Origin of the sequence: Streptomyces sp. 5-10, assembly GCF_014712245.1 — a bacterium.
Taxonomy (GTDB): Bacteria; Actinomycetota; Actinomycetes; order Streptomycetales; family Streptomycetaceae; genus Streptomyces; species Streptomyces violaceusniger.
In genome coordinates, this window is sequence record NZ_JACVYG010000012.1 from 55,529 (window position 1) to 111,947 (window position 56,419).

Below are 56,419 nucleotides of genomic sequence, written 5' to 3' on the forward strand. Positions count from 1 at the left end.
GCCTACGAGAACGTGACCGTGCCCGGCGATCCCGACCAGGCCCTGTGCATCTACACGGTCGAGCCCGGCTCCCCCTCCGAGGCGGCCCTGCGGCTGCTGGCGAGCTGGACCGCGACTCCGTCGGCCGATCCTTCGGCGCCCTCGTCCGGTCCGTCCGCGCCCTCGTCCGAAGCGCGTCCTTCGAGGGGACCGTCCTCCGACCGCTCCCCCTGACCTCACCCCCTTCCCCCGCACACCCTCCCCTCTTCCCCCTCCGTACTTCCCCCTTCCCTTCACCCATCCCCTTTTTCCTAGTTCGTCACAGGGAGACACAGTTATGACCACCAGCGTCACCGCCTACGCGGCCCCCGCCCCGAAGGCCCCGCTGGAAAGGACCACCATCGAGCGCCGCGCCCTGCGCGAGCACGACGTGCTGATCGAGATCGCCTACGCCGGTATCTGCCACTCCGACATCCACCAGGCCCGCGAGGAGTGGGGCACCGCCCTCTTCCCGATGGTGCCCGGCCATGAGATCGCCGGTGTGGTCGCCGAGGTCGGCCCCGCCGTCACCAAGTACGCCGTGGGCGACCGGGTCGGCGTGGGCTGCTTCGTCGACTCCTGCCGCGAGTGCGAGAACTGCCTCGCCGGTGAGGAGCACTTCTGCCTCAAGGGCGAGGTGCAGACGTACAACGGCAAGGAGTACGACGGCGCCCCCACCTACGGCGGCTACAGCACCCACATCGTGGTGGACGAGAACTACGTGCTGCGCATCCCCGAGGGGATCTCGCTGGACGTGGCCGCCCCGCTGCTGTGCGCCGGGATCACCCTCTACTCCCCGCTGGCCCACTGGAACGCCGGTCCCGGCAAGAAGGTCGCCATCGTGGGCCTCGGCGGGCTCGGCCACATGGGCGTGAAGATCGCCCACGCCATGGGCGCCGAGGTGACCGTGCTGAGCCAGACGCTCCGCAAGAAGGACGACGGGCTGCGGCTGGGCGCCGACCACTTCTACGCCACCAGCGACGAGGCGACCTTCACCGAGCTGGCCGGAACCTTCGACCTGATCGTCAACACGACCTCGGCGAACCTCCCGCTGGACGGCTATCTGTCGCTGCTGAAGCTGGACGGCACGCTGGTGCACGTGGGCGCGCCGGAGAACCCCAGCGCGTTCAGCCAGTTCTCGCTGATCATGGGCCGCAAGTCGATGGCCGGGTCGAAGATCGGCAGCATCCGGGAGACGCAGGAGATGCTGGACTTCTGCGCCGAGCACGGGCTCGGCGCCGAGATCGAGCTGATCAACGGCGACCAGATCAACGAGGCCTACGACCGCGTGGTGAGCAGCGATGTGCGGTACCGCTTCGTGATCGACATCGCCTCGCTCAAGGCGTGATCAGCCGCCAAGGCCTGATCCGGTGCTGAGGCTGATCAGCCGCTGAGACCGAGGCCGTCCGGACCCCCCCCGGGTCCGGGCGGCCTCAGAACGGTCCGGGCGGCCTCGGAAACAGTCCGGGCGGCCTCAGAACAGCTTGCCGGGGTTGAGCAGGCCCAGCGGATCGAAGACCTGCTTGATACCGCGCTGCATCTCCACCCCCACCGGGCCCAGTTCCCGCGCCAGCCACTCCCGCTTGAGGACGCCGACGCCGTGCTCCCCGGTGATGGTGCCGCCGAGCTCCAGGCCCAGCGCCATGATGGCGTCGAAGGACTCCCGGGCGCGGCGGGACTCGTCGGGGTCGGCGGGGTCGAAGCACACCGTGGGATGGGTGTTGCCGTCCCCGGCGTGGGCGACGACGCCGATGGTCAGGCCGTACTTCGTGGCGATGGCGGCGGTGCCGTCGATCATCTCGGCGAGCCGGGAGCGGGGCACACAGACGTCGTCGATCATGGTGACGCCCTTGACCGCCTCCAGCGCCGGAAGCGTCATCCGGCGGGCCTGGAGCAGCATGTCGGACTCGGCGGCGTCCTCGGCCGGGACCACCTCCGTGGCACCGGCCGCCGTGCACAGCTCGGCCACGGCGGCGAGGTCGGGGGCCGGGTCCGGGGTGTCGAAGGCCGCCATCAGCAGGGCCTCGGTGGACTCCGGGAGGCCCATGTTCCCCATCGCGTTGACCGCGCGGACGCTCGTACGGTCCATCAGCTCCAGCAGCGAGGGGGCGTGGCCGCGCTCCATGATCCGGCAGATGGCGTCGCAGGCGGCCGCGGTGGAGGGGAACTCGGCGGCGAGCACGAGCTGTTCGAGCGGGGCGGGCTTGAGGGCGAGGACCGCGCGCACGACGATCCCGAGGCTCCCCTCGGAGCCGACGAAGAGCCGGGTCAGGTCGTAGCCCGCGACGCCCTTGGCGGTGCGGCGGCCGGTCTTCAGCAGCCGGCCGTCGGCGAGGACCACATCGAGCCCGAGGACGTATTCGGCGGTGACGCCGTACTTCACGCAGCACAGCCCGCCGGACGCGGTGCCGATGTTGCCGCCGATCGTGCACTGCTCCCAGCTGGAGGGGTCCGGCGGATAGGAGAGGCCCTGCTCCATGACCGCGCGGGACAGGGTCGCGTTGATCACGCCCGGTTCGACGACCGCGATGCGGTCCACCGGGTTGATCTCCAGGATCCGATCCATCTTGACCAGGGACAGCACGACGCAGCCGTCGGACGCGTTGGCCGCGCCCGACAGGCCGGTGCGCGCGCCCTGGGGCACGATCGGGACGCGCAGCGCGGTGGCGGTGCGGCACACGTGCTGTACCTGCTCGACCGTGCGCGGGAGGACGACCACGGCGGGCGCGCCCGCCTCGCAGAAGCTCGCCATGTCGTTGGCGTAGGCCCCGGTCACATCGGGGTCGGTGAGCACCGCCTCCGCGGGGAGGCCCTCCCGCAGCAGCTCGATGAGGTCCGTCATATCTCCAGACTCGCACCCGGGGAGCGCCCGGGGAAGATCGCTGCAGCGGACGGATGACCGCGAGGAGGGCCCCTCGGAGGGGTGCCGTGTTCCGCTACTGCGCCTTGTAGTAGACGCTGACCTTACGGTCCCCGGCGGCGCCCGAGGCGAAGCCCATGCACAGCCGGCGCGGGCTGGACAGCTGGACGGCCATCCCCTCGGGCTCGCGGTAGCTCAGCGAGTAGGCGGCCTCGGTACGGGCGCGCTGGACGAGCTCGCCGGTGCGCAGATCGACGCAGGAGACGTAGGTGTTGCCGTGGCCGGAGGGCGGGTTGGCGCCGTCCTCGCCGGTGTAGGCGGTGCCGGTCAGCTGGTACACGTAGTCGCCGAGGACCGTGAAGCCCTGGAAGACCTCGTCGTCCTCGACGCCGGTCTGGGGTATGTCGTCGTACACGGCCGTGTAGTCGCCCGCGCTGACCCCGGACAGGCTCATCAGCCGGTAGCGGACCTCGCCACCGAGGCGGTAGCGCAGCAGCAGCCGGCGGTTGAGCATGTCGACGGCGGGCTGGTTGCTGGTGGAGCCCGCCACCGGGCGGTGCTTGACCAGCGAGGACGAACCGGACGACAGCACCGTGCCATCGGCGAACTTGAAGCGGCTGATGGCGCGGCCGTAGCCGGAGTCGGGGTTGGCGTCCGACTCGGTCCACAGATAGGCCGTGGAGCCGACCGGCTCGCAGCCCATGGCGACGCCGTGCCCGAACCCCTTGAGGTACATCGAGCCCAGCTCGGCACCGTCCAGGGACAGCTTGGTGACGCACAGGTCGCCGTGGGCGGCGCGGTCGGCGCCGGAGACGGGGGCGGACTCCCCGCTGAGCCGGATCCCGCCCTCCATCAGCTGGATCGTGTAGACGTGCCCACCCACGTCGTCGAACGCGAAGGACTGCAGCACGGTGGAGTTGTGCGGGGTCTTCTCGCGGATCAGCTGGGTGGAGGGCACCGACAGGTCGAACCGGCCGCCCGCCACGGTGGCGGCCCCCGCGCGGGCGGCGAAGGCGCCGAGCGCGCCGGCCGCGGCGACTCCCCCACCGAGGGCGAACCTACGCCTGGTCAAACGGCCCGCAGCGTACTTTTCCGTGTGCATTGATACTCAACAACTCCCATGTGATCACGCCGTGTTGGAGTGAACAGATCGCCGTGAGTGTAGACGCTGGGAAAGCGCTCCCATTCAGGTGTTCGCTTTTTCTGGCACCAGCGGCGCAAGGGCACGGGAGTGTGGGCGCATGTGCAGGGAATTGGGCGGGTGTGGGCGCGGCCGTGCGGGGGCGGGCGTCGGCCGTGCGGGGGTCGGCCGTGCGGGGCGGGTCCGCAGGTCCCGGGCCGCCCCGCGTGGCGGTCAGAGGTTGCCGCGCTCGGCCTGGTGGCGATCAGAGGTTGCCGCGCTTGGCCTGCTCGCGTTCGATCGCCTCGAACAGCGCCTTGAAGTTGCCCTTGCCGAAGCCCATCGAGCCGTGCCGCTCGATCAGCTCGAAGAAGACGGTCGGCCGGTCCTGGACCGGCTTGGTGAAGATCTGGAGCAGATAGCCGTCCTCGTCGCGGTCGGCGAGGATCTTCAGGTCACGGAGGGTCTCCAGCGGGACGCGGGTGTCGCCGACCCACTCCCCCAGGGTGTCGTAATACGAGTCCGGGGTGTCCAGGAAGCTCACCCCGGCCGCGCGCATCGCCCGCACGGTGCCGACGATGTCGTTGGTGGCGAGGGCGATGTGCTGGACGCCGGGACCGCCGTAGAACTCCAGATACTCGTCGATCTGGGACTTCTTCTTGCCGACCGCGGGCTCATTGAGCGGGAACTTCACCTTGCGGGTGCCGTCCGCCACGACCTTCGACATCAGCGCGGAGTACTCGGTGGCGATGTCGTCGCCCACGAACTCCTTCATGTTGGTGAAGCCCATGACGTCGTTGTAGAAGCGGACCCACTCGTCCATCCGGCCGAGCTCCACATTGCCCACGCAGTGGTCGATGGCCTGGAAGTTCCGGCGCGCCGGCGGGGCGACGATCGGCTCGGCCTCGGCGTAGCCGGGCAGGTACGGGCCGAAGTAGCCGGTGCGCTCGACGAGGGTGTGGCGGGTGTCGCCGTAGGTGCGGATCGAGGCCATGACCACCGTGCCGTGCTCGTCCTTGAGCTCGTGCGGCTCCTCGATCCCGGTGGCGCCGTGTTCGAGGGCGTACGCGTACGCGGCGCGCGCGTCCGGCACCTCGACCGCGAGGTCGATCACACCGTCGCCGTGCTCGGCGACATGCTCGGACAGGAAGCGGCCCCAGGCGCTCACCGGCTTGATGACGGAGGTGAACACGAAGCGGGCGCTGCCCGAGACGAGGACGTAACTGGCCGTCTCCCGGCTGCCGTTCTCCGGACCGGAGTAGGCGACGAGCTTCATGCCGAAGGCGGTGGCGTAGTAGTGCGCGGCCTGCTTGGCGTTCCCGACGGCGAAGACGACCGCGTCCATCCCCTTCACGGGGAACGGGTCGGCGTGCCGTGCGTCCCCCTGCTGCAGCATCTCTGTCGTCTCAGTCATACTTCGAAGCGTCCCTCGGGGGCTCAAGGTGCGCAACACTTCGCGAAATCGCTGGTCAGTGTGTATAGCCACGGGTGGATGAGGCAGCGCATCCTGTACAGAGTGACTACCGTCACAGAGAACGCCTCGAGAGAAGGCCCGGGACCTGGAGGGGGACCGCATGGGAATCGACGGGCTCGACGCCCGCTTGATCGAGCTGCTCGCCGAGGAGCCGCGGATCGGGGTGCTGGAGGCGTCGCGCCGCCTCGGCGTCGCCCGCGGCACGGCGCAGGCGCGGCTGGACCGGCTGCGGGCGCAGGGGGTGATCCGGGGCTTCGGCCCCGATGTGGACCCGGCGGCGCTCGGCTATCCGGTCACCGCCTTCGCGACGCTGGAGATCAAGCAGGGGCAGGGGCCGGACGTACGGGCCCATCTGGCGACCGTTCCCGAGGTGCTGGAGCTGCACACCACGACGGGCCACGGGGACATGCTGTGCCGGCTGGTGGCCCGCTCCAACGCCGATCTCCAGCGGGTGATCGACCTGGTGGTGGGGTTCGAGGGGATCGTCCGGGCCTCGACGACGATCGTGATGGAGAACCCGGTGCCGCTGCGGGTCATTCCGTTGGTGCGGCAGGCGGCGCGGGACTGAAGCGGATCCAAAGACTCAGTTGCAAAGAAAGTGTTGCAAGCACATCTTTGCATGCTTAGGCTCCGCATATGGCAGAGAACGAACAGCCTGCGCCCGACGATGTCCGGGTGCTCGACCCCCGCTCCCTGCGCGGGCTCGCGCATCCGCTGCGGATACGTCTGCTGGGGGCACTGCGCGAGTACGGACCGGCCACCGCGTCCCAACTGGCCGACAGATTGGGCGAGTCCAGCGGCGCTACGAGCTACCATCTGCGTCAGCTGGCCGCCCATGGCTTCGTCGAGGACGACCCGGAGCGGGGCAAGGGGCGGGAGCGGTGGTGGAAGGCGGTGCACAGAGGTACGCGCTGGAACGCCGACAAGTTCCTGGCCCACCCCGACCCGGCCGTACGAGGAGCGATGAACACCGCGCTCCACGAGGTGGCCACCCAGCACACCCAGGAGATGTCCACCTTTCTGGGCTCCCTGCACGGTTGGTCGGGGGAATGGCGGGCGGCCTCGGACCTCAGTGACTTCTACATGCGCCTCACCCCTGAACTCGCCCGCGAAATGCGCGACAAGGTGCACGAACTGATCGAGAGCTACCGCGAGAAGGAGGTGGACCGCGACACCGAGGGCTCCGCCCCGTACCGCGTCCATCTGCACGCCTTCCCGCGCGACGAGGACTGACCGATCCCTGGGGGGAACCACACATGTACGGCGACGACATCCATCTGTGGCTGCACCACATACGCGCCGAGCGGCTGCGTGACGAGGCCCGGGAGGCGTCCCGCCCCCGCCCCCGCCCCGCCCGCGCCCGGGCGCTGCGTGCCCGGGTCGGCTGGACGCTGGTGGAGGTCGGGCTGCGGCTGGCCACGCCGCGGCTGCCGCAATCCGGTCTGACCGCCCGGTTCGACCACTGACATGGGCTTACACAAAACAGCGGGCCGAGGCGGCGGCCGAAGACCACTCCTTCTCGTCCTCGCCGCCAACACCGTCTCCATAGCGGGCAATTCCCTCACCCTGATCGCCGTCCCGTGGTTCGTCCTGCAGACCACGGGCAGCGCCGCCAAGGCCGGGTTGGTGTCCTTCTGCGCGACCCTGCCGGTGGTCGTCTCCGCCGTCATCGGCGGGCCGGTCATCGACCGGATCGGCCGCCGCCGGGTCTCCATCGCCTCCGACTCGCTGTGCGGGGTGGCCGTCGCCACGATTCCGGTGCTGCACTTCGCCGGGCTGCTGCGGTTCTGGCAGCTGTGCGCGCTGATGGCGTTCTGCGGACTGCTCCACGCGCCGGGCGAGACCGCCCGCCAGGTGCTCGTCCCCGCGCTGGCCGAACGGGCGGGCACCACCCTCAGCCGCGCGGCCAGCTTCTACGACGGGGCCTCGCGCGGGGCCCGGATGCTGGGCGCCGCGCTCGGCGGGCTGCTGATCGCGCTGCTCGGCCCGCCGTCGGTACTGCTGCTGGACGCGGCCACGTTCGCGGCGTCCGCGCTGCTGATCATGGCGGGGCTGCGCGGACTGCCCGCCGCCGCGCCGCGCACGCCCGTGGTGCCGGTGTCCGCCCGCGCCTACCGCGCGGAGCTGGGCGAGGGGTACCGCTTCCTGCTGCGCCACCGGCTGCTGCTGGCCATCGTGCTGATGGTCATGGTCACCAACGGTCTCGACCAGGGTCTGTCCTCCGTACTGCTGCCGGTCCACGCCGAGCGCCACCTGGGCGGGTCCGTGCAACTGGGGCTGCTCACGGCGCTGTTCGGCGGCGGGGCGCTGGTGGGGGCGCTGCTGTACGGGGCGGTGGGCGACCGCTTTCCGCGCCGGACCGTCTTCGCGGTGAGCTTCCTGGTGTGCGGGCTGCCGCGGTTCCTGATCGCCGCGTTCGTGCCCGGGGTGTCCCCGCTCGCCGTGACGATGGGGATCAGCGGGGTCGCGGCGGGGATGCTCAACCCGATCCTGACCACGGTGACGTACGAGGCCGTCCCCGACGAGCTGCGCAGCCGGGTCTCGGGGGCGCTCACCGCGGGGGTGTGGGTGGTGATGCCGCTCGGCGGGCTCGCGGCCGGGTGCCTGGTGGAGGGGGTGGGGCTGACCGCCGCCTTCCTGGTGACGGGCGGTGTCTACTTCCTGGCCACGCTCAGCCCGCTGGTCTTCCCGGCCTGGCGCGGTATGGACGAGGGGACGGCGGCGGACAAGGGGGCCGCAGCGGACGAGAGCGTGGCGGCGCCGCTCAGCAGTGCGGGACCGCGCCGCCCGACCGCAGCGCCCGCAGAGCCGTCACCGCACCCTTGAGGGTGGTGACGGGGATCAGCCGCAGCCCCTTGGGCAGTTCGGCCGTGGCGTCGGCGCATTCGGCCTTGGGCACGAGGAAGACCGTGGCGCCGTCCCGCTTGGCGGCCTGCGTCTTGAGCGGGACCCCGCCCACGGCCCCGACCTTGCCCTTGGCGTCGATGGTGCCGGTGCCCGCGATCGTCCGGCCGCCGGTGAGATCGCCGCCGCGGCCGTCGCCGTCCAGCTTGTCGACGATGCCGAGGGAGAAGAGCAGCCCGGCGCTCGGACCGCCGACGTCGGCCAGGCGCAGGGTGACCTTGACGTCGCGCGGGGAGCGGTGGAGATAGCCGAGCGCGGCGCTGGTGGCCGAGGACTGGGACGCCCGCATCTCGTCGGCGTTGTGCCGCTCGATCTCCTTGGTGGTGCCGCCGACGTAGACCGAGTCATGCGGCATGACGGCGCGGTCGGTGGCGAACCAGCCGCTGACCACGTCCTTCAGCCGCACGGTGGCGTCCGGGCCGGTCGCCAGGATCGTCGTCATCCGCAGCTGCCCGGCGGTCTTGCGGGTCCCGGTCCCCGAGACGCTGATCACCTGCTTGCCGTGGTCGGAGCCCAGGACGTTCACGGTCGAACCGGGCTGGGCCACGGTGAACGGCAGCGGCGCGAACGCGGCCACCGCGAGCAGGGCGAGCACGGGCGCGGAGCAGAGCGCGAGGATGCGGGCGCGGGGGGAGACGGCAGGCATGGTGCGAATCTAGTTGACCACCGGGACGGATGAGGCGCCACCCCGCCCCCGGGCGCCACGCGCCCGCGGCGCGCCCTCACCTCAGGGCGTCCGAGACCTCTCGGGCCGCGTCGACCACCCGGGGGCCGACGCGCTCCGGGACCGAGTCGCAGAGCATCACGACCCCGACGCTGCCCTCTATCCCCGTCACCCCGATGAGCGGGGCGGCCGCGCCGCTCGCGCCCGCTTCCAGTTCGCCGTGGGTGAGGGCGTACCCGGGGTCGTCGGGGCGGCCGGCGCGGGCGGCGAGGATCGCGCGCCCGGCGGCGCCCCGGTCGAGCGGATGCCGGAATCCGGCCCGGTAGGCCACGTGGTAGTCGGTCCAGGTCGGCTCGACGACCGCGACGGCGAGTGCCTCGGTGCCGTCGACCAGGGTGAGGTGGGCGGTCGCGCCGACGTCCTCGGCGAGGGAGCGCAGCGCGGGCAGCGCCGCCTCCCGTACGAGCGGATGCACCTGGCGGCCGAGCTGGAGCACCCCGAGCCCGACGCGCGCCCGCCCGCCGATGTCCCGGCGGACCAGGGAGTGCTGCTCGAGGGTGGCCAGCAGCCGGTAGACCACGGTGCGGTTGACGCCGAGCTTGTTGGACAGCTCGGTCACGGTCAGCCCGTGGTCGGTGTCGGCGAGCAGTTTGAGGACGCGCAGTCCCCGGTCGAGCGTCTGAGAGGTCTCCGCGGTCACGACGCCCCCTCCTCGGTGATGAGTGGCGGCTCTTCGTGCGGTGCCCCGCCGGTCCCGACGACGGCGCGCGAAGAGGCCGCCGGTCGCGGTGGTCACGCACCGGCTGCGCTCCGCGGCGGCGCTGCCACGGGGCGTGTGCGTGCCCGAACGCTAGCGAGCCGGTCCGCTTTGCGGAAGGGTTTGTCCAGAATCCGAGCGGAGCTGCCGAAGCGTGCGCCAGGAGAGCGCCCCAAACCGTCCCGGTTTGCTCGGTTTCATGAGGGGGGCCTGCGACCGGTTCATGAAATTTTTCGAAAGGGGGTTGCAGGGGACGGGACGCCTGCGGCGGGCTGCCCCCCTCCCCGCCCCTTCCCCCAACTGGGGCCCCGCCCCAGCCCCCGAGCCCAGTTGGGCGAGGCCCGATGCCGCAGGAAGGAGCAGGGCGGCGGGCCCCCGCCGCCCTGGCGCGCCAGCGCGCCAAGGGGTGTCCGGGCTTCGCCCCCAAACCCCCGGGACCCAGGGGCGGAGCCCCTGCCACGCGGCGGAGCCGCACATCGACGCCGCGAGGAGGGGCGGGGAGGGCGCCGCCCCCCCTGACACGCCAGGAGGTGTCCGGGCTTCGCCCTTGTTCAGTTGACTGCGCCAACTCAGGTTGATCAAGGATGAGTGATCATCCGTGATGGAAGGGTCGGTGTATGCCGGACTTGCGAAGGCGGCTCATGGAAGGCCGAACGCACCTACGGCGTGCCGGGTCCGTTACAGAGGCGGCAGGGAAGTTCCCTCCGTTCGTGGTCCTCGACAGCGCCGATGAGGAGGTCGAGCCGGTCAGTCGGCACCTGCGCGACCTGGCGTTGAGCGACATGAGCCCGCTGACCTGACGCAGCTATGGTTACGATCTGCTGCGCTGGTTCAGGGTGTTGTGGATGGTAGACATCGACTGGGAGCGGGCGACCGGTTCGGAGGTCGATGTCCTAGTTGGGTGGATGAAGACGGCGCCTGGCTGACGCCGGCGCGTCGCCAGGTTGCAGGGCAGCCCGGCAGCCCGGCTGCCGCGCTGTCATCCCTCGGTCGCGAGTCGATGGGCGAGGGATTGTATCGCCGCAGCCTGCTCGGCAGGGAATCCCAAGCGTTGCATGGTCGTGTTGTGCTCGGCCAGGCAGACGATCTGGTAAGCGATGCGCTCTGCCGACGCGGCCGACGTTGCGGGGCGGTCGCGCCGGATGGCCTGGGCGAGCCCGTCGGTCATCTGGGCGTAGGCGTCATGCAGCCGGTTACGGAGGGCGGGGTCGCGCGCGGCCTCGTTGAAAAGCTCGTCGAAGGCGCGATCGAGGTCATCCTCTGATCCCCATTCCCGGCTGAAGAGGTAGCCGATGATCTGCTGCACGCTCGGCTGTTCACCGATCGCGGTCTTGATCAGGCCGGTATAGGTGTCGATGAGGGTCGCGGCGGCCTCGTGCACGAGTTGTGTCCGGTTGCCCATGTAGTGGCGGATGACCGAGCGCTGCACCCCCGAGGCGGCCGCGACGTCGTCCAGGCTCACCGACGCCAACCCCCGTTCGCCGATCAAGGCGAGGAACGCACTCACGATCTGCTGCCGTCGGGTTGCGGCCATGTCGGGACGTCCGCGGCGGCTGTGCACATCAGGCTTGGCTTCCACGAGACATGAGTATATATTAATCATCATGATGATGAACAAATACGAGAGTGGGCAGCTCGGCCGGCGGTCGCTGCTGGCGGCCGCTGTGGCCGCGGCAGGACTGGGACTGGTCGGATGCTCGGCGGGCGAGTCGAAGGCCAGCCCTGGCCAGCGCCTGGCCCTGGACGACGGCACCTCCCAGGTGCCCGCCGCAGCTGCGGGCACGGTCACGAAGGTGGTCGTCATCGGCGCGGGGATCGCCGGTCTGGTCGCCGCCCAGGCTCTTCACCAGGCCGGCGTCGCGGTCACCGTCCTGGAGGCCCGCGACCGGGTCGGCGGGCGGCTGCACACCGTTGACCTGGATGGCGTCCCGGTCGACCTCGGCGCGGCGTGGGTGCACAACGGCGACGGCTCACCGCTGCTGCCGGTCTTCTCCGACCTCGCGACGCCGCTGCTGCCCGCGGCCATCACCCAACTGGTGAGCACGGCGGACGTGCTGAACCGCGCCACCGGCCGGTTCCCCGACCCGGCGCTGAGCGACGAGATGGCCGACCTGATGCACCGGCTCGCCGACGGCCTTCCGCGCCTGGCCCGCCAGCAGGGCAACCGCATCTCCCTGCAGGAGGGAATCGACGGTCTCGCCGACGGCAGCTCCAGGCAGGCGGCGGTCACGGTGGAGGCCCTGCTCAGCCTGTACGACGGCGTCGACACCAACCATCTCGGCTTAGCAAACTTCGTGGGATTCGTGAGCGAAGGCGCCGAGGAACACGACAAGTTCCCCAAGGGCGGGTACAGGCCCCTGGTCCAATCCCTGACCGCCGGACTCGACCTCCGGACAAACACGCCGGTGCAGCAGATCCACCAGCACGCCGACGGCGTGACCGTCGTCCATGACCGCGGCGAACTACAGGCCAGCCACGTCCTGCTCACCGTGCCGCTCGGGGTTCTCAAGAGCGGCACCATCGCCTTCGAGCCCGCCCTGCCTGCCGCCAAGGCCACGGCGATCAGCCGGATGGGCTTCGGATCCTTCGAGAAGGTCGCGCTCAGCTACCCCCGCCCGCTATGGCCGGACGGGAAACCCCACCACATCATCGTCGCTGACCCCGGGCGCGCCTGGCCGCTGATCCTCGACATGTCCGCCTGGTACCAGCGCCCGGTCATGGTTGCCCTGAGCCCGGGTTCACCGGCCGCCAAGGTCGCCGCCCTCCCCGAAAAGGATCGGATCGCTCAGGTCCGGTCGATCATCGACCAAGCCGTCGGCGGTAAGGCCCCCGAACCGACTGCAGCGGTCGCCACCTCCTGGGCCGTCGACCCCTACCTGCGCGGTTGCTACTCCAGCATCGCCCGCGACAGCACCAGCGAAGAGTTCACGGCCGACCTCACCGCGTTGCAGGCACCTCACAGACGCGTCCTGTTCGCCGGCGAGGCCACCCACACCGACTTCGCCATTGTCGACGGAGCCTGGCTCAGCGGTCTGCGAGAAGCCAAACGACTCCTGCAACAGCCCCGCCTGACGCTGAGGCTCTGAGGAACACCCGCACCGCGTCCAACTCCACCAGCCCACTGGCGCGTCCGGCCCAGTCAGCGCCGCCCACAACCGCCACCCCAGCACGGCCGATCTGACCGGCCGTGCCGGCCCCCGCCGCAGGGCCAGGACCTCGTCGAGCAGGGCCAGGCGGGCCGGGTCGTCGGCGGCGTCGCGGGCCTGGGCCACCAGTGCCTCGAACCGGTGCACGTCGATCAGCATCGGATCGGCCCGCCGAGAACGGTTGGGGCATTCCCCGTCGCCCCTTGCTCGGGGCAGTGAAGGACCCCGGGGTCCAGGGCGGGGAGGGGAAAGATCCGCGCCTCAGCGCTTGCGCGTCACCGCATCCGCGTAGCCCACTCCCGGACCTTCTTGATCCGCTCGCGGATCTGCCCCGCCGTCGCCTCCGCGCTCGGCGGGCCCCCGCACACCCGGCGCAACTCGGTGTGGATCACGCCGTGCGGCTTTCCGCTCTGGTGGACGTACGCCCCGACCAGCGAGTTGAGCTCCTTGCGCAGCTCCAGCAGCTCCTTGTGGGTGACCACCGGCCGCCGCTCCGCCGGAAGCTCCAGCAGGTCCGCCTCCGCGTCCGGCTTCTTGCGGCTGTGCGCGATCTGCTTGGCCTGCCGCTTCTGGAGCAGCATCTGCACCTGGTCGGGTTCGAGGAGCCCCGGGATGCCCAGGTAGTCCTGCTCCTCGTCGCTGCCCGGATGCGCCTGCATGCCGAACTCGGCGCCGTCGTAGAGCACCCGGTCGAAGACCGCGTCCGACTCCAGTGCCTCGAAGGGCAGTTGGTCCTGTTCGCCGGTGTCCTCGTCCTGCTGCTTCTCGGCCTCCTCGAGGAGCTTCTCCTCCTCCGCGTACGGGTTCTCCTCCTCGCCCTCCTTCTTCGGCTTGTCCAGGACGTGGTCGCGCTCGACCTCCATCTCGTTGGCGAAGCCGAGCAGCATCGGGATGGTGGGGAGGAAGACGGACGCGGTCTCGCCGCGCCGCCGCGACCGTACGAAGCGGCCGACGGCCTGGGCGAAGAAGAGCGGGGTGGAGATGGTGGTCGCGTACACCCCGACCGCCAGCCGGGGCACGTCCACCCCCTCCGACACCATGCGGACCGCGACCATCCAGCGGTCGTCGGAGTGGCTGAAGTCCTCGATCCGCTGGGACGCCGCCGCCTCGTCGGAGAGCACCAGCGTCGCCTTGGTGCCGGTGATCTCGCGGATCAGCTTGGCGTAGGCGCGGGCCGAGTCCTGGTCGGAGGCGATGACGAGCGCCCCCGCGTCCGGGATGGCCTTGCGCACCTCGGACAGCCGCTGGTCGGCGGCGCGCAGCACGTTCGGCATCCAGTCGCCGCGCGGGTCGAGCGCGGTGCGCCACGCCTGGGAGACGGCGTCCTTGGTCATCGGCTCGCCGAGCCGCGCCGCGATCTCGTCGCCCGCCTTGGTGCGCCAGCGCATGTTGCCGCTGTAGGAGAGGAAGATGACGGGGCGCACGACGCCGTCCGCCAGCGCGTTGCCGTAGCCGTAGGTGTAGTCGGCGGAGGAGCGCCGGATGCCGTCGTTGCCCTCCTCGTAGGTGACGAAGGGGATGGGGTTGGTGTCGGACCGGAACGGGGTGCCGGTGAGCGCGAGCCGCCGGGTGGCCGGCTCGAACGCCTCCAGACATGCCTCGCCCCAGGAGCGGGAGTCGCCGGCGTGGTGGATCTCGTCGAGGATCACCAGCGTCTTGCGCTGCTCGATCCGGTTGCGGTGCAGCATGGGCCGGACGCCGACGCCCGCGTAGGTCACGGCGACCCCGTGGTACTCCCGGCCCAGCGGGCCCGCGCTGTACTCCGGGTCCAGCTTGATGCCGACCCGCGCGGCGGCCTCCGCCCACTGCTTCTTCAGGTGCTCGGTCGGCGCGACGACCGTCACCTGCTGGACGACGTGGTGGTGCAGCAGCCAGGAGGCGAGGGTCAGGGCGAAGGTGGTCTTCCCGGCCCCGGGGGTCGCCACCGCGAGGAAGTCCCGCGGCTGCTCCTGGATGTACTTGTCCAACGCGCCCTGCTGCCAGGCGCGCAGCTTGCTCGCGGTACCCCAAGGCGCCCGGCCGGGAAAGGCGGGCGAGAGGTGATGGCTGGTGGAGGCGGCAGTAGTACTCACGGTCTCCGTCGGGCTGGCTCGGCGGGGTCGATCGGGAACCGCGTCAGCCTACCGGTGCCGTCCTTCACGCTCGGGGGTACGTGCGGATCCCACCCGAGGGTGGGATCAGACTCACATTCCGTTGGTGAACCGGGTCAGCCCTTCCGCGATCTTCGGCACGTCCAGCTCGCCCTGGCAGACGCTCAGCACGAAGCGCTCGGCCTCGTCGACGTCGAAGTCCACATGCAGTGGATGCCCGTTGATGTGGAGGAACACCCAGGTCGCGTACCAGGAGAGCCGCTTGTTGCCGTCCACCAGGGCGTGGTTGCGAGCCAGCGACTCCATCAGCGCCGCCGCCTTCTGCCACACGTCCGGATAGGCGTCCTGTCCAAAGACGCTCGCCTGCGGACGGGCGAGCGCGGACTCCAGCAGCCCGTAGTCGCGCACCTCGTCGGCCCCGAGGCGCTCCGCGAGGTTCAGCAACTCGGGCAGGGTGAGGTAGTGCATCAGGCGAGCCTCCGGTTGAGCTCATCACTCACCCGCAACACATGGGCGGCGGCCTCGTTGAACAGCCGGGAGTGCTCGTTGATCGCAGCGATCACCGCGTCGTGGGCGAACGACTGCATGCTCCGGCCCTCCGCCTCCGCACGCGTGCGCAAGGCATCGAGCTCTTCGTCCGTAAAGCGTAGATTCAGTGCTGCCATGAGCTGATGGTACCGCGTGGTACCACGTGGTGCTAATGGTTTTCGGGCCGCAACCGCGTCGTCACCCACGCGCCCACCAGCGCCACCGCCGCCATCGCCACGTAGACCGCCCCGAAGGCGGCGGGCTGGTGGGTGGCCGCCGTGCCGGTGGCGGCGATCTCGCCGCCACCGAAGGTGACGAAGAGGACACCGCTGAGGCCGACCAGCGTGATGTTGCCGAGCGCGTCGGAGACCTGGAGGGAGGCGGAGTTGCTGCCCGCGTCCTCCGGGCGGGAGAGCTTCAGCAGCAGCACGCTCCCGCTGGAGATGGTCAGCCCCATTCCGTAGCCCCCGATCACCCAGGCCGCGGCCACGATCCAGGCGGGGACGGAGTCGACGAGGGCCAGGAGCACCGTGGCGATGGAGGCGGCGATGAGCAGCATGCCGAGGCCCATCAGCCGTTCGCGGTGCGGCTCCAGGCGGGGGCGGCTCTGGGTGTAGGAGCCCAGGGCCCAGGTGAGGCCGCCGCCGGTGAGGGAGAGCCCGGCGGCGGTCGCGGACAGGCCGCGCTGGGTCACCAGCATCAGCGGGACGAAGCTCTCCGCACCCAGGAAGGACCCCGCCGCCACCCCGCGCAGCAGGATCACCGACGGCAGTCCGCGGGCGGCGCGGAAGGTGCCCTTGGGCAGCAGCCGCAGTACGCACGGGACGAGCAGGGCGAGCCCGGCGGCGGCCGGGAGGAGGGAGAGCCAGCTGAGGTCCTGGCCCGCGTACTGGAGCAGCCCGGCGCCCACCGCGACGGCGAGCGCGAGCAGGATGCGGCGGCGGTTCATGCCCGCGGAGCGCTCGCTCGGGGGCAGGGCGCGCAGCGCGGGGAGCATCACCGCGAGCGGCGGCAGCACCAGTACCGGGATGGCGAGGAACACCCAGCGCCAGCCGGCCTGTTCGGTGACGGTCCCGGCGGCGAGCGGGCCGACGATGACCGGCAGCACCCAGGCGGCGGAGAAGGACGCCAGCACGGCGGGCTGGAGCCGCTGCGGATAGGCGCGGCCCACCACCACGTACAACGCGACGATCACCAGCCCGCCGCCTATGCCCTGCACCGCGCGCCCGCCCACGAACATCCACATCCGCTGCGCCGAACCGGCCACCAGCAACCCGGCGGCGAAGGCCGCGATCCCGGTGAACAGCGGCGCCAGCGGGCCCTTGCGGTCGCACCACTCCCCCGACAGCGCCATCGCGAACAGGCTCGCGGTGAAGTAGGCGGAGAAGGCGTACGCGTAGAGCTCGACCCCGTCCAGCGCGCGGGCCGCGACCGGCATCGCGGTGTTGACCGCGCTCGCCTCGAAGGCGATGAGGGAGACGACGGTGACGATGCCGAGGGTGAGGGCGCGGTAACGGCGCCCCAGGACGGTGCCGCCGGTGTCGCCGGTGTCGCCGTCGCCCGCCAGGTCCAGGTCACCGGCTTCCGCCGGACCGCGTTCTCCGGCTTCCGGCTCGGGGTGGGCGGCGGAGGCGGCGGCCGCCTGGGGCGGCAGGGCGCTGTCCGTGACGGCGGCGTCGGCGGCGCCGACATCAAGGGGGTCACGAGGGGTCATGGCGTCAGGGTAAGTGGCGTTCCGGGACGTCACACCTGTCGCGGGACGGAGCCGCGCTCGGCCGCTTGCCCTAGGTACACCCGCTACTGACACCGGCTCCCGGACCGCACCACGGCCAGCGCCCTTCGCCCGCCACCGTCACCACCGTCATACGCGGGGAAGCCCTACGGCCCTACGTGGTGAGCAGCACGCCCCCGTACGACGCGCCCGCGATCACCACCCACGCGCACAGCCCCAGCGCGGCGACCCGGGCGCCGGTGCGGGTGAGGGAGGGCAGGTGGACGGCGCTGCCCAGGCCGAAGAGGGCGGCGGCGAGGAGGAGTTCCTGGGCCGTGGCGGCGGTGTCCAGCACGGTGGTGGACAGGACGTCGGTGCTGCGCAGGGCCGTCATGGCGAGGAAGCCGAGGACGAAGAGCGGCACCAGGGGCGGCCGCCGCCGCTCCTGCGCCTCGCCCTGTGCCGTCTCGCCCTGTGCCGCCTGGCCCTGTGCCGCCTGGCCTTGTGCCGCCTGGCCCGCCGCCTTCTTGGCGCGCCCCCGTGCCCGTACGGACGTCGCGAGCACCGCGACCAGCGGGGCGAGCAGCGCCACCCGCACCAGCTTGACCAGCACCGCGTCGCCCAGCGCCGAGGGCCCCGCGGTCTGCGCGGTGGCCACCACCTGGCCCACGTCGTGCACGCTGGCGCCCACCCACCGGCCGAACGCCTCGTCGCCGAGGCCCAAGGGGTGCTGGAGCAGCGGCAGGACGGCGATGGCGAGCGTGCCGCACAGCGTCACCAGCGCCACGGAGGTGGCCACATCGCGCTCATCGCTGTCCGACACCTCGCTCACCGCGCCGATCGCGGACGCCCCGCAGATGGAGTAGCCGGTCGCGATCAGCAGCGGCTGGTCGCCGCGCAGCCCCATCCGGCGGCCCAGCCACCAGGTGCCGCAGAAGGTCGCCGCGACCACGCCCAGGACCATCGCCACGGTGGCCCAGCCCAGGCCCAGCACATCGTCCAGGCTGAGCTTGAGCCCGAGCAGCACGATGCCCAGGCGCATCAGCCGCTTCCCGGCGAACGAGAGCCCGGCCCGGCAGACGCCCCGGACCAGGCCGCGCGCCCCCGGCAGATGCGCGGCGACGATGCCCAGCACCACGGCGGCGGTCAGCAGGGGGACGGCGGGGAGCAGCCGGTGGACGCCCCAGGCGGCCGCGACCCCGGCCGCGGCGAGCCCGAGCCCGTACGCCGGGGCGGGCGGCCGCCATCCGGCAGCCTGCCGCGCCCGGCCGGGCGCGGCGGTCAGCGTCACTGGCCGTCCGCCGTCGGGAGATGGCCGTCCGCCGTCGAAAGGTGACCGTCCGCCGTCGAAAGGTGGCCGTCCGCCGTGGGGAGGTGATCGTCCACCGCCGGGAGGCGGTCGTCCGCCGTCGGGAGGTCGTAGACCCGCCGGACGCTGCTGCCCAGGCGGGCGATGTCCGCCCCGTAGACGTGGATCGATATCGCCTTCGTCCCGCAGGCGTTCCACACCCTGTGGATATCTCCGGGCGGCGCGAACCCGCACACCGCGCCCCGCGGGTTGACCACGTCCTCCACCGCGATCAGCCGCGAGCCCGGGCCGTCGGGGACGAGGCGGTAGCGCCGCTCGTGCTCCTCGCCCTCGTGGACGCCGGTCACACACCAGGACACATGGTCATGGATCGCCGTGCGCTGGCCGGGCAGCCACACCAGCGCGACGATCGAGAAGCTGCCGTCGGGCTCGGCGTGCAGGATGTGCTGGCGGTAGCGGTCGGGGTCGCCCTCGCGCTGCTCGGGGGTGAGCAGATCGTCCGCGCCGAGGTGGGGCGCGAGCCGCTCGCCCACCAGATAGGCGGTCACATCGGGCGCCAGGCCCCGGCCGACGGCCTCGCGGACGTCGCCGACGAACGCGCCGAGGCGTGCCGTGAGAAGACGGGAGGGCGGATACGCGGTCGGGGTGGTCATGGCGGCAGCGTCCTGCCGCCCGCACCATCACGTCCAACGACAGGTTGTTGAGCCGTCCCCAAGCTCCGCTTATGGGTAAGGGGTCAGCATCCGATCCGGTTCCCGGCCACGGTCTTCAGCTCCTCCAGCACCCGCGCGGTGGCCGGTATCCCCAGGTGCTCGCGGAGGACGTACGCCGAGACATGGCGGCGCGAGGCGGGGTCCAGGGCGCGCCCGGTGACCTTCTCGTGGCACAGGAACGACAGCACCAGGCCCGGCATCATCGCCACGCCGAGCCCCGCCGCCACCATGCTCTGCACCACCAGATTGTCGTCGGTGGTGAAGGCGATGTCCGGGGCGAAGCCCTGCTCGGCGCATTCGTGGAGGAAGTTGGCGCGGCACCGCAGACATCCGGCGATCCAGCGCTCCTCGCTCAGTTCGGCCAGCTTGACCGCCCGCCGCCGGGCCAGCGGATGGCCGGTCGGCAGCAGCACCGTCAGCTGGTCCTCCAGCAGCGGGATCTCCACCAGTTCGGCCGGGGTCTCCTCGCGCAGCCCGGGATAGGTGAAGGCGAGGGTGATGTCGCACTCCCCGCGCACCACCCGCCCCAGCGAATCCGGCGGCTCGCCCTCCAGCAGCTCCACCCGCACCCCCGGATGGGCGGCGGCGAGCCGGGCCATGGCCTCGGGGATGAGGGTCGCGTTGGCGCTGGGGAAGGCGCAGACCCGCACCCGACCCGAACGCAGCCGGGTGATGGCGCTCATCTGCTGCTGGGCGGTGGAGATGCTGGTCAGGATGGTGTCGGCGTGCCGGGCGAGGGTCTCCCCCGCCTCGGTGAGCCGCATCCCCCGGCCGACCCGGATGAACAGCGGACTGCCCACGGCCCGTTCGAGCGCCTTCATCTGCTGGGTGATGGCCGGCTGGGTGTAGCCGAGGGCACGGGCGGCCCCGGAGTAGGAGCCGGAGCGGACCACCTCGTGGAACGTCTTGATGTGCCGGGAATCGAACACGCTCGCATCATACGGAGCCGGGGACGGAAACCATAAGCGGGATTTGGGGACGTACAAGATCACCCCTACTGGCGCTTTTGCGTCACGCGGACGGCCGCGCCACGGAACCGGCCGCTGAGCCGGGGCCACGGAGCCGCGAAACGGAGCCGGACCGCTGAGCCGGGGCCACGGAGCCGGGAAGCGGAGCCGGACCGCTGAGCCGGGCCATAGCCGCCCCACGGCCCGGCCCCACGCGCGGAGCCCGGCCCGGCGCCACACCCGGTGCGTGAGGACACCCGGTCAAGCGCGGTCAAGATGACGAAGCTGGGGCAAGCTGACCCCATGCCGCACTACACCTCGTACGACGGAACCGAGCTGGCCTACCGCGTCCTGGAGGCCCGGGACGGCTCGGCGGGGCCGCCGCTGATCTGCCTGGCGGGCGGGCCGGGGCGGGACGCCGCGTATCTGGGCGACCTCGGCGGTCTTGACGCCCACCACACCCTCCTTATCCCCGACAGCCGCGGCACCGGGGACTCCCCGCCGGCCGTCGACCCCATCGGCTACGCCTTCCCCGGGCTCGCCGAGGACCTCGAGGCGCTCCGCCGCCATCTGGACCTCGTCCGCTTCCCACTGCTCGCCCATGACGCGGCCGCCGCCACCGCGCAGGCGTACGCGGCCGCCCACCCCGAGCGGCTCGGCCGGCTGATCCTGGTCAGCCCGGGCGCCCGGCTCCAGGGCGAACTCCCCGAGGACGCCCGGGAGATCTTCGAGTCCCGCGCCGACGAGCCCTGGTGGCAGGAGGCGTACACGGCGGTGCGACTGCTGCCCGACACCACCGACCTCGCCGAGATGCGCAGGCTGCTGCTCCAGGCCGCCCCCATGGCGTACGGCCGCTGGGAGGAGCCGCAGCGGGCCCACGCCGAGAGCGAGGGCGAGCAGCTGGGGCCGGTGGCGCGGGCCGGGTTCTGGCAGGGCGTCGACGAGGCGGGGCGGCGCGCGGTGCTCGCCCGGCTGCGCGAGGTGCCGTGCCCGGTGCTGGCGATCACCGGCGACCGGGACGCGGTGACCGGGGTGCGGGCCGGGGAGCTGGTGGCCGAGTCCTTCCCGAACGGCCAGGCGCGGCCGCTGCCCGGGGTCGGCCACTACCCGTGGGTCGACGAGCCGGACCTCTTCCGCCAGGTGGTCGAGGACTTCCTGGCGCAGCGCCCCACGCCGTGAAGGCGGGCCGTGCGCCCACACCGTGAACCCGCGCCTTGAAGGGGCCCGGCGGGGGGGCCGCGTCCGGCGGGCCAGGAACGGCGGCCATGAACGCAGTGTGTCAGTCGTATGGCAGCCCCCACCGCTCCGTTGTGCCCGCCCCACCCCGGTCCTATCGTCGAGAACGCAAGCCGACATCGGCCGTGTGCCCGAGTGGTTGAGGGGCTCGACTGCAAATCGAGTTACGTGGGTTCGATTCCCGCCACGGCCTCCGACTGCCTGACCAGGCAAACGATAGGGCGGCACCCCCGGAGGGGTGCCGCCCTATCGGTCGTCCGTCTCAGTGGCCCGGGCCGTAGCGGCGGCCCTTGGCCGGGCGCGGGGCGCTCAGCCGGTGATGATCTGGGCGAGGGCCGCGTGGTTGTGGTAATCGCGGGACTCGACGATCTTGCCGTCGCGAACGCGCATCACCATCACGTTGGCCGTGGTGAACTGCTTGTCGGTGCCGGGCACGCGCGTCTCGTAGTCCCATTCGGCCACGATGACCTCGGGGTCGGCCGTCTCGTGGATGACCACGTTCTTCGCGGTCATCTCGAACCACTCCCGCAGTCCGTCCAGAAGCCGCCGCAGGCCCTCCTGACCGCGGGTCACGGTCGGCTCCGGCACCGCGAACGGGTGCTCCAACACGACGTCCGGCGCGTAGAGCCGCCAGAGGTTGTCGAAGTCGCGGTTGACCATGCCGGCCAGCAGCTTCTCGAACACCGCGCGCGGGCTGTCACTCACTGGTCCTACCCCTTGAAGTAATCGGAGCATTCCTCCGCTTCACTTATACGGAACGACGTTCCGATTGTCAACGGGGTGGGTCGACACGGCCTCCACGCCCCGGCGCGGGCGCCCCACCCGGCACCCGCGCATTGGGGTGCCTCTCGATGAACTCCCGGCATCCTCTGGACACTCGCGCCCGTAGGGCGCATGCTCGTGCACGCGCTCCCGCCGTTCCGGCATCGCGGATACTCCAGGTAAACACCTAGGGCCCGGCGATTTTCACAGTCTCGCCACCGAACGGTCTCTTGACCCCCGCACTGAGTGCAATTCCGTCTCATAGGGTCACGTGTGGTGCCTGCGACCGCGCGGAAAACTACTCCCGGTCGGCGGGCACATTTTCGACCGTGGTCCCATTCTCAGTGGGGGAAATGTGCAGCCCGCCGTACCGGCCGCCCGTCTGCCGCTCTCGACCGGCCAGAGTGAAATCTGGTTCATAGAGCAGCTGGAGCCGCCGGAGAGCACCACCTTCCGGGTCGGTGAGTACCTGGAGATACAAGGACCGATAGACACCGAGCTATTCGAGCGGGCCCTGCGCAGGGCCGTGGCGGAGGCCGAGCCCTACAACATCCGGGTCGGCGAGGACGACGGGGAGCCCTGGCAGCTCCTGGACCCGGTGACCGACTGGGAGCTCCCGAAGCTGGACCTCACCGCCGAGGACGACCCCTGGGCCGCGGCCGAGCGGTGGATGAAGAACGACCTGGCCACGGGGGCGCTCAAGCTGGGCGACCACCCGGCGTTCTCGTTCGCCCTGCTCAAGGTGGAGGCCGAGCGCTTCCTCTGGTACCAGGGCACCCACCACATCGTCTCGGACGCCGGCTCGGCCGCCCTGCTGGGCCGGCGGACCGCCGAGGTGTACACCGCGCTCGTGGAGGGGACCGACCCGGCCGAGGGGGAAACGGTCTTCGGCTCCCTGCGGGCGATGCTCGACCAGGACGCGGAATACCGGGCCTCACCGGATTTCGCCAAAGACCGGGCGTACTGGCTGGAACACTTCGGTGATTCCCCGCGCCCGGCGCGGCTTTCCACCCACCCCACCAGGGAACTTTCCACCGTCCTCCGCCAGACCGCCTACCTGACCGAGGACGAAGCGGTCGAACTGCGGGCCGCCGCGCGTAAATACGCCACCCACTGGTCCGCTATGATCATCGCGGCGACCGCGCTGTATCTGCACCGATTGACCGGTAAATCGGACATCATTCTGACGCTGCCCGTATCCGGCCGTACCGATGCCATTTCCCGGGCCATTCCCGGGATGTTCGCCAATGTGGTGCCGCTGCGCATCCAGGTGCGCGCCGATATGCGAATACGGGAGCTGGTCCGGCAGATCTCACGGGAAGTGCGGCAGGCCCTTCGCCATCAGCGCTACCGCCGTATCGACCTGGCCCGGGATCTGCGACTCCCGGACGGCGGAAACGGATTGCTCGGCCCGCACGTCAACATCATGACGTACGACTACGACTTCCACTTCGCCGGTCACCGGGTCAAGGCGCACAACCTCTCCAACGGCACCGTCGAGGACCTCTCGATCATGGGATACGACCGGTCCGACGGCACCGGTATCCGGATCGACCTCAACGCCAACTCCAACCTCTACACCGAGGAAGCGCTCATCGGCCACCGGGAGCGCTATCTCGGCCTGCTGCGCACCCTCTCCGACACCTCCGACATGCGGCGCACCGTCGGCTCGCTGGAGCTGCTGTCCGCCGAGGAGCACCGGCGGGTCCTGGGCGCGCCGGGCGACACGGCGCACCCCACCTCCGGCGCCAGCCTCCCGGAGCTGCTGGCGGCCCAGGCCGCCCGGACCCCCGACACCCAGGCCCTGGTCTGCGATGACACCGTGCTCTGCTACGCGGAGCTGGACCGGGCGGCGAACCGGCTGGCCCGGGTGCTCATCGCGCGCGGCGCCGGGCCCGAGCGCACCGTCGGCGTGGCCCTGCCCCGCTCCGCGGACCTGGTCATCGCGCTGATCGCGGTGTTGAAGACGGGGGCCGCGTATCTGCCCCTGGACCTGGACTACCCCGCCGAGCGGCTGGCCTACATGCTCGACGACGCGGGCCCCGCGCTCGTGGTCACCCGCGCCGACAGCGCCGGTGCGCTGCCCGCGCGCCACGGCGTGGGGCGGCTGCTGCTGGACGTCGTGGACCTCACGGGCACCGGCGACGCCGCGGGCGGCTCCGCCCCGGCGGTGGCGATCGACCCCGAGCACCCCGCGTACATCATCTACACCTCGGGCTCCACCGGCCGCCCCAAGGGCGTCCTGGTGCCCCACCGGGCCGTGGCCAACAGCATGGAGTGGATGCGGGACGCGTACGGCCTCGCCCCCGGGGACCGGATGCTGCAGAAGACCCCGGCCGGGTTCGACGCCTCCGTCTGCGAGTTCTTCCTCCCGCTGCTCAGCGGCGCCGCCCTGGTGGTGGCCAAGCCCGGCGGCCACAAGGACCCGGCGTACCTGGCGCGCACGGTGCGCGAGGAGGGCATCACCGTGCTCCAGTTCGTGCCGTCGATGCTCCAGGCGTTCCTCGCCGAGCCGGGCGCCGCCGAGGCCTGCGCGGGCATCCTGCGGCGGGCCTCCAGCGGCGGCGAGGCGCTGCCGCGCGAGACCGCCGAGCGGTTCCACGAGCGGTTCCCCGGCGTGCCGCTGAACAACCTCTACGGGCCCACCGAGACCACCATCCAGATCGCCCACCACCCCTCCGCGCCCGGCGGCGAGGGACCGGTGCCGATCGGCCGGCCGGTGTGGAACACCCGGATGTACGTCCTGGACACCGCGCTGAAGCCCTGCCCGGCCGGGGTCACCGGCGAGCTGTACGTGTCCGGGGCGCAGCTGGCCCGCGGCTACCTCAACCGGGCCGCCCTGACCGCCGAGCGCTTCGTCGCCGACCCCTACGGGCCGCCCGGCACCCGGATGTACCGCACCGGCGACCTGGCCCGGCTGCGGCCGGACGGCGACGTCGAGTACGTGGGCCGCACCGACGGCCAGGTCCAGCTGCGCGGCTTCCGCGTCGAGCTGGGCGAGGTGGAGGCGGCGCTGCGGGCGCTCCCCCAGGTGGCCCAGGCCGCCGCGGCGGTACGCGCCGACCGGCCCGGCGACCAGCGGCTGGTCGGCTATGTGACGGCCGCCGGGGACACCCCGCCGGATGTGGCCGCGGTCCGCGAGGCGCTGGGCGAGGTGCTGCCCGAGCACATGGTGCCCAGCGCGTTCGTGGTCCTCGACACCCTCCCCCTAGACGCCAACGGCAAGCTGAACCGCGCCGCGCTGCCCGCGCCCTCCTTCGAGGCCACCACGGGCGGGCGCGCGCCGCGCACCCCGCGCGAGGAGACGCTGTGCGCGCTCTTCGGCGAGGTCCTGGGCGTCGACGGCGTCACCATCGACGACGACTTCTTCCTGCTCGGCGGCCATTCGCTGCTCGCCTCCAAGCTGGCGAGCCAGGCCCGCGCCGCGCTGGCCACCGAGCTGTCGATGCGCGACCTCTTCGAGGCGCCGACCGTGGCCCGGCTGGTGGCCCGCCTGGACACCGCGGGACCGGCCGAGGCGCACCCGCGGCAGCCGCTGGACATCCTGCTGCCGCTGCGCGGCGAGGGGACGCGCCCGCCGCTGTTCTGCGTCCACCCCGGCGGGGGTCTCGGCTGGTCGTACACCGGGCTGCTCCGCCATCTCGCCCCGGACCAGCCGGTGTACGCCCTCCAGGCGCGCGGTCTCACCGAACCGGACGTCCTCCCCGCGAGCGTCGAGGAGATGGCCGCCGACTACCTGGAGCAGATCCGGACGGTCCAGCCGACCGGTCCGTACCACCTGCTCGGCTGGTCCTTCGGCGGGCTGATCGCCCACGCCATGGCCACCCGGCTCCAGGCGCTGGGCGAGGAGGTCGCCACGCTGGCCGTGGTGGACGCCTACCCCGACAACGCCCAGGCGCTGCCCGATACACCGGAGCTCAGCAAGCGCCAGTGGCTGGGGGTGCTGCTCGACGACATCGGCGGCGGCGACATCTTCGCCCCGGGCTGGCTGGAGGCGCACCCCGACGGGGCCGACGGCACCGCCGACCTGGTGGCCGACCTCTGCCGGGAGACCGGGCTGCCGGCCCGGCTGCTGGAGGGCGAGACCAGCTTCCCGCTGCTCGACATCCTGCTCAACGACCAGGAGCTGATGCGGAAGTTCGCGCCCGAGCGGTTCCAGGGCGACATGCTGCTGTTCCGGGCCATGGAGGAGATCCCCGGCTACCGGCGCGATCCGCTGCACGTGGCGGACGCCTGGCTCTCCTTCGTGGACGGCGCCCTGGTGGTGCACGGCGTCCCCGATCACCACTACCGGATGATGCGGGAGGAGTCCCTGGACCGGATCGGCCCGGTGGTGGCGGCGGCGCTCGCGTCCGCCCGCCCGGTGCCGAGCGGGGCCGCCGGGCGCTGAGCACGACAAGTGGGCGCCCCGCGTGGCGGGGCGCCCATGGCCGACGCCTCACGGTCGCCGTACGGCCCTTACGGTCGCCGTGTGCGCCTTACGGTCGCGTCGTTCAGGTGCGGTTGTTGACGACCGCCGCCTGGGGGCGGATCGGGAGGCGGTTGACCGGACGGCCGGTGGCCGCGCGGACCGCCGCCGCCACCGCCGCCGGGGTGGTGACCACCGGCACCGCGCTGGCCGCCTTGGCGCCGAAGGGCGCCACCACGTCCCGCTCCTCGACCAGCTTGACGATGTGGATGTCGGGGACGTCCAGGGCGGTCGGCAGGGCGTAGCCGGTCAGGTCCGGGTGCCGGACCACACCGCGTGAGGTGCGCAGGTTCTCGGTGAGGGCCGCGCCGATGCCCTGGGCGACACCCGCCTCGATACGGGTCCTCAGCTGACGTGGGTTGAGGACCCGGCCCACGTCCTGGGCCACCGTCATGTCGACGACCCGTACCGCGCCGATCTCGATGTCGACGTCCACCACGGCGCGCACCGCGCAGTAGGCGAGCCCGACGAAGGCGTCACCCTGGCCGGTCTCGTCCAGCGGCTCGGTGGGGTGCGGGCGGCACTGCGCGGTGGCCCACAGCTCCTTGCCCTCCAGGGCCTCCTCGACGGTGGTGCTGAGCACTCCGTCATACGAGGTGATCTTGCCGTCGGCGATGGTGAGCAGCTCGGTCGACATGCCGAACTTGTGCGCGAGGGGCTGCAGCAGCTGGGTGCGGACCATCTTCGCGGCGCGTTCGACCGCACCGCCCGAGACCCAGGTGTGGCGGCCGCGCGAGGCGGGTCCGGCCGGGGGCTGGTCGGTGTCGATGGGCGCCACATGGACCTCCTCGATGCCGAGGACGTCCTGGACGATCTGGCGGGCCAGGGTGGTGAAGCCCTGGCCGGTCTCGACCGCCGCGCAGATGACGGTGGCCACCGGCCCGGTGACCTTGACCGTGGCGGTGGAGACCTCGTCGGTGCCCTCCGCGCCGAGCATGTGGACCATGCCCAGGGCGTAGCCGACCCCGCGCCGCACCGCGGCCGGATCGCCCGCGCCCTCCAGGCCGCCCGGCAGCAGCCACTCCTCCTCGGGGTCGTCCTTGGGGAGGCTGGGCAGCGGTGCGTCCCTTACGGCCTGCAGCAGCTCGGCGACCGGGGCCGGGCAGGTGACGGTCTGTCCGGTGGGCAGCAGATCGCCGGTCGCCATCACATTGCGCATCCGGAGCTCGACGGGGTCGAGGCCCAGCTTGGCCGCCAGCTTGTCCATCTGGCCCTCGTACGCGGCGCACACCTGCATCGCGCCCTCGCCGCGCACATGGCCGGAGGGCGGGTTGTTGGTGCGCACCGCCCAGCCCTCGATGAAGGCGTGCGGAACGACGTAGGGGCCGCAGGCGAAGGAGACGGCGGCGGCCAGCGTGTCAGCGGAGGAGTCGGCGTAGGCGCCCGCGTCCAGCAGGATCTGCGCCTCGACCTTGACCAGCTTGCCCTGGGAGTCGGCGTGGTGGCGGTAGCGCAGCAGGGTGGGGTGGCGGTGGGCGTGGCCGAGGAACGACTCCTCACGGGTGGCGGCCAGCTTCACCGGATGGCCGGTGCGCAGCGCCAGCAGCCCCAGTGGCAGCTGCATCCCCGGGTCCTCGCGCTCGCCCATGGCGCCGGGGACGCCGGTGACGACGACCTTGACCCGCTCCGGCTCAAGACCGAAGCAGGCGGCGGCCAGGTCGCGGTCGGCGTGCGGATCGGTGGAGGCGGTGTAGATCTCCACCCCGCCGTCGGGGCGCGGCACGGCCAGGCCAGCCTCGGCGCCGATGGGCGCCGGGTCCTGGCGGCCGATGCGGTACAGCCCCTCGACGATGACCTCGCCGACCACGTCCGGGTCGCCGAAGGACAGCGGGATGTGGCGGACCAGATTGCCGTCGGGGTGCAGCGGCTCGGCGGAGAACGCCTGCTCGGGGTCGGTGACCGGCTCCAGCACCTCGTACTCGACGGCGATGGCGGCGGCCGCCAGCCGGGCCGTGTCGGGGTGGTCGGCGGCCACCGCGGCGATGGGCTCGCCGTGGTGGCGGACCAGGTCCTTGGCGAACACCGGACGGTCGGCGACCCGGCGGCCGTGGGAGGCGTCGCCGGGCACGTCGGTGTGGGTCACCACGGCCCGTACGCCGGGCATCTCGACGGCCTGCTTGGTGTCGATGGAGCGGATGCGGGCGTGCGGGTGCGGGGCGCGCAGCACGGCCGCCCACAGCAGCCCCTCGGCCCACAGGTCGGCCGCGTACGGGAAGGTGCCCGAGGTCTTGGCCGCCGAGTCGGTGGGCGGCAGGGACACGCCGAGGCCCATGGTGGACGGGGTCTTGACGGGCGTTCCGGCCGCGGGGGTGGCGGTGACGGCGCCCGCGCCGTCCGCGATTCCGGTCATGCCGATGCCCTTCCGCTGCCGCTTCCGTTGACGCTCCCGTTGCCGGTGATGCCGTGCGGTCCCGCCTGGTGCGGGATGCGGGCCGGGTCCTGGTGGGCGTCGTGTCCCTCGTCCGCCTCGGCCTCCGCCTCCTCGGCGGCCTCGCGGCCCGCGACGACCTCGCGGACGGCGTCGAGGACCCCGCGGTAGCCGGAGCACCGGCAGAGGTTGCCGGAGATCGCCTGGCGGGTCTCCTGGTCGGTCGGGGCGTGGTTGCCCTCGAGGAGGTCGTGCACGGTCATCGCGAGCCCGGGCACGCAGAAGCCGCACTGCACGGCCCCGCACTCGGCGAGCGCGCGCTGGACGTCGGAGGGCTGTCCGCCGGTGGCGAGGCCCTCGACGGTGCGGACCTCGCTGCCCGCGGCGGTGGCGGCGGGCACCAGGCAGGAGGCGACGAGCCGCCCGTCGACCTGGACCGAGCAGGCACCGCACTCGCCCTGGGAACAGCCGTCCTTGGCCCCGGCGAGGCCGAGGCGCTCGCGCAGGACGTAGAGCAGCGACTCGCCGATCCAGACGTCGGTGACGGGTCGGTCGGCGCCGTTGACGTGCAGCACGTACGAGGCGAGCGGATGCTCGCTGTGGCTCGGGCCCTCGTCCGCGGCCGGGTCGGCCTCGGCGAGGACGGGCTCCGCAAGGGGCTCGACGGGGGTGTCAGCGGCCTCGGGGGCGTCGGTCGGGGTCCCGGCCGGGGCGGGCGCTCCGGCGGCGTCAGAGGCGTCCGTGAACTCGCCCTCGGCGGCGGCCGGTTCGGGCCCGGCCGCAGGCTCGGTGAACTCGGGCTCGGGCACGGGTTCGGTGACCTCGGGCTCGGGCACGGGCTCGGTGACCTCGGACCCGGCCGCGGGCTCGGTGAGCCCGGGCCCGGCGTCGTCCGGCACCGCCTCGACGGGGGCCTCGGCTCCACTCGGCGCGGCGTCGGCGGCGCTCGGCGCTGCCTCGGTGGCGTCGGTGTGGCCCGCGCCGTCCTCGGGGCCGGGGTGCGGGGCGTGCCCATGGGCGTCGCCCGCGAAGGGGGCGCTCGCCATCCGGTCGTCCGCGAACGCGCCGTGCCAGGGCGCCTCCTGGGGCAGCCCGGGCGCCGGGCTGCCGTGCGGCGGGGTCTCCAGCCCGGTGTGCCGCCCGTCGACCGGGAACTCGCCGGAGTCCCCGGCGGCCGGATCGCCCGGCCGCCAGCCGGGGTCGTCGGCGGCGGGCCGCCGCTCGCCGGGTGCGGGGACGTCCTGCGGCGGGGTGCCGTGAGGGGGCGTGCCGTGAGGGGGCGTGCCGTGAGGGGGCGTGCCGTGAGGGGGCGTGCCGTGAGGGGGCGTGCCGTGCGGCGGGGTGCCGTGGGGCGGGGTGTGCAGCCCCTGGTGCCCCTCGGTCGCGAACTCGCCCGAGTCCCCGGCGGAGGGGCCCGGCCACGCCGGGTCCGCGGCCGGGGCCGGTTCGTCGCGGTCGGGCATGCGCAGCCGACGGCGGGCGGGCGGCGGCGCGGGCGCGGCCGGTGGTGCGGGCGCGGCCGGGCCCGGGTGGCCCTCGACCGCGTACTCCCCTGAGTCCTCCGCGCCCTCGTCGGCGGCCGGAACCGACCACTGGCCGGAGTGCCCCTGCTGCTGCCCGGGCTGGGGCTGGTGGGGCTGGGGCTGCTGATGGGGCTGGTGCTGCTGCTGCCGGGGCTGGGCCTGCCCGGCGAAGGGCATCCGCAACTGGGCCGTCGTCTGCGGGTCCTGGGGGCCGTCCGCGTGGCCGCCGTACGGAGGGGCGGCCGGGCCGGGGTGGTCGTCGACGCGGTACTCACCGGTCTCGTCCACACCGTCGTCGCCCGCGACCGGGATGGTCCACTGGCTGGTGTGCACGGACCTGCCGGTGCCGTCGTCGGACGGGGCGGGCACCGGCCAGTCGTCCACCGGCTCCTCGGCCGCCGGGGCCGGCCAGTGGCCGGTGTGCGGCGGGTGGTGGCCCTGCTGGTCCTCGGCGGGCACCGACCACTGGCCGGACCCCTGATGGGGGTCGTGCCGCGGATCGTGGTGGCCGCCGTAGAGGTAGCCACCGTCGGTCTCGGCGGTGGTCCAGTGCCCGGTCATGCCCTGGTCGTGGGGCGCGCCCTGGCCATGGCCGGTCGGCTGCCAGTGGCCGCCCTGGGACGGGTCGCCGTGCCCGGTGTCCATCGGCGGGGGCGCGTAGCCCGTGCCAGGCGCCGCGAGCGGGTCCCAACGGCCGGAGGGGTCGGTCGGGTCCGGGTGGGCGTAGTCGGGCGGCAGTTGGACGAAGGCCGTCGACTCGGCGTCGTACTCCGGGCCGTGCGGCATCGGCTGCCATCCGCTCCCCGGCTCCGGCCGGTGCGGCTGCTGTTCATCACTCACGCGAGTGCCCTCCCCAGTGCTCGGCGGGCCAGGGCTGCCACGGTACGCCTCAGGTGGATCGCGGCGGGCGGCAGGGGGACCGGCTCGCTTCCGTCCTGCGGGGGCAGCGGATCGGGGATGCACGCGGCGGCGACGTACTCGCCGAAAGCGGTGGTGACCTGCGGGTCCAGATGGCCGCGGTCGCCGTCCCAGTCGATGAGCGAGGCGACCCAGCGCTCGGCCTCCAGGGGGCGCAGCGGCATCGGCGCGACCGCGCCGACGGCACAGCGCACCCCGCGCCGCGCGGGGTCCAGGACGAGGGCGACGGAGGCGGTGGCCCGGCCGGGCCCGGTGCGCCCGGTGGCCTTCAGGAAGGTCTGCGGGGCGTGCAGCAGCGGAACCCGGACGAAACCGACGAGTTCACCGGGGCGCAGCAGATCGACCCCGGCGAGCAGATGGCTGACCGGGATCTCGCGGCGGGACCCCTCGGGCCCGGCGATGATGACCGTGGCCTCCAGCGCGGCGAGCACCGGCAGCGCGTCGCCGGTGGGGGCGGCGGTGACGATGTTGCCGCCCAGGGTGCCGGCGTTGCGGATCTGCGGGGGCCCGGCGGCGCGCGCGGCCGCGGCCAGCGCCGGGATCAGCGCGGCGAAGTCGGGGCGGCCCATCCGGGCGTGGGTGAGTCCGGCGCCGAGGAGGGCGTGCCCGTCCAGATAGCGCCAGCCGCGGATTTCGCTGATCCGGCCGAGGCCGACGAGCGCGGCGGGCCGCAGCAGGCCGGAGTTGACCGCGGCCATCAGATCGGTACCGCCCGCCACGGGCACGGCGGCGGGCATGGCGGCCAGCGCCGCCACGGCCTCGTCGAGCGTGCCCGGCAACGTCACCGTGTGCGCCGCCTGCGGTGCGTGCGTGGTCAACCCAGCTGCCCCTTCCCCGGTGTCCCGGCTGTTGCGCCGTACGGTACGTGCTGACAGCCCGGACGTGGCAACTCTGGCACATCTTGCGAGCCCGCCGTCGCGGGGGTCCGTGATCCGTGGATCCGTCCCTGACCTGGGGGATGGTACGGGTTTCTTACGACGTCTCCGTCGGGAGTGGATTGCCACGTTTCAGGGACCCTTGTGCGATTTGGGCTTGCGCCGGTGGGACTACGCTCCCAGGGGCGGCGGAGCGCGGTGCGCACCTTACGGGCGGCTCACACGATCGGGGGCGCCCCCTCGCGCGGACGTCCGAGAAGGCCGGGGCGCCGCTGCCAGGGAAGCGGCCCGGCGGGCGGGCGGTAGCTCACGCCGAGCGCGTCCAGGCGCGCGTAATGTGCCTCCATGCGCCCCTGGAACGCCTCGAAGTCCCGTTCGGGAGACGGCGGCAGCGCCGACCAGACGACCTCGGCGAAGGCGGCGAGCCGGGGGAAGGTCTGGTAGTCCACCCGCCGGCGGTCCTCCATCACCTCGGTCCAGACATTGGCCTGGGCGCCCAGCACCCGGTCCGCGCCCGAGCCGGTGAGCTGCGGTGGAACCGGTTCGAACCGGTAGACGTCCTCCAGGGTGCGGACATAGCCGATCGGCACCGGCTCGTCCTCGCCCAGGGCCTGCCGGTGGTCGAAGTACACCTGCTGCTCGGGACACATGACGACGTCGTGGCCGGCCCGCGCGGCGGCGATCCCGCCCGCGTAGCCGCGCCAGGAGGAGACCGCGGCGCCCTCGGGCAGCGGTGCGTCGGGCGCGCCGCCCTCGAGGATCTCGTCCCAGCCGATCAGCCGGCGGCCGCGCTCGGCGAGCCAGTGGCCGAAGTGGCGGATGAACCAGCTCTGCAGCTCGTCCTCGTCGGCCAGGCCCAGGGCGCGGATGCGCTCCTGGGCGGTCGGGGACGCCTTCCACTGGTCCTTGGGGCACTCGTCGCCGCCGATGTGGACGAAGGTGCCGGGGAACAACTCCAGGACCTCTTCGAGCACGTTCTCGTAGAAGCGGAGCGTGTTGTCGGTGGGGGAGAGTACGTTCGGGTTGATGCCCCAGGTGGTCCAGACTCCGAGGGAGGCGGTGTCGATGACGTCGGTGTTGCCCAGCTCCGGGTACGCGGCGATGGCGGCCTGCGAGTGTCCGGGGATGTCGATCTCGGGCACGACGGTGATATGCCGCTCGGCGGCGTAGGCGACGATCTCGCGGATGTCGTCCTGGGTGTAGTGGCCGCCGTGCGGCCGCTCGTCCCACAGCGGGGACGCCCGGTGGCCCAGCTTGGTGCGCTCGCGCCAGGCGCCGGTCTCGGTCAGCTTCGGGTAGCGGCGGATCTCGATACGCCAGCCCTGGTCGTCGGTGAGATGGAAGTGGAACACATTGAGCTTGTGGACGGCGAGCAGGTCCAGATAGGCCAGAACGCCGTCCTTGGGCATGAAGTGGCGGGCCACGTCCAGCATCAGCCCGCGCCAGGCGAATCGCGGCGCGTCCTCGACCGTCCGCTCCGCCAGCTCCCAGCCGGTCTCCGCGTCCCTGAGCGGGGCGCGGCGGAAGGCGTCGGGGCCCAGCAGCTGACGGAGGGTCTGCGTGCCCCAATGGACGCCCGCGGCCGTGCCGCCCGCGATCTCCACCCGGCCGTCGACCACGGTGAGCCGATAGCCCTCGGGCTCCAGCGCGGCGTCGATCCGCAGGCTGATGGTGTCGTCGCCGCCGGGCTCGCCGTCCGGCAGGGACAGGCCGAGCGCCTGGCCGAGAGTGGTGCGCAGCAGCCGTGCCACCCCCTCGGTGCCGGGGCCCGCGGCCAGGGCGGTGCGCCGCGGGTGGATCCGCGCGCCCGCGCGGCCGGGACGGCTCTGGTCGTGGCGGGGCGCGGGGATCAGCCCCGCGGCGTCGTGAGTCATCTGATCCCCTGTCAGCCTCTCGTCAGCTCTTGCCAGTCCTCGTCAGCGGTCGTCAGCACTCGTCGGCTCTTGTCAGTCCGCGGCTCTTGTCAGTCCTCGTCAGTCCTTCACCGCGCCGCCGAGCCCGGAGACCAGCCGGCGCTGGACGATGACGAAGAAGATCAGCACGGGGATGGTCATGACGGTGGACGCCGCCATGATCCCTCCCCAGTCGTTCCCCTCGTCCTTGAAGAAGACCAGCAGCGCCATCGGAAGGGTGGAGTTCTCGGTCGCGCTGATGATGAAGGACTTGGCGAAGAGGAAGTCGTTCCAGGCGGAGATGAAGGAGAAGACGCTCGTCGCCACGAGTCCGGGGAAGACGAGGGGGAAGAGGATCTGCCACAGGAAGCGGGAGCGGCTGGCCCCGTCGAGATAGGCCGCCTCCTCCAGCGCCTCGGGCACCGCCTTGACGAAGCCGCGCAGCATCCAGATGGCGAACGGCAGCGAGAAGGCGATGTGCGGCAGGATCAGCGAGCCCAGGGTGTTGAGCCCCACCCCCGGCACCGACTCCCCCAGATCGCGCATCAGGAAGAACATGGGGATGGTCAGGGCCTCGATCGGCACCATCTGGGCGACCAGGAACATGATCAGCAGCGTGGTGCGGAAGCGGAAGGTGAAGCGGGCGACCGCCGTGGCCGCGAGGAAGGCGATCAGCGCCGAGGCGACCACCACCACCCCGGCCACGAACAGGCTGTTGAGGAAGTAGCGCCCGAAGTCCTCCTGCTGGAAGACGCGCCGGAAGGAGTCCAGCGACGGGGACGCCGTCCACGGCCGGGGCTCGGTGGACTGGATCTCCCCCTGGGGCTTGAAGGCCGAGAGCACCATCCAGTACAGCGGGAAGGCGACCACGGCCGCCACGATCAGGGCGGTGGCCTCGGCGGCGAAGCGCCAGGGACGGCGGATGCGCAGCGAGACGCGCGAGTGGCTCACAGTTCTTCTCCCTGGCGTCGCAGCAGCCGCAGATAGACCAGCGTGACGACCAGCAGGATCAGCAGCATCACCACGCCGATCGCCGAGCCCAGGCTGTACTGCGAGGACGCGAACGCCTTCTGGTACGCGTACACGTTGAGCACCATGTTCTGGCGCGCGATCCCGCCGCCGTCGGTCATCACATAGATCTGGGTGAAGACCTTGAAGTCCCAGATGATGGACTGGATGGTCACCACGACGAGGATGGGCCGCAGCATCGGCGCCATGATGGTGCGCCAGATCCGCCAGGTGGAGGCGCCGTCGAGGGCCGCGGCCTCCAGCACCTCGGTGGGGATGGCCCGGATGCCCGCGTAGACGGTGACCATGACGAACGGGAACGAGCACCACACGACCTCGAACAGCACCAGGGCGAAGGCGCTGTAGCGGTCGTAGGTCCAGGAGTAGTTCTCGAAGCCGGAGAGGCCGAGCCACACCAGGACCTTGTTCACCGGCCCGAAGTCGGGGTCGAAGAGGAAGACCCAGACCGTCGAGCCGGTGATCGCCGGGGTGGCCCAGGCGCCGAGCGCGGCCAGCATCAGCGCCAGCCGCGGCAGGGCCCGTACGCGCGTCAGCAGCACCGCCAGCGCACAGCCGACCGCGAGGGTGGACACCACACAGACGGCGGCGAAGAGCAGGGTGGCGACGACGACGTTCCAGAACTCGCCGTCGCCGAACAGCTCGGCGTAGTTGGCGAACCCCTGGAAGGTGGTCGGTTCGCCGCCGCTGACCTGCGCCTGGGTGTACTCCAGGAAGGAGATCAGACCGAGCTGGTAGATGGGGTAGACGAGCAGCCCGCCCAGGACGATGAGCGCCGGGGCGAGATAGAGCCAGGGGGTCCAGGTGCCGCGCCGGGGACCCTTCCCGGCGCGGCGCCCGGCCGGGACGGTGGGCCCCGGCCGGGACCGGCGGCCCTTGGCGGGGGCTCGCCGGGCGTGCTGTGCGGTGCCGGCGCTCACTGCTGGAATGCCTCGTCCATCTTCTTCGCGGCGTCCTGGGTGGCGGCCGGCACGCTCTTACGGCCGCTGACGATCTCCTGGAACATGGTGGGCAGGACGAGCTGCGCGTCGATGGTCGCCCAGCCGGGTGTGGCGGGCACGAACTTGGCGCTGTCGTTGAGGGTCTTCACGAAGGGCTTGACGAAGGCGTCCTTGTGGGCGACGTCGCCGCGCACATCGGTGAAGGTGGGCAGGAAGCCCATGGCGTCGTAGAGCTTGCGCTGGGTCCGCTTCCCGGCGAGCGTCTTGAGCAGGTCCACGGCGATCGTGCGGTGCGAGCTGCTCTTGAGCACCCCGAGGTTGTTCCCGCCCGCGAAGGCCGGGGCGATCTCGCCCTCCTTCACGCCCGGCAGCGGCACGACCTTGTACTTGCCCTTGACCTTGCCCGCCTCGATGGCCTGACGGCTGAAGTCGCCGCCGATCGCCATGGCCGCCTTGCCCGAGGCGAACGCCTCGACGGTGTCGTTGCCGCCCCACTGGGCGCATTTGGCCGCCGGGCAGTTGTCGTCGCCGAAGAGCGAGGTGTACGCCTTGACGCCCTTCTGGGCGTCGGCGCTGTCGATGGCCGCCTCGTACTCGTTGGAGCCGAACTTGCCCTTCTCGTCGGCGAGGTCGCCGCCGTTGGCCCAGATGAAGGGCATCGCGCCGTAGGTGTAGGCGCCGCCGACCGCGAGACCGTACAGATCCGGCCGCTCCGAGCGGATCTTCTTCGCGGTCGCAATCAACTCGTCCTGGGTGGTCGGCGGCTTCAGGTCGAGCTCCTTGAAGACATCCGTCCGGTAGTACAGCGCCCGTACGCCGACGAAGAGCGGGGCGCCGTAGACCTTGCCGCCGATGGTCAGCGAGTACTTCGCGGTGGGGTCGATATTGGTCGAGTCGGTCCAGGCGCCGAACTCCTTGCTGATGTCCAGCAGCCCGCCGTCCTTGACGTAGCCCGCGGTGTCGGTGTTGCCGAACTCGATGACGTCGGGAGCGCTCTTGGGGTCGTTGAAAGCCGCCTTGATCTTCTGCGCCCGGGTGTCGACGGGAATGTAGGTCACCTCGACGTCGGTTCCGTCGTGCTCCTTCTCGAAGCCGGCGACCGCCGCGTCGATCACCTTCTTCTTGGGCGCGTTATTGACCTCCTGGAAGAGCCAGACACGCAGCTTGCCGCTCTTCTCGTCCTCCTTGGAGCTGTTGTCGGAGGTGGAGGGGGCGCATCCGGTCGCGGCCAGCCCGGCCAGGGCGAGTGCCACCACGGGCACGGTGACACGGGAGGACAACCGGGAGAAAACAGGGAAATGGGACGGCTTCATGGGAACCCTTAACCATTTGGCGTTGCAAGTAACGCAACGCATGTTTCGCTCAGCACAATATGCGTGAGGCTAGGGAACCTTGAGCGACCCCACAAGAGGTCTGAACCACTTCGTGATAAAGCGAGCCTAAGAACTCCACGACAAAAGGAACTTCGCGCTAGCGACGCGGCAATTCCTCGCCCGGATAGGCGGGTTCAACATACGGCACGGCCTCCACCCGCGCACCCGCTTCCGCCAGGCGCTCGACCACCCGGTCCCAGTCCGGCCAGGTCTTCCGGAACCGCTCCAGAACGCGGTCGCTGGCCACCAGCACCACATCGGCGCCCGGGTCCGCCGCCCACTCCAGGAGCCGGGGAAGGGTCGGCTGGGCGACCGACATCACGCAGCCGCCGGAGAGCCGGTAGCCCCGCTCGGCGGCCAGCCGCCCGCACCGCTCCAGCTGGGCGTCCCAGTCCTTCTCGAACTGGCAGTAGGCGCTGGCGCCTTCCGCTTCGGGCTCGTCGACCTCACGCGCCCCGAACACCAGATAGGCGGCCCGCGCCGCCCCGTTCTCCGTACGCCCACTCATGGGCCGACCCTACTGGGGCCGTCCGGCGCGCGGCAGGGCGCACAAGGCACGGCACGCCCGGCCCGCGACCCCGTCTCGGGATCGCGGGCCGGGCGTGCCGTCTGGTCGCGCGCGCGAGGCTTTCCGTCAGCGCCCAGGGCCGACGGGCCGGCTACTTCTTGCCGTCGCCGTCCTTGCCCTTGTCGCCGCCGGCGCCCATGCCCTCGAAGATCTCCTTGCACATGGGGCAGACCGGGTACTTCTTCGGGTCACGACCCGGGACCCAGACCTTGCCGCAGAGTGCGACGACGGGAGATCCGGAGAGGGCGCTCTCCATGATCTTGTCTTTCTGTACATAGTGGGCATAGCGCTCGTGGTCGCCGTCACCGTGCGACACCTGCGGTGTCGGCTCAACGAGGGTCCCCGTGCCTGCCCCGCGCTCGGGCTCAAGAGTGCTCATACAGCCCTAGGGTACTCATGCCTAGTTGAGAGAAGGGTCGTCCGGATACGTGGCGACCATGGCCAGCTCACTGCGCTGGCGGCGCAGCACCGCCCGCCACAGCCGCTCGGGGGCGGGCGAGGACACATCGCCCGGCTCGGACTCCACCACGTACCACGCGCCCTCGGCGAGCTCGTCCTCCAGCTGACCGGGCCCCCAGCCCGCGTAACCGGCGAAGATCCGCAAGGAGCCCACGGCCGCCGCCAGCAGCTCCGGCGGCGCCTCCAGGTCCACCAGGCCGATCGCGCCGTGCACTCTGCGCCAACCGAGTGGCCCGTCCTCACTGCGCGCCGAGGACCTGCCCGACTCGCCCGGCACGACGGCCACGCCCAGCGCCGAGTCCAGCGAGACCGGACCGCCCTGGAAGACCACCCCCGGCTCCCCGGCCAGCGAGGCCCACGACTCCAGGATGTCGCCCACCCCCACCGGGGTCGGGCGGTTCAGGACCACGCCGAGCGAGCCCTCCTCGTCGTGGTCGAGGAGGAGCACCACCGCACGGTCGAAATTCGGGTCAGCAAGCGCCGGTGTCGCGACAAGCAGCCGTCCTGTGAGCGAGGACACCTCGGTCATGGCCACATGATCCCCCATTTCCGGGCCGGAGGGGGAGTGGAAGTCGAGTCCCGTATGAGAGCAGGTCGGGGCGCAAGAGGGCAGATGCGGCGCACGTGACTGTGGGCCTTCCGGCCGGAACGGAACGTGTTCCATCGCCTACGGGGTGACGCAAAGGGTGCAAGAGCCTTACGGAGGCGGTCTCCGGGGCCATTACTCTTGCCCTTTGGCCCTTGTGCCTTTTGGCCCTTGCCCGTCTCAGGAACGCGAGACCAGATGACCCGCTCGAACGATGTCCTGCTCGTCCATGGCGGCACCCCGCTCGAAGGCGAGATCCGTGTCCGCGGCGCGAAGAACCTCGTGCCCAAGGCCATGGTGGCCGCCCTGCTCGGCAGTGCGCCCAGCAGGTTGCGCAACGTCCCCGACATCCGCGATGTACGGGTGGTACGCGGGCTGCTGCAGCTGCACGGCGTGACGGTGCGCCCCGGTGACGAGCCCGGTGAGCTGGTGCTCGACCCCACGCACGTGGAGAGCGCCAATGTCGCCGACATCGACGCACACGCGGGTTCCTCGCGGATCCCGATCCTCTTCTGCGGCCCGCTGCTGCACCGCCTCGGCCACGCCTTCATCCCGGGCCTGGGCGGCTGTGACATCGGCGGCCGGCCGATCGACTTCCACTTCGACGTGCTGCGCCAGTTCGGGGCGACGATCGAGAAGCGGGCGGACGGGCAGTACCTGGAGGCCCCGCACCGGCTGCGCGGCACCAAGATCCGGCTGCCGTACCCGTCGGTGGGCTCCACCGAGCAGGTGCTGCTGACGGCGGTGCTCGCCGAGGGTGTGACGGAACTCTCCAACGCGGCGGTCGAGCCGGAGATCGAGGACCTCATCTGCGTGCTGCAGAAGATGGGCGCCATCATCTCCATGGACACCGACCGCACGATCCGGATCACCGGTGTCGACCAGCTCGGCGGCTACAACCACCGCGCCCTGCCGGACCGCCTGGAGGCCGCCTCCTGGGCGAGCGCGGCGCTGGCCACCGAGGGCAGCATCTTCGTGCGCGGCGCCCGCCAGCGCGAGATGATGACCTTCCTGAACACCTACCGCAAGGTCGGCGGCGCCTTCGACATCGGCGACGAGGGCATACGGTTCTGGCACCCGGGCGGCAAGCTCAACGCGATCGCCCTGGAGACCGACGTCCACCCCGGCTTCCAGACCGACTGGCAGCAGCCGCTGGTGGTGGCCCTGACCCAGGCGTCGGGCCTGTCCATCGTCCACGAGACGGTCTACGAGTCCCGGCTGGGCTTCACCTCGGCGCTCAACCAGATGGGCGCCCACATCCAGCTCTACCGCGAATGCCTGGGCGGCTCCGCGTGCCGGTTCGGCCAGCGCAACTTCCTGCACTCCGCGGTCGTCTCGGGACCCACCAAGCTCCAGGGCTCCGACCTGGTCATCCCCGACCTCCGCGGCGGCTTCTCCTACCTGATCGCGGCCCTGGCCGCGCAGGGCACGTCGCGGGTCCACGGCATCGACCTGATCAACCGCGGCTACGAGAACTTCATGGAGAAATTGGTGGAGCTGGGCGCGAAGGTAGAGCTCCCCGGCGGCGGCAACGCGGTGTGAGCCTTCTCCCCCGGCCCGACAGCCGGACGCCAACTCCGCCTCAGCCCGCCCCGGCACCCCCCGGGGCGGGCTGCCCCATCCCACGCCCCGAGCCACGGCGACGCCCCCGGCTGGGGGTCCGGGGGTTATCCCCCGGGGGACGCAGCATGGAGAAATTGGTGGAGCTGGGCGCGAAGGTAGAGCTCCCGGGCGGCGGCAACGCGGTGTAAGGCCTCCGTGGGGCTTCCATAGAGCCTCGTAGGGCCTCGCAGGGTCTCCGTAGACCGTCGTAGGGCCTCGTAGAGGCTCATGGACGGGGCTCAGGGCCCCGTAGGAACGCCAAAGGGGCGGCCACCCTCCCGGGTGGCCGCCCCTCCTGTTCGCGGGGGCTTACTTGCCCTTGGCGGCTTCCTTGAGCTTGGAGCCCGCGGAGACCTTCACGCTGTAGCCGGCCGGGATCTCGATCGGCTCACCGGTCTGCGGGTTGCGCGCGGTGCGAGCGGCACGGTGGGTGCGCTCGAAGGTCAGGAAGCCGGGGATGGTGACCTTCTCGTCGCCCTTCGCGACGACCTCACCAGTCACCTCGGCGAGGGCGGCCAGCACGGCGTCGGCGTCCTTTCGGGTCACCTCGGCGCGCTCGGACAGAGCGGCCACCAGCTCACTGCGGTTCATGTTGTACTCCCGTGTTCATCTTGCCAATGAGGCGTGAGATCGAAGCCGATGCTGCCAGGGCCCTCGGACAGTCCCCGGACCCGGGTCTGCTGTTCAGACCCTCGCGCCCGGAACGCATCCTGCCCGCACCTGTGGCGGGAAAGCCAATCCGGAGCCCTGGAGAGTCACACGAAAAGCGCCGTGGCGGTCGTTTTCCTGCCCGCCACCCTATGGCCGCTTCCGGGACCCCGGAGCGCGCGACGCGCCGTGCCCCGCCTAGACCGCGGTGGTACCGGTCACAGCGCGCGCCGCGTCCCGCACGGCCCCGGCGACCGCCCCCGCGACCTTGTCGTTGAAGACGCTCGGAATGATGTAGTTGGCATTGAGCTCGTCGTCGTGGACGACATCGGCGAGCGCGCCGGCAGCAGCCAGCATCATCTCGGTGTTCACCGTACGCGACTGCGCGTCCAGCAAACCACGGAAAACGCCCGGGAACACCAGGACATTGTTGATCTGGTTCGGGAAGTCCGAGCGTCCGGTGGCGACCACGGCGGCGGTCTGGCGGGCGATCGCCGGGTCCACCTCGGGGTCCGGATTGGCCAGTGCGAAGACGATCGCGCCGTCCGCCATGGCGGCCACGTCGTCGCCGGAGAGCACGTTCGGGGCCGAGACACCGATGAAGACGTCCGCGCCCCGCACGGCCTCGCGCAGGGTGCCCGTGACGCCCTCCGGGTTGGTGTTGTCCGCGATCCAGCGCAGCGGGGACTCCGGGTCGGCGGAGACCAGGTCCTCGCGCCCGGCGTGCACCACACCGTGGATGTCGGCCACCACCGCGTGCCGCACGCCCGCGGCGATCAGCAGCCGCAGGATGGCCGTGCCGGCGGCGCCCGCGCCGGACATGACGACCCTCACATCCTCGACCTTCTTGTCGACCACCCGCAGCGCGTTGGTGAGGGCGGCCAGCACCACGATCGCGGTGCCGTGCTGGTCGTCGTGGAAGACCGGGATGTCCACGGCCTCGCGCAGCCGCGCCTCGATCTCGAAGCAGCGGGGAGCGGAGATGTCCTCCAGGTTGATCCCCGCGAAGCCGGGGGCGATGGCCTTCACGATCGCGACGATCTCGTCGGTGTCCTGGGTGTCCAGGCAGAGCGGCCAGGCGTCGATGCCCGCGAACCGCTTGAAGAGGGCCGCCTTGCCCTCCATGACCGGCAGGGCGGCCTTGGGGCCGATGTTGCCGAGGCCCAGCACCGCGGAACCGTCGGTGACGACGGCCACACTGTTGCGCTTGATGGTGAGGCGGCGGGCGTCCTCGGGGTTCTCCGCGATGGCCTGGCAGACCCGGGCGACACCCGGGGTGTAGACCATGGAGAGGTCGTCACGGTTGCGGATGGGGTGTTTCGACGACATCTCGATCTTGCCGCCGAGGTGCATCAGGAACGTACGGTCGGAGACCTTGCCGAGCGAGACACCCTCGATGCCCCGCAGCTTCTCCACGATCTCCTGGGCGTGCGCGGTCGAGGTCGCGGCGATGGTCACGTCGATACGGAGCTTCTCGTGGCCGGACGCGGTCACATCGAGGCCCGTTACCGAGCCACCGGAGGACTCCACGGCCGTGGTCAGCTGGCTGACCGCGGTACCGCTCGCGGGCACCTCCAGCCGGACCGTCATCGAGTACGAGACGCTGGGCGCCGTTGCCATGGCCTGCTTCCTCTGCTTTCCCTTGTTCATGCTGTCCGGGCCACGCGATTGCCGGGCCACGTCCTCAGATGGTTACACCTACCTCTGGGTACGGGGTAACCCGGCCCGACTTTCGGACATATTGTTCTGACATAGCAGAGTGGGGTCAGCCGAGTGGAAAGCCCCACTCCTTCGCGGGAACGCCTGGCGAGGCGGGTCGTCCTCCGCGGCCACCGCCCTAGGCTCTGGCGCGCTACAGCGTCAGAGGACGTTCGGATAAGAGACAACGAGGAGCGCGGGCATGGCTCAGGGCACCGTGAAGTGGTTCAACGCCGAGAAGGGCTACGGCTTCATCGCCCAGGAGGACGGCGGACCGGATGTCTTCGTCCACTACAGCTCGATCGACGGCAGCGGCTACCGCAGCCTGGTCGACGAACAGCGGGTCGAATTCCAGATCGTGCAGGGCCGCAAGGGCCCCCAAGCGGAAGAGGTCCGCGTCCTGGGCGGCTGATGCCGCCGGGCGCGGACCTCTCGCGGAAGAGATGAAAGGTGGCACCGACCCGCCATGCTCGCCTCGCGGCAAGTGGTCGCTCGAAGCGACGAAGGTTGGGCCCGGGGGCTTGGATCGGGCCGGTGCCACATCAAGGCTAACAAACAGGCCCGGGAAGGGATTCCCCTCCCGGGGGTGGATTTTGGAGCGCCTTCATCCGAGGTGGATACGGCCGCCCCGGGGCGGTGGTCAGTCCCGCAGCAGGTCCGGGACGGCGTTGCCGTCCGGTTCGTCGCGGTCGCCCGAGACCACCGTCAGCCGCTGGGTGGCGCGGGTGAGCGCCACGTACAGCACCCGGAGCCCCGCCGGGGACTCGTCGGCGATCTCGGCGGGCGAGACCACGACCGTCGCGTCGTACTCCAGACCCTTCGCCTCCAGGCTGCCCAGCGCCACCACCCGGTCGCCCAGGTCCGCCAGCCACTGACGGGCCTGGGCGCGCCGGTTCATCGCGACGACGACGCCGACGGTGCCGTCCACCTCGTCCAGCAGCCGGACCGCCTCGCGGCGCGCGGCCGCGCCGAGGCCGCCGTCCGCGCCCGGTACGAAGCGCGGCGCCACGCCCGTGGAGCGGACCGCCTCGGGGGCGGGGGTGCCCGGCATGGCGAGGGTGAGGACCCTGGTGGCCAGTTCGGCGATCTCCGCCGGGTTGCGGTAGTTGACGGTGAGGGTGAAGCGGCGGCGCGGGCGGCTGCCGAGCGCCTCGTCCCGGGCCCGCCCCGCCTCGTCCGGGTCGGACCAGGAGCTCTGGGCCGGGTCGCCGACGACCGTCCAGGTGGCGTGGCGGCCGCGACGTCCGATCATCCGCCACTGCATCGGGGTGAGGTCCTGCGCCTCGTCGACGATCACGTGGGCGTAGTCGGTGCGCTCCCGCTCGGCCCGCTCGGCGCGGCCGCGGCGGGGGCTGACCCGGTCGGCGTAGGTGGTCAGCTCCTCCAGACCGGTGAGCTGGTCCAGCGGATCGGCCTCGCGGGGGGCCGCGGGGCGGGCGGGGGTGCCCAGGAGGGTGTTCAGCTCGTCCAGCAGCGCCACGTCGTGGACCGACAGCGGGCCCTGCCCGTCCGGGCCGAGCCGGCCGAGTGACCGGGCCACCTGACGGACCTCGCGGGGCCCCAGCACCCGCCGTGACCAGCGGCTCAGCCGCTTCTCATCGGCCATGGCGGCGAGGACGGAGCGGGGGGTGAGCTCCGGCCACCAGGCGTCGAGGAACTCCTGGAAGGAGTCCTCGGAGGAGATGTCCTCGTCGAAGCCCTCCCGCGCCTCGGCGGCCAGCTCCGGGTCGGTGTACCGCCCGGGGGCGCCGGAGCGGGTCCACAGCGCGTCCAGGAGCAGCCGCCGGGCGCGGGGGCGCAGCAGGTTGACGGGCGCGGTGCCGCCCAGCACGTGCTGGCGGATGGTGCGCAGCTCTTCGGCGTCCAGCTCGATCCGGGCGCCGAAGGCGACCACGCGCAGCCGCTCGGGCGGGCCGCCGGGTCTGGGCGCGGGGCCGGTGCCGGGTCTGCCGCCGTCGCCGGGGGCGCCGAGCGCCGCGTCGAGGGTCAGCTGGCCGTTGTCGGGGGACGACGGGGCCGGGGACTGGGCCGGGGCCGGTGCGGCGGCTCCGCGCGGCAGCTCCAGCGCGCCCCGGGCGGCCTTGCGCAGCACCTTCACCATCCGGGACGAGCCCTTGACGCGGGCCACGGCCGGGGTGTCGTACGTGGTGGCCTCGGCGCCCTCCACCAGCGAGCCCACCGCCCGGATGGCCACCTGGCCCTCCTCGCCCAGCGAGGGCAGTACGCCCTCGGTGTAGGCGACCAGCAGCGGGGTGGGGCTGACCACGAGGATGCCGCCCGCGTAGCGCCGCCGGTCCTGGTAGAGGAGGTACGCCGCGCGGTGCAGCGCGACCGCCGTCTTGCCGGTGCCGGGGCCGCCCTCGACCTCGGTGACGGAGGCGGCGGGGGCGCGGATCACCTGGTCCTGCTCGGCCTGGATGGAGGCCACGATGTCCCGCATGGTGTGGCCGCGCGCCTGGCCGAGCGCGGCCATCAGCGCGCCGTCGCCGACCACCGGCAGCGCCCCGCCGTCGAGGGTGGCGCTGAGCTCCGGGCGCAGCAGGTCGTCCTCGACGCCGAGCACCCGGCGGCCCTTGCTGCGGATCACCCGGCGGCGGACGACCCGGCCGGGGGCGACCGGGGTGGAGCGGTAGAAGGGCGCGGCGGCGGGCGCCCGCCAGTCGATCACCAGCGGGGCGTAGTCGGCGTCCAGGACGCCGATGCGGCCGATGTGCAACGTTTCGGCGATCTCCGCGCGGTCGCCGTCCGGGCCGGTGCGGATGGCGTCGTCGGCGGGCTCCACGGAGGTGTAGGCGCCGTCGGGGCCGCGCCGGCCGTCCTTGCCCGGCAGCAGATCGATGCGGCCGAAGAGGAAGTCCTCGAACTCGCTGTTCAGCCGGTTGAGGTGCACCCCGGCCCGGAAGACCTGGGCGTCCCGCTCGGCGAGCGCGCCGGGCGTCCCGACCTGGCCGCGCTTGGCGGCGTCGTCCATGAGGAACTCCGCCTCGTGGATCTTCTCCTCGAGGCGGCGGTACACCCGGTCCAGATGCGCCTGTTCGATCCGGATCTCGCTGTCCCGGACCCCGTCCCCGCGGTCCCCCCGCGGTGCCGTCCGGTCGTCGTGCGTGGCGTTGTGCGCGGCCACCCAGGGGCCCCCTTCTGTGTCCTTAAGGGCAGCCGTCAACCGTACACCTCCCTGGACGGGGTTTCTCAGAGCCTGACCTGGGCCAGGCGCTGGCCGTCCAGGGTGCGGACCTCGAACCGCTCGATCTCGTCGGTGTTCATGGCGGCGCCGCCCTGGGCGTAGAGCGGCTCCTTGCTCCAGCGGGAGCCGTCCCCGTCCTTGACGCCGTAGCCGGACGTGGGCACGGCCCAGGTGGTGATGGTCTCCTCGTGGCCGTCCTTGCCGATGGCGACCAGGTCGCAGGCGCGCGGCCCCTTGAGGTTGCCCAGCTTGAGGGCGACGGAGGTGCCCCAGCCCTTCTGCTGCAGCGAGACGGAGGCGTCCACCTTGGTGACGGGGTCGACCGCGCTGAACTTCTGGCCCTGGTCGTACACCTGCTTGGAGGAGGAGGCCGCCACCTGGCCCTTGCCCCCGCCGTCGTCGGAGCTCGCGGTGATGGCCGCTCCCGCGAGCGGGCCGCCGACGATGAGGACGGCGGCCGCGGCGACGAGGAAGAGACGCCGTCTGCCGGAGGCCTTGCGACTCGCCGAGACGTCGTCCATCAGCCGGTCGAGCAGTTCGGGCCCCGGGCGGGCGGTGACCACCGCCGGATCCGGGAGCGCGGTGCCGTCGGCGGCGGTGGCGTACTCGGCCAGCAGCGGCGGGATGCCCATCAGCTCGTCGAGCTCGGCGGCGCACCGCTCGCACCCGATGAGGTGGTCCTCGAAGCGCGCCGCGTCGGCGGGGTCGAGCACCCCGAGCGCATAGGCGCCGACCGCGGTGTGCTGCTGGTCGTCCGCTGCCGGCATCATGCCGTGACCCCCCGTTCCTCGAGCGAGAGCTTCAGGGAGCGCAGCGCGTAGAAGACCCGGGACCTCACCGTCCCGGCGGGAACGCCCAGCACTTCGGCCGCCTCACTCACCGTCCGTCCCTTGAAGTATGTCTCGACGAGGGCCGCTCTATGTGCATCGGTGAGGTCATTCAGCGCGTCAGAAATGGTCATCTGGCGCAATGCGCGGTCGATGTCGTCCGCGGCGGGCATCACATGGAGCGGCGCCGCGTCCACTTCGTGGGGACGTGCGCGGCGTTGGCGGTGGCCGTCGATAACGATGCGACGGGCCACGGTCACCAGCCAGGGTCGTACCGATCCTCCGGAGCGCCGCAGTTGGTCGGCGTTGCGCCAGGCGCGCAGGAGGGTCTCCTGGACCACGTCCTCGGCGCGGTGCCGGTCGCCCGCGACCAGGCGCAGGACGAAGGCGAGAAGCGGGCCTGCGTGCTCCGCGTAGAGCGCGCGCATGAGCGCGTCGTCCGGTGTCGTCCTCTCGGTCACGAGGGCATCTTTGCGTACGCAAGCCGTTGGGTCGAGGGGGGTACGGGCTGGAAACGCTCGCCGTTCATCGGCCACCGTGTGATGTACATCCCATTTCCGGACTGAACATCTCCCGCTGTGCGGTGCGTACTTGAGTCCGAGTAAGGCCGACGCCGGGCGGGCGACGGCCATCAGGAAGGGCTCCCTCCCCAAATCCGCCCCGCAGGCCCCGGTCCCCCCATCCGGGGCCTGCGTCATGTCCGGGTCGTGACTGAATATCGCTCATGTTTTGCTGATGCTCGGGTTTACGCGACGGCGGTGACGGGCAACTCGCTCGCGGTTTCCGCAGACTTCGCTGGAGCACCAGCGGCGCCGGCGGCCGCGTGAGGTGTCGAGGTAGACCAGCGAGCAGGTCTCCCCCTCACAGCGCCGCAACTGCCCGCGCGCCACCGGGTCGGTGAGCAACTGCACCGCGTCCCGGGCGATCTGGGAGAGCAGCGCACCGCAGTCCGGCTTCCCGGCGAGGGCGCGCACCAGGGTGCCGTCGGGGGTCCGTACGGCGCGCAGGCCGGGCGGGGCGGTGGCGGCCAGCGCGTTCATCCGCTCCAGATCGGCGGCCGCGGCATGGCCCTCGACCTCGGTGTGGACGATGCGGTGCAGCAGGTCGCGGGCGGCCCGGAAGCGGACGAGCCAGCGGTGGTCCACGGCCTCGAGCGAGGTGCCGCCGGGCACCAGTCCGGCGCCCAGCAGCCACGCCCTGAGGGGCTCCACCCCGCGGAGCCGCTCGACCGGCGCCTCGCTGAGCCGGCCGCCGACCGTGGCCACCAGGTCCAGGCAGATCCGCCCCGAGTCGAACCGCAGGTCGTAGGGAGACGCCGACGCCATGTTCCCGTCACCCCTTCGGGGAAGGCCCGATCCGGTCACCCTTCAGAGTGCCCGCCCCACGTGTTACCCGTAACCCCCTCAACCCAGCCCCTCCAGGGGGCACCTCCCAGCGGTAGCTGGGGGAGCTTGAGGAGCAGGGCATTCCAGCCCCTCCGGCGCTTGAGGAGCGGGGTCCGGGGCGGAGCCCCATATTCCAGCCCCTCCGGCGCTTGAGGAGCAGGGCCCGGGGCGGAGCCCCATATTCCAGCCCCTCCGGCGCTTGAGGAGCGGGGCCCGGGGCGGAGCCCCGGCGGGGTCCGGGGCGGAGCCCCGGCAACAGAACAGCTACGCGCCCCCGTACTTCGTGTCGGCCGACGGATCGAGCGCCAGCCGATACCCCCGCTTGACCACCGTCTGGATGAGCTTCGGCGAGCCGAGAGCCGTCCGCAGCCGAGCCATCGCCGTCTCCACCGCGTGCTCATCCCGCCCCGCCCCCGGCAGCGACCGCAGCAGCTCCGACCGCGCCACGACCCAGCCGGGCCGGCGGGCCAGAGCCCGCAGCAACGCCATCCCGGCGGGCGGCACCGTACGCAGCTCCCCGTCCACGACCACCGCGTGGCCACGGATCTCCAGCCGCCGCCCGGCGACCGGCAACGGCCGCACCCGCCCTGGCAGTTCCGCGGTCAGCAGCTGCGCGAGCGGTCCGAGCCGGAACCGTTCGGGCTGGGAGGTGGGGACGTCGTGGGCCTCCAGCGGCAGCGCGGTGACCGGCCCGACACACGCGGGCAGCACATCGTGGCGCAGCGCCTCCAGCAGTTCCTCGCGCATCCCGCGCCGCTCCGCCCGGTCCAGCAGGCTCGCGGCGGCGGGCGCGCTGGTGAAGGTGACGGCGTCGAGGGCGCGGGCGACCGTCGCGTCCAGCAGCCGGTCCACGGGCCCGATGTCCTCCGGTGGCATCCAGCGGTACACCGGCACCCCGACCACCTCCGCTCCCCCGGCCCGCAGCGACTCGACGAAGCCGGGCAGCGGCTCGCCGTGCAGCTGGACGGCGATGCGGTGCCCCTCGACGCCCTCCTCCAGCAGCCGCTCGAGCACCTCGGCCATCGACTCGGAGGCCGGGTACCACTCCTCGGTGAGCCCGGCGGCCCGGATCGCCCCGCGCACCTTGGGCCCGCGGGCCAGCAGCCGCACCTCGCGGAGCCGGGCCAGCAGGGCGTCGCCCAGGCCCCAGCCGTCGGCGGCCTCGACCCAGCCGCGGAAGCCGATGGCGGTGGTGGCGACCACGACATCGGGTGCGCTGTCGATCAACTGCTTGGTGGAGGCGAGGAGTTCGGAGTCGTCGGCCAGCGGCACGATCCGCAGCGCGGGCGCGTACATCACCTCCGCGCCGCGGCGCCGCAGCAGGGCGCCCAGCTCATCCGCGCGGCGCGCGGCGGTGACCCCCACGGTGAATCCGGCGAGAGGGCCGACGGGCACCTCGTCGCCCGCGGCTCCGGTCTGTTCTCGGTGCATGGCTCTCGTCCCGATCTCCCGATCTCCCGATTCACTCGTGTATGGGCGCCTTCGGTTGCGCATCCTGTCGCCGTCCCGTGTCGGTGGCGGTTCACGGAGGTTTCCCAGGCGTAACGGAGTGGACGGCCGGAGGCTTCCCCGGCCGACCGTACGCCCCGGGCCGACCGTACGGCCCCGAACCGCCGAGGGGGCGTCCCGGGCCCCGGGACGCCGCCTCGACGGCCCGCTCAGACGTCCGCGTAGGCGGGTTGCCGCTCCGAGCGCGGATCCTGCGCACCCGCCTGTGCGGCGGACGCCGCGTCCGGGCGGCGGGCGCCACGCAGGTATACGGCCCAGGTGACCGCGGAGCACACCGCGTAGAAGCCGAGGAAGGAGACGAAGGCGGGGGTGCCGGAGTGGGCGCCCGCGAACGACTCCCGGAAGGCGAGGTTGATCGCGAGCCCGCCGAGCGCGCCGACCGCCCCGATCAGCCCCATCGCCGCGCCCGACAGCCGCCGCCCGTAGGCCGCGGCCTCCTCGCCGGCCAGGCCGCTGGCCACGGCCTTCGCCTGGAAGATGCCGGGGATCATCTTGAAGGTGGAGCCGTTGCCGAGCCCGCTGAGGACGAAGAGGGCGATGAAGCCCACGAGGAAGACGGCCAGCGACTTCTGCGCGGAGGCGTAGACGACCACGACGGTCGCGGCGGCCATGGCGGCGAAGGTCCACAGCGTGATCTTCGCGCCGCCGTGGGCGTCGGCGAGCCGGCCGCCGACGGGGCGGATGAGCGAGCCGAGCAGCGGGCCGATGAAGGTGAGCGAGGCGGCCTGGAGCGGGGTGCGGTCGAACTGGTTCTGCAGCACGAGGCCGAAGGCGAAGCTGTAGCCGATGAACGAGCCGAAGGTGCCGATGTAGAGCAGCGACATGATCCAGGTGTGGGCGTCCCGCGCCGCCTCCCTGGCCGCCCCGGTGTCATTGCGCACCGGCGCCAGGTTGTCCATGAACAGCGCGGACAGCGCCGCCGCGACGACGATCAGTGGGATGTAGACGGCGAGCACGAGCCGCGGATGGGCCGCCCCGGCGGTGCCGATCACCAGCAGCCCGACCAACTGGATCACGGGGACGCCGATGTTGCCGCCGCCCGCGTTGAGGCCGAGCGCCCAGCCCTTCCTGCGCAGCGGGTAGAAGGAGTTGATGTTGGTCATGGACGAGGCGAAGTTGCCGCCCCCGACACCGGTGAGCGCCGCGACCACCATGAAGGTGGTGTACGAGGTCCCGGGCTCCATCACCACGGCGGCGGCGATCGCGGGCACGAGCAGCATCCCCGCGCTGACGATCGTCCAGTTGCGCCCGCCGAACCGCGCGACGGCGAAGGTGTACGGCACCCGCAGCACCCCGCCCACCAGCGTGGGCATCGCGACGAGGAAGAACTTCCCGGCCGCGTCGACGCCGTACTCCGGCCCCATGAACAGCACCATCACCGACCACAGGCTCCAGATGGAGAAGCCGATGTGTTCGGAGAGGATGGAGAAGACCAGGTTCCGGGCGGCGATCCGCTCCCCCTTCTCCCTCCAGAACCTCTCGTCCTCCGGGTCCCACTGCTCGATCCAGCGGCCCCCCTTGCGCGCGGCGGTGGTGGTCGGGGCAGTCATCACGCCTCCACAGTTCTCGGTGTCGCTGCCCGACGGTAGGGACGGCGGATTTCCGGGCTGTGGCGGCAGGTGACGCGGACGAAACCTTGCTCTCACCCGGGGGGCCGGGTGGCGGTGAGGGGGATTCCCGAGGGCCCCCGGTGCCCCGGCTCCCGCGCCCCGGGGATTCCCTCGTGCGGTGGAGCCGTGCCCATCGCATACGCGACGGGAGGAATCGCCCGGTACCGTACGCGGTGCACCGCCCGCCCTGCCCTGCCCCGCCGGAGGAACGCCATGAGCAGCCAGCCGGATCACCCGCACGTGCCCGTCATCCCACAGCCGCCGATGACGCGGGACGCCTTGCGGGAAGCGGTCAAACGGCTCGACCTCGCGCGCATCGCCGAGTTCGACCGCGAGCTGGGCGAGGCGTTCGACCGCGCCGTTCAGACCGCTTCGACCACGCCGATGCGGCTGTTCCTGGAGAAGTGGGCGACCGTCGTCGCGATCGAACGCCACCCCGGCAGGTTCCACGCCATGCGCGAGGCGGAGCGCGTCACCGGCGATCCGGGGGCCACGGAAGAGGAGTTCCGGGCCGCGCAACAGACCATCACGCGCATCCTCCGCGAGGCGTCCGCCGAGACCGGGGCCGCCGGGTGAACGCACGGGGCGAAGGCGTCGAGGACGCCGTCGGCTGGGCCTGGGAGTACAACCCCGACGCCGAGTGGGTCGTCGGCGGCATGAAGGACACGGACCGGTGCGCGGTCGAGGTGATCGGCAGCGCTCTGGCCGATCTCGCGGCCCAGGGGCTCGGCCCGGACGGTCTCCTCGACGACGACCCCGAGCCCCATCGCCTGCGCACGTACAGCGTCGAGACGATGCTCGTCTGGTACCAGGTGATTCCGCATCGCAAGCGCGTCTACCTCAACCGCGTCAATCTCTGATCATCATCGCGCCCGCCTCGGGGCGCGGCAGCCAGGCCCCCGGTGGCCGGTGGAGCCATCCGGACGCGGCGGCGAGCGCGCGGGCCGCGGCGTGGAGGGCGTCCAGACCGGGGTGGCTGAGGCCCTTGCGCCACACGATGGAGACCGGGGAGAGCGGAACGGGCTCGGTGAGGGGGCGCAGCACCGCGCCGGGGAGGTGGGTGAACACCTCGCTGGCCAGCACCGACCAGCGGCGCTTGGTCACCACACGGATGAACTCCTCGTCCCCGTCGATCTCCGGGAACGGCTCCGCCATCGCGATCCCGCGCCCCGCGAAGAGCTGGGCGGCCAGGTCCGTCCACTCGGTGGTGGTGTCGTTGCCCGCCGCCGCGTACAGGGTCTCGCCCGCGAGCGCGGACAGCGGGATCTCCTCGAGCCGGGCCAGCGGGTGGTCCTCGCGCAGGACCACGGCGATGCGCTCGTAGCGGATCAGCCGGTGGTCCAGCCGGGCGAGCACGGCGGGGTCGAGGCCGCGGGCCCGGCCGAAGGAGACGTCGAGGCGTCCGGCGAGGAGTTCGGCGGCGGCCCCGGCCAGTCCGCTGTGGAAGCGGGCCACCAGCTCGGTCTCGGGGCCGACGCGGCGCCGCGCCTCCGCCAGCACCTGGCTTCCGGTGCTCACCGGGGCGCTGATGTCCACCAGCAGCGGCCGCTGCCCGGCCCCGCTGAAGGCCGCCGCCAGGTCGTCCTGGGCCTGGAGCACCCGCCGGGCGTACGGCAGCAGCCGTTCACCCGCGGCCGTGAGGGCGACCTGGCGGGTGGTACGGACGAACAGCTCCGCGCCCAACTCCCGCTCCAGGCGCCGGACGTCGCGGCTGAGGGCCTGCTGGGCGACGTAGAGGCGGGCGGCGGCGCGGGTGAAGTGCAGCTCGTCGGCGACGGCGGTGAAGGCGCGCAGCAGGCGCGGTTCGATGTCCCGGTTCACCCGCACATGGTGACCGAGTTCGCCCGCGCATGGTGACCGAGTTCGCCGACACATGGTGATCGAGTTCGCCCGCGCATGGTGATCGACGCGACCCGCGATCCTCGCCCAGCCAGACCCGGCCAGCATTGACACCGCAGATGCGTGAATGGCCTCGGATCAGGTGTTGGACCGCCCCCGGCCGGGCCCTGGACCGTAGTGGCATGATCCTCTTCCTCGCCTCCCGCCCCGTCGTCCCCCGCCCCTGCCGCCCCGGCGCCGCCCCCGCCCCACCGCGCCGCCGCCGGCCGCCGCTCACCACCCTCGCGGCCTCTGTCCGACGGCTGCGGGCGTGGAACCGCACCCGCGTGGCCGAGCCGACACCCCAACCACGCGACTCCCGGTCGGCGTGACTGCCCCCGACCGGCGCGGGTCCCCTGCCATCGGCCGGATTCGTCATACAAGCCGCCGCTCGCCGCGCGGGTGTCTTCATGGCCAGTACGGTGCATACGGACACCGAACAGCCCGGAGGACCGTATGAGCGCACACCCTATGGAGCCGCCCACGGGAGGGCTCATCCCCCGGCCGGAGCGCACTCCCGAATCGCTGCGCCTCGCGCTCGCCCGCGTAGCTCCCCATCGACTGGGCGAGATGGAAACCCAGAAGAACGAGGCGTTCGCCCTGGCAGCCGAACACAACAACCTCGGTCCCATCCGCCAATGGCTGACCATCTGGGCCGGCGAGGTGGAGATCGAGCGCCGCCCCGACCTGGCCGCACGACGGCGTAACGCCGAACACGCGGTGCACACTCTCGGCAAGGACGACCCGGCCTGGCGGGCCGCCATGGACGAACTCCGCGCGGCGGCCGCCTTGTACCTGGATGGTCCGGCCTACCAGGGGCCGTCGACCGGCGGCGGTCATGGACCGGGCTGAGCGCCGTCGGCCTCCGCCAGGAAGGGCCGGAGCAGGGACAGCAGGGGGCCGGGGCGTTCCTCGGGCAGGAAGTGGCCGCTGTCGTCGATCACGGCGCCGCGGGTCGCCGGGGCGACCTGGCCGAGGCTGTGGACGGGGGCCGGGCCGCCGGCCCGGCCGCAGCCGACGGCCAGGGTGGGCATCGGGAGCGGGGTGCGGGCGAGTTCGGTGAGTGCGGCGGTGTCGGCGGGGCCGTTGCGGTAGTACGCGAAGCCGCCTGCCAGCCGGCCCGGGCGGGCGTAGGCGCGCAGATAGGTGTCGACGTCGGCGGGGCGGATGGCCCCGGTCTCCAGGGCGTGCCCGTAGAAGTGCTCCAGCAGGATCCGCTCCCGGCCCTCCGCCAGCTGTTCGGCGAGCCCGGGCACCGAGAAGAAGCCGAAGTGCCAGAGCCCGGCGCGAGCGATCAGTTCGCTCAGCCCGAAGCCGTGCAGGGGCACGGCGAGCAGGGTGAAGCTGCGGACCCGGGCGGGGTGGGCGGCGGCCCACGCATAGCCGATGGGGCCGCCCAGGTCGTGGCCGACGACATGGACCCGGTCCAGGCCCAGCTCGGCGCGCCAGGCGTCGAGGAGGTCGGCGGCGATCCTGACGCCGTGGCCGCGCGGGGAGGAGCCCGAGTCGCCCAGGCCCGGCAGGTCCACCGCGTACACCTCGTGGTGGCGGGCGAGTTCGGGGATCACCTTGCGCCAGGCGTACCAGGTCTGCGGCCAGCCGTGGAGCAGGACGACGGGGGTTCCCGGCCCCGCCGCCCGCACCCAGTGCAGCCGTACGCCCTCGACCGTCGTCTCGTGGTGTTCCGGTGTTTCGCTCATGTGGGCCAGTCGAGCACCAGTGCGACGAGCCTTTCCTGTTTGATATATGGGACATGAAGGAGTTATTCGCGATCAGATATAGGCTTGGTTCTTATGGAGCTGCGCCATCTCCGCTACGCGCTCGCCCTCGCCGAGCACGCCCACTTCGGTCGCGCCGCCGCCGCGCTGGGCATCCGGCAGCCCCCGCTGTCCCAGCAGATCAAGGCGCTGGAGACCGAGCTGGGCGTACAGCTCTTCGACCGCACCGGGCACGGGGTGCGGCCCACCGCCGCGGGTGAGGCGTTCCTGGCCCGGGCCCGGCAGGTGCTGGACCATCTCGACCTCGCCGTACGGGACGCGGCCGACACCGGGCGGGGCGAGACCGGTTCGCTCGCCATCGGCTTCCTCGGCACCGCGCTGGCCGCCGTGCTGCCCGAGGTGCTCACCGCCTTCCGGACCCGCCGCCCGCAGGTCCGGCTGGAGCTGCGGGAACTCCCCAGCACCCGGCAGATCGAGGCGCTGATGGACGGCAGCCTGGACGCCGGGGTCATCTGCGGCCCGCCGCCCGCGGCCGCCCGGCGGCGGCTGACCAGCCTGCCGCTGGGCCGGGAGACCCTGGTGGCGGCGGTGCCGTCCGGCCATCCGCTGACCAGCGCCACGTCCGTGCCCGTACGGGCGCTGGACAGCGAGCCGCTGATCCTCTCCTCGCGGCAGGCCGAGCCCGCCGCCGCCGACGCGGCGCTCGCCGCATGCCGCGCCGCCGGAGTCGAGCCGCGGATCGCGCACGAGGCACACAATCTGCACACCCTGCTGGGGCTGGTCGCCTGCGGGCTCGGCATCGGCATCGGACCGGCGGGGATGCGGCGCTTCCGGCACGTGGGGGTGACCCTGCTGCCGCTGGAACCGGCCGCCGCCGGGCTGGAGTTCCACCTCACCCACCGCTTCGGCCCGGTCCCGAGCGTCCTGGGCGCCTTCCTCCGCACGGTGCGCCAGGTCCATCGCTCCTGAGGGCCTACGGGGTGCCCGGCGGACCACGCGGCGGAGCCGCATGGCGATGCTTTCTCCGCCCCGCCCCTTCCCACCGCGTCGACATGCGGCTCCGCCGCAAGGCGGGGCGCCACCCCAGACCCCGGGGTCCAGGGGCGGAGCCCCTGGATCGGGAA

Annotated in this window: 49 protein-coding genes, 1 tRNA gene and 1 pseudogene (1 of these 51 only partly in view); 17 read left to right on the forward strand and 34 right to left on the reverse strand. The window is 72.2% G+C overall.

All coding sequences use genetic code 11. From position 1 onward, the window contains the following. Together IEJ02_RS16725 and IEJ02_RS16730 are read left to right on the forward strand one after the other, a co-directional pair. Positions 1-213, forward strand: partial view of a helix-turn-helix transcriptional regulator gene (locus IEJ02_RS16725; protein WP_223863955.1) — the final stretch only. 729 nt of this gene lie to the left of the window's left edge; only the last 213 of its 942 coding nucleotides appear in the window; its start codon lies off the left edge, out of view; its stop codon occupies positions 211-213. A 103-nt stretch (positions 214-316) separates the two neighbouring features. Further along, a complete protein-coding gene (locus IEJ02_RS16730) occupies positions 317-1,366 on the forward strand; it encodes an NAD(P)-dependent alcohol dehydrogenase (protein WP_191065622.1) in 1,050 nt (349 codons plus the stop codon). A gap of 126 nt (positions 1,367-1,492) precedes the next feature. Here the strand turns inward: IEJ02_RS16730 and IEJ02_RS16735 are convergent, their stop codons facing one another. The 3 genes from IEJ02_RS16735 to hppD form a co-directional block, all read right to left on the reverse strand. Beyond that, complete coding sequence (locus IEJ02_RS16735; protein ID WP_191065623.1) at positions 1,493-2,860, reverse strand: FAD-binding oxidoreductase; 1,368 nt, start codon at positions 2,858-2,860, stop codon at positions 1,493-1,495. 94 nt (positions 2,861-2,954) lie between these two features. Next, entirely contained in the window at positions 2,955-3,950 is a 996-nt protein-coding gene (locus tag IEJ02_RS16740) for a phage baseplate protein (protein WP_223863956.1), read from the reverse strand. Positions 3,951-4,263: 313 nt separating this feature from the next. Next, positions 4,264-5,412 (reverse strand): 4-hydroxyphenylpyruvate dioxygenase, encoded by a 1,149-nt coding sequence (hppD, locus tag IEJ02_RS16745; RefSeq protein WP_191065625.1) that lies wholly within the window; start codon positions 5,410-5,412, stop codon positions 4,264-4,266. Positions 5,413-5,572: 160 nt separating this feature from the next. On the opposite strand from hppD, the gene IEJ02_RS16750 reads away from it, so the two are divergent. From IEJ02_RS16750 to IEJ02_RS16765, 4 genes are all read left to right on the forward strand, one after another. Further along, entirely contained in the window at positions 5,573-6,040 is a 468-nt protein-coding gene (locus IEJ02_RS16750) for an Lrp/AsnC family transcriptional regulator (protein WP_137978173.1), read from the forward strand. Between the two features lie 68 nt (positions 6,041-6,108). Further along, complete coding sequence (locus IEJ02_RS16755) at positions 6,109-6,705, forward strand: ArsR/SmtB family transcription factor (RefSeq protein WP_191065626.1); 597 nt, start codon at positions 6,109-6,111, stop codon at positions 6,703-6,705. Between the two features lie 23 nt (positions 6,706-6,728). Continuing rightward, positions 6,729-6,938, forward strand: coding sequence for a hypothetical protein (locus tag IEJ02_RS16760; protein ID WP_191065627.1), 210 nt, complete (start codon positions 6,729-6,731; stop codon positions 6,936-6,938). Position 6,939: 1 nt separating this feature from the next. Next, complete coding sequence (locus tag IEJ02_RS16765; RefSeq protein WP_191065628.1) at positions 6,940-8,298, forward strand: MFS transporter; 1,359 nt, start codon at positions 6,940-6,942, stop codon at positions 8,296-8,298. Here IEJ02_RS16765 and IEJ02_RS16770 read toward each other — a convergent pair. From IEJ02_RS16770 to IEJ02_RS16780, 3 genes are all read right to left on the reverse strand, one after another. Continuing rightward, a complete protein-coding gene (locus IEJ02_RS16770; protein WP_191065629.1) occupies positions 8,237-9,022 on the reverse strand; it encodes a S16 family serine protease in 786 nt (261 codons plus the stop codon). The two genes, IEJ02_RS16765 and IEJ02_RS16770, sit on opposite strands and share 62 nt — an antisense overlap. 76 nt (positions 9,023-9,098) lie before the next feature. Beyond that, entirely contained in the window at positions 9,099-9,740 is a 642-nt protein-coding gene (locus IEJ02_RS16775; RefSeq protein ID WP_044574552.1) for an IclR family transcriptional regulator, read from the reverse strand. 1,036 nt (positions 9,741-10,776) lie between these two features. Next, positions 10,777-11,376, reverse strand: coding sequence for a TetR/AcrR family transcriptional regulator (locus IEJ02_RS16780; protein ID WP_191065630.1), 600 nt, complete (start codon positions 11,374-11,376; stop codon positions 10,777-10,779). 25 nt (positions 11,377-11,401) lie between these two features. Between IEJ02_RS16780 and IEJ02_RS16785 the strand changes: the two genes are divergently transcribed. Then, positions 11,402-12,883 (forward strand): flavin monoamine oxidase family protein, encoded by a 1,482-nt coding sequence (locus IEJ02_RS16785; protein ID WP_191065631.1) that lies wholly within the window; start codon positions 11,402-11,404, stop codon positions 12,881-12,883. 335 nt (positions 12,884-13,218) lie between these two features. Here the strand turns inward: IEJ02_RS16785 and IEJ02_RS16790 are convergent, their stop codons facing one another. From IEJ02_RS16790 to IEJ02_RS16820, 7 genes and pseudogenes are all read right to left on the reverse strand, one after another. Then, a complete protein-coding gene (locus tag IEJ02_RS16790; protein WP_191065632.1) occupies positions 13,219-15,015 on the reverse strand; it encodes a DEAD/DEAH box helicase in 1,797 nt (598 codons plus the stop codon). A gap of 111 nt (positions 15,016-15,126) precedes the next feature. Further along, positions 15,127-15,501: a type II toxin-antitoxin system death-on-curing family toxin gene (locus IEJ02_RS16795; protein ID WP_191065633.1), complete on the reverse strand. Its 375-nt coding sequence runs from the start codon at positions 15,499-15,501 to the stop codon at positions 15,127-15,129. Next, positions 15,501-15,698: an Arc family DNA-binding protein gene (locus IEJ02_RS16800; RefSeq protein ID WP_191065634.1), complete on the reverse strand. Its 198-nt coding sequence runs from the start codon at positions 15,696-15,698 to the stop codon at positions 15,501-15,503. The genes IEJ02_RS16795 and IEJ02_RS16800 overlap by 1 nt, the downstream gene beginning before the upstream one ends. Positions 15,699-15,730: 32 nt before the next feature. After that, positions 15,731-17,275 (reverse strand): MFS transporter, encoded by a 1,545-nt coding sequence (locus IEJ02_RS16805; RefSeq protein ID WP_191065635.1) that lies wholly within the window; start codon positions 17,273-17,275, stop codon positions 15,731-15,733. A gap of 172 nt (positions 17,276-17,447) precedes the next feature. Then, a complete protein-coding gene (locus IEJ02_RS16810) occupies positions 17,448-18,563 on the reverse strand; it encodes a YeiH family protein (protein WP_317985819.1) in 1,116 nt (371 codons plus the stop codon). A 119-nt stretch (positions 18,564-18,682) separates the two neighbouring features. Beyond that, positions 18,683-19,234, reverse strand: a pseudogene (locus IEJ02_RS16815) (cysteine dioxygenase family protein); the annotation flags it as partial. An 83-nt stretch (positions 19,235-19,317) separates the two neighbouring features. Continuing rightward, positions 19,318-20,223 carry a LysR family transcriptional regulator gene (locus IEJ02_RS16820; RefSeq protein WP_137978181.1) on the reverse strand — a complete coding sequence of 302 codons (906 nt, stop codon included), beginning with the start codon at positions 20,221-20,223 and terminating at the stop codon, positions 19,318-19,320. Between the two features lie 321 nt (positions 20,224-20,544). Here IEJ02_RS16820 and IEJ02_RS16825 point away from each other — a divergent pair, with 321 nt between their 5' ends. Both IEJ02_RS16825 and IEJ02_RS16830 read left to right on the forward strand, forming a co-directional pair. Continuing rightward, on the forward strand, positions 20,545-21,420 hold the full coding sequence (locus IEJ02_RS16825; protein ID WP_191065636.1) for an alpha/beta fold hydrolase: 876 nt from the start codon (positions 20,545-20,547) through the stop codon (positions 21,418-21,420). A 178-nt stretch (positions 21,421-21,598) separates the two neighbouring features. After that, positions 21,599-21,670, forward strand: a tRNA-Cys gene (locus IEJ02_RS16830). A 116-nt stretch (positions 21,671-21,786) separates the two neighbouring features. Here IEJ02_RS16830 and IEJ02_RS16835 read toward each other — a convergent pair. Continuing rightward, the gene (locus IEJ02_RS16835; protein WP_191065637.1) at positions 21,787-22,182 is read right to left on the reverse strand and encodes a nuclear transport factor 2 family protein; all 396 of its coding nucleotides are present in this window, start codon (positions 22,180-22,182) and stop codon (positions 21,787-21,789) included. 412 nt (positions 22,183-22,594) lie between these two features. Between IEJ02_RS16835 and IEJ02_RS16840 the strand changes: the two genes are divergently transcribed. Beyond that, positions 22,595-26,629: a non-ribosomal peptide synthetase gene (locus IEJ02_RS16840; protein ID WP_191065638.1), complete on the forward strand. Its 4,035-nt coding sequence runs from the start codon at positions 22,595-22,597 to the stop codon at positions 26,627-26,629. Between the two features lie 103 nt (positions 26,630-26,732). Here IEJ02_RS16840 and IEJ02_RS16845 read toward each other — a convergent pair whose 3' ends face one another. From IEJ02_RS16845 to IEJ02_RS16890, 10 genes are all read right to left on the reverse strand, one after another. Continuing rightward, positions 26,733-29,057, reverse strand: a complete 2,325-nt coding sequence (locus IEJ02_RS16845) for a xanthine dehydrogenase family protein molybdopterin-binding subunit (RefSeq protein WP_191065639.1) — start codon at positions 29,055-29,057, stop codon at positions 26,733-26,735. Beyond that, entirely contained in the window at positions 29,054-31,438 is a 2,385-nt protein-coding gene (locus tag IEJ02_RS16850) for a 2Fe-2S iron-sulfur cluster-binding protein (RefSeq protein WP_317985820.1), read from the reverse strand. The genes IEJ02_RS16845 and IEJ02_RS16850 overlap by 4 nt, the downstream gene beginning before the upstream one ends. Next, positions 31,435-32,334 carry an FAD binding domain-containing protein gene (locus IEJ02_RS16855; RefSeq protein ID WP_137978186.1) on the reverse strand — a complete coding sequence of 300 codons (900 nt, stop codon included), beginning with the start codon at positions 32,332-32,334 and terminating at the stop codon, positions 31,435-31,437. Before IEJ02_RS16855 ends, IEJ02_RS16850 begins: the two co-directional genes overlap by 4 nt. A 275-nt stretch (positions 32,335-32,609) precedes the next feature. Beyond that, complete coding sequence (locus tag IEJ02_RS16860; RefSeq protein ID WP_191065640.1) at positions 32,610-34,265, reverse strand: beta-N-acetylhexosaminidase; 1,656 nt, start codon at positions 34,263-34,265, stop codon at positions 32,610-32,612. Positions 34,266-34,364: 99 nt separating this feature from the next. Further along, the gene (locus IEJ02_RS16865) at positions 34,365-35,234 is read right to left on the reverse strand and encodes a carbohydrate ABC transporter permease (RefSeq protein WP_191065641.1); all 870 of its coding nucleotides are present in this window, start codon (positions 35,232-35,234) and stop codon (positions 34,365-34,367) included. Continuing rightward, positions 35,231-36,229 (reverse strand): carbohydrate ABC transporter permease, encoded by a 999-nt coding sequence (locus IEJ02_RS16870; RefSeq protein ID WP_137978188.1) that lies wholly within the window; start codon positions 36,227-36,229, stop codon positions 35,231-35,233. Before IEJ02_RS16870 ends, IEJ02_RS16865 begins: the two co-directional genes overlap by 4 nt. Next, positions 36,226-37,563: an extracellular solute-binding protein gene (locus tag IEJ02_RS16875; protein ID WP_191065642.1), complete on the reverse strand. Its 1,338-nt coding sequence runs from the start codon at positions 37,561-37,563 to the stop codon at positions 36,226-36,228. The genes IEJ02_RS16870 and IEJ02_RS16875 overlap by 4 nt, the downstream gene beginning before the upstream one ends. A gap of 157 nt (positions 37,564-37,720) precedes the next feature. After that, a complete protein-coding gene (locus IEJ02_RS16880) occupies positions 37,721-38,131 on the reverse strand; it encodes a recombinase family protein (RefSeq protein ID WP_191065643.1) in 411 nt (136 codons plus the stop codon). A 151-nt stretch (positions 38,132-38,282) separates the two neighbouring features. Further along, complete coding sequence (locus tag IEJ02_RS16885) at positions 38,283-38,570, reverse strand: DUF3039 domain-containing protein (RefSeq protein WP_075200572.1); 288 nt, start codon at positions 38,568-38,570, stop codon at positions 38,283-38,285. Between the two features lie 21 nt (positions 38,571-38,591). Then, positions 38,592-39,179, reverse strand: a complete 588-nt coding sequence (locus IEJ02_RS16890; RefSeq protein WP_137978191.1) for a YqgE/AlgH family protein — start codon at positions 39,177-39,179, stop codon at positions 38,592-38,594. A 255-nt stretch (positions 39,180-39,434) separates the two neighbouring features. On the opposite strand from IEJ02_RS16890, the gene murA reads away from it, so the two are divergent. Beyond that, entirely contained in the window at positions 39,435-40,778 is a 1,344-nt protein-coding gene (murA, locus tag IEJ02_RS16895) for a UDP-N-acetylglucosamine 1-carboxyvinyltransferase (protein ID WP_137978192.1), read from the forward strand. Positions 40,779-41,147: 369 nt separating this feature from the next. Here murA and IEJ02_RS16900 read toward each other — a convergent pair whose 3' ends face one another. After that, entirely contained in the window at positions 41,148-41,429 is a 282-nt protein-coding gene (locus tag IEJ02_RS16900; protein ID WP_009717479.1) for an HU family DNA-binding protein, read from the reverse strand. A 255-nt stretch (positions 41,430-41,684) separates the two neighbouring features. Further along, on the reverse strand, positions 41,685-43,106 hold the full coding sequence (locus tag IEJ02_RS16905; protein ID WP_137978193.1) for an NAD-dependent malic enzyme: 1,422 nt from the start codon (positions 43,104-43,106) through the stop codon (positions 41,685-41,687). A gap of 280 nt (positions 43,107-43,386) precedes the next feature. Here IEJ02_RS16905 and IEJ02_RS16910 point away from each other — a divergent pair, with 280 nt between their 5' ends. Then, positions 43,387-43,596 (forward strand): cold-shock protein, encoded by a 210-nt coding sequence (locus IEJ02_RS16910; protein WP_020870916.1) that lies wholly within the window; start codon positions 43,387-43,389, stop codon positions 43,594-43,596. A gap of 228 nt (positions 43,597-43,824) precedes the next feature. On the opposite strand, the gene IEJ02_RS16915 is transcribed toward IEJ02_RS16910, so the two are convergent. From IEJ02_RS16915 to IEJ02_RS16940, 6 genes are all read right to left on the reverse strand, one after another. After that, positions 43,825-46,308, reverse strand: coding sequence for a HelD family protein (locus IEJ02_RS16915; protein WP_191065644.1), 2,484 nt, complete (start codon positions 46,306-46,308; stop codon positions 43,825-43,827). Positions 46,309-46,373: 65 nt separating this feature from the next. Continuing rightward, positions 46,374-47,138, reverse strand: a complete 765-nt coding sequence (locus tag IEJ02_RS16920) for an anti-sigma factor family protein (protein ID WP_191065645.1) — start codon at positions 47,136-47,138, stop codon at positions 46,374-46,376. Then, on the reverse strand, positions 47,135-47,656 hold the full coding sequence (locus tag IEJ02_RS16925) for a sigma-70 family RNA polymerase sigma factor (RefSeq protein WP_020870913.1): 522 nt from the start codon (positions 47,654-47,656) through the stop codon (positions 47,135-47,137). Before IEJ02_RS16925 ends, IEJ02_RS16920 begins: the two co-directional genes overlap by 4 nt. Positions 47,657-47,917: 261 nt before the next feature. Next, positions 47,918-48,520: a CGNR zinc finger domain-containing protein gene (locus tag IEJ02_RS16930; RefSeq protein ID WP_191065646.1), complete on the reverse strand. Its 603-nt coding sequence runs from the start codon at positions 48,518-48,520 to the stop codon at positions 47,918-47,920. A gap of 324 nt (positions 48,521-48,844) precedes the next feature. Beyond that, positions 48,845-50,011: a uroporphyrinogen-III synthase gene (locus tag IEJ02_RS16935; protein ID WP_191065647.1), complete on the reverse strand. Its 1,167-nt coding sequence runs from the start codon at positions 50,009-50,011 to the stop codon at positions 48,845-48,847. A gap of 227 nt (positions 50,012-50,238) precedes the next feature. Then, positions 50,239-51,639 (reverse strand): nitrate/nitrite transporter, encoded by a 1,401-nt coding sequence (locus tag IEJ02_RS16940; protein ID WP_191065648.1) that lies wholly within the window; start codon positions 51,637-51,639, stop codon positions 50,239-50,241. Between the two features lie 273 nt (positions 51,640-51,912). Between IEJ02_RS16940 and IEJ02_RS16945 the strand changes: the two genes are divergently transcribed. Then, on the forward strand, positions 51,913-52,275 hold the full coding sequence (locus IEJ02_RS16945; protein WP_137978198.1) for a DUF6247 family protein: 363 nt from the start codon (positions 51,913-51,915) through the stop codon (positions 52,273-52,275). After that, entirely contained in the window at positions 52,272-52,559 is a 288-nt protein-coding gene (locus tag IEJ02_RS16950) for a hypothetical protein (RefSeq protein WP_137978199.1), read from the forward strand. Before IEJ02_RS16945 ends, IEJ02_RS16950 begins: the two co-directional genes overlap by 4 nt. Here the strand turns inward: IEJ02_RS16950 and IEJ02_RS16955 are convergent. Then, positions 52,549-53,520: a LysR family transcriptional regulator gene (locus tag IEJ02_RS16955; RefSeq protein ID WP_275559533.1), complete on the reverse strand. Its 972-nt coding sequence runs from the start codon at positions 53,518-53,520 to the stop codon at positions 52,549-52,551. The two genes, IEJ02_RS16950 and IEJ02_RS16955, sit on opposite strands and share 11 nt — an antisense overlap. A 200-nt stretch (positions 53,521-53,720) precedes the next feature. Here IEJ02_RS16955 and IEJ02_RS16960 point away from each other — a divergent pair, with 200 nt between their 5' ends. Beyond that, a complete protein-coding gene (locus IEJ02_RS16960; RefSeq protein WP_191065650.1) occupies positions 53,721-53,909 on the forward strand; it encodes a hypothetical protein in 189 nt (62 codons plus the stop codon). A 124-nt stretch (positions 53,910-54,033) separates the two neighbouring features. Further along, on the forward strand, positions 54,034-54,429 hold the full coding sequence (locus tag IEJ02_RS16965) for a hypothetical protein (protein WP_191065651.1): 396 nt from the start codon (positions 54,034-54,036) through the stop codon (positions 54,427-54,429). Here IEJ02_RS16965 and IEJ02_RS16970 read toward each other — a convergent pair. Continuing rightward, complete coding sequence (locus IEJ02_RS16970; RefSeq protein WP_191065652.1) at positions 54,414-55,277, reverse strand: alpha/beta fold hydrolase; 864 nt, start codon at positions 55,275-55,277, stop codon at positions 54,414-54,416. The two genes, IEJ02_RS16965 and IEJ02_RS16970, sit on opposite strands and share 16 nt — an antisense overlap. Before the next feature lie 93 nt (positions 55,278-55,370). On the opposite strand from IEJ02_RS16970, the gene IEJ02_RS16975 reads away from it, so the two are divergent. Further along, entirely contained in the window at positions 55,371-56,264 is an 894-nt protein-coding gene (locus IEJ02_RS16975; RefSeq protein ID WP_191065653.1) for a LysR family transcriptional regulator, read from the forward strand. Positions 56,265-56,419 lie beyond the last annotated feature (155 nt).

What these genes read in the sequence shown, in the direction of transcription:
- IEJ02_RS16935 (WP_191065647.1), bottom strand. Translation starts at nt 50,011, where the DNA reads ATGCACCGAGAACAGACCGGAGCCGCGGGCGACGAGGTGCCCGTCGGC.
- IEJ02_RS16940 (WP_191065648.1), bottom strand. Translation starts at nt 51,639, where the DNA reads ATGACTGCCCCGACCACCACCGCCGCGCGCAAGGGGGGCCGCTGGATC.
- IEJ02_RS16770 (WP_191065629.1), bottom strand. Translation starts at nt 9,022, where the DNA reads ATGCCTGCCGTCTCCCCCCGCGCCCGCATCCTCGCGCTCTGCTCCGCG.
- IEJ02_RS16970 (WP_191065652.1), bottom strand. Translation starts at nt 55,277, where the DNA reads ATGAGCGAAACACCGGAACACCACGAGACGACGGTCGAGGGCGTACGG.
- IEJ02_RS16750 (WP_137978173.1), top strand. Translation starts at nt 5,573, where the DNA reads ATGGGAATCGACGGGCTCGACGCCCGCTTGATCGAGCTGCTCGCCGAG.
- IEJ02_RS16885 (WP_075200572.1), bottom strand. Translation starts at nt 38,570, where the DNA reads ATGAGCACTCTTGAGCCCGAGCGCGGGGCAGGCACGGGGACCCTCGTT.
- hppD (WP_191065625.1), bottom strand. Translation starts at nt 5,412, where the DNA reads ATGACTGAGACGACAGAGATGCTGCAGCAGGGGGACGCACGGCACGCC.
- IEJ02_RS16910 (WP_020870916.1), top strand. Translation starts at nt 43,387, where the DNA reads ATGGCTCAGGGCACCGTGAAGTGGTTCAACGCCGAGAAGGGCTACGGC.
- IEJ02_RS16825 (WP_191065636.1), top strand. Translation starts at nt 20,545, where the DNA reads ATGCCGCACTACACCTCGTACGACGGAACCGAGCTGGCCTACCGCGTC.
- IEJ02_RS16860 (WP_191065640.1), bottom strand. Translation starts at nt 34,265, where the DNA reads ATGACTCACGACGCCGCGGGGCTGATCCCCGCGCCCCGCCACGACCAG.
- IEJ02_RS16905 (WP_137978193.1), bottom strand. Translation starts at nt 43,106, where the DNA reads ATGGCAACGGCGCCCAGCGTCTCGTACTCGATGACGGTCCGGCTGGAG.
- IEJ02_RS16960 (WP_191065650.1), top strand. Translation starts at nt 53,721, where the DNA reads ATGATCCTCTTCCTCGCCTCCCGCCCCGTCGTCCCCCGCCCCTGCCGC.
- IEJ02_RS16730 (WP_191065622.1), top strand. Translation starts at nt 317, where the DNA reads ATGACCACCAGCGTCACCGCCTACGCGGCCCCCGCCCCGAAGGCCCCG.
- IEJ02_RS16930 (WP_191065646.1), bottom strand. Translation starts at nt 48,520, where the DNA reads ATGGCGTCGGCGTCTCCCTACGACCTGCGGTTCGACTCGGGGCGGATC.
- IEJ02_RS16765 (WP_191065628.1), top strand. Translation starts at nt 6,940, where the DNA reads ATGGGCTTACACAAAACAGCGGGCCGAGGCGGCGGCCGAAGACCACTC.
- IEJ02_RS16880 (WP_191065643.1), bottom strand. Translation starts at nt 38,131, where the DNA reads ATGAGTGGGCGTACGGAGAACGGGGCGGCGCGGGCCGCCTATCTGGTG.
- IEJ02_RS16800 (WP_191065634.1), bottom strand. Translation starts at nt 15,698, where the DNA reads ATGGCAGCACTGAATCTACGCTTTACGGACGAAGAGCTCGATGCCTTG.
- IEJ02_RS16735 (WP_191065623.1), bottom strand. Translation starts at nt 2,860, where the DNA reads ATGACGGACCTCATCGAGCTGCTGCGGGAGGGCCTCCCCGCGGAGGCG.
- IEJ02_RS16805 (WP_191065635.1), bottom strand. Translation starts at nt 17,275, where the DNA reads ATGACCCCTCGTGACCCCCTTGATGTCGGCGCCGCCGACGCCGCCGTC.
- IEJ02_RS16920 (WP_191065645.1), bottom strand. Translation starts at nt 47,138, where the DNA reads ATGATGCCGGCAGCGGACGACCAGCAGCACACCGCGGTCGGCGCCTAT.
- IEJ02_RS16900 (WP_009717479.1), bottom strand. Translation starts at nt 41,429, where the DNA reads ATGAACCGCAGTGAGCTGGTGGCCGCTCTGTCCGAGCGCGCCGAGGTG.
- IEJ02_RS16945 (WP_137978198.1), top strand. Translation starts at nt 51,913, where the DNA reads ATGAGCAGCCAGCCGGATCACCCGCACGTGCCCGTCATCCCACAGCCG.
- IEJ02_RS16975 (WP_191065653.1), top strand. Translation starts at nt 55,371, where the DNA reads ATGGAGCTGCGCCATCTCCGCTACGCGCTCGCCCTCGCCGAGCACGCC.
- IEJ02_RS16760 (WP_191065627.1), top strand. Translation starts at nt 6,729, where the DNA reads ATGTACGGCGACGACATCCATCTGTGGCTGCACCACATACGCGCCGAG.
- IEJ02_RS16845 (WP_191065639.1), bottom strand. Translation starts at nt 29,057, where the DNA reads ATGACCGGAATCGCGGACGGCGCGGGCGCCGTCACCGCCACCCCCGCG.
- IEJ02_RS16785 (WP_191065631.1), top strand. Translation starts at nt 11,402, where the DNA reads ATGATGATGAACAAATACGAGAGTGGGCAGCTCGGCCGGCGGTCGCTG.
- IEJ02_RS16875 (WP_191065642.1), bottom strand. Translation starts at nt 37,563, where the DNA reads ATGAAGCCGTCCCATTTCCCTGTTTTCTCCCGGTTGTCCTCCCGTGTC.
- IEJ02_RS16755 (WP_191065626.1), top strand. Translation starts at nt 6,109, where the DNA reads ATGGCAGAGAACGAACAGCCTGCGCCCGACGATGTCCGGGTGCTCGAC.
- murA (WP_137978192.1), top strand. Translation starts at nt 39,435, where the DNA reads ATGACCCGCTCGAACGATGTCCTGCTCGTCCATGGCGGCACCCCGCTC.
- IEJ02_RS16795 (WP_191065633.1), bottom strand. Translation starts at nt 15,501, where the DNA reads ATGCACTACCTCACCCTGCCCGAGTTGCTGAACCTCGCGGAGCGCCTC.
- IEJ02_RS16965 (WP_191065651.1), top strand. Translation starts at nt 54,034, where the DNA reads ATGAGCGCACACCCTATGGAGCCGCCCACGGGAGGGCTCATCCCCCGG.
- IEJ02_RS16890 (WP_137978191.1), bottom strand. Translation starts at nt 39,179, where the DNA reads ATGACCGAGGTGTCCTCGCTCACAGGACGGCTGCTTGTCGCGACACCG.